Source organism: Amycolatopsis sp. A1MSW2902 (genome assembly GCF_017312175.1).
Taxonomy (GTDB): domain Bacteria; phylum Actinomycetota; class Actinomycetes; order Mycobacteriales; family Pseudonocardiaceae; genus Amycolatopsis; species Amycolatopsis nivea.
Genome location: NZ_QJPO01000001.1, coordinates 1,198,900 through 1,254,211, shown reverse-complemented (window position 1 = coordinate 1,254,211; position 55,312 = coordinate 1,198,900). Strand labels below are relative to the sequence as shown.

Genomic DNA, 55,312 nt, shown 5'->3' with positions numbered 1-55,312 from the left:
CCGACGCGCCGGTGATCGCCTCCGGCGGAGTGTCCAGTGTGGACGATCTGCGGGCGCTCGCCGGGCTGGCGTCGGACGGCGTCGAAGGCTCGATCGTCGGGAAGGCGCTGTACGCGGGCGCTTTCACCCTCCCGGAGGCTCTCGCCGCCGTCCGCTGACCGCGGGAATCGTCGGCGAGCACCGGAAATCACGCCGGAATCGCGGCCCGGTCGAGCGCGAGCTGCCCGGCCGGGCGCATCCGGCCCTCCTGCCGGAGCAGCTCGGCCCGGGCGAGATTTCGCGGCGACCACGGGCTTTTCGGCCGTCGCGGCGTGTACCGCTGGGTGTAGGTCGAGTCGTCGCGGCGGCGGGTCAGGCCGTCGATCCAGCCGTAGCAGAGCGCTTCTCGCAGCGCCTGCTCGTAGGTGAGGCCGGGCTCGCCCTTCTTCGCCAGCACCACCCAGACTTCGGTGGCGGAATCGTGGTGCTCGGCCAGCCAGTTCCGCCATGCCGCGGCGTCGGCGAAGATCGTCATGCCCGCACCAGCGTTTCGCGGATCGAGACGTAGTGCGGGTTGTACATCAGGCCGAGGACGTTGCCCCACGGGTCGATCACTGACGCGGTGATGAACCCGGTGCCGCGGTCGCGCGGGGCGTCATGGACCTTCGCGCCCATCGCGACGACCCGCTCCAGCGTCGCGGGGACGTCCTCGACGTGCCAGAACACGACCGCGCCCGCGGGCTGTCCGACAGTGGCGAGATCGGCGGTCCGGGACAGCTCGCTGGTGGCGTACGAGCTGTGGACGATGCCGAATTCGTGCTGGTAATCGCCGATGCGCCACTCCAGGTACGCCGGGGTGTCCAGGTATGGCGCGACGCCGAAAAGGTCGGTGTACCAGCGCTTCGCCGCGTCGAAGTCGGGGGAGTAGAAGGTGACGGTGCTGAGTCCTCGAAGCATCTCTGAGTCCTTGTCTGCTCGGTTGTGGGACTAGCTTCTCCGCCAAAGTGCTCATCTTCTGAGCACTTTTAGAGAGAGAATCCCAACCATGCGCGCTGACCGTCTCGTCGCTGCCGTCCTGCTGCTTCAGGCCCGCGGCCGGGTGACCGCTGCCGAACTGGCCGAGGACCTGGAGATCTCCGTGGCCACGGCCCGCCGCGACCTGGAGGCGTTGTCGGCGGCCGGGATCCCGGTCTATCCGCAGCCCGGACGCGGCGGCGGCTGGTCGCTCGTCGGCGGGGCGCGCACCGACCTGAGTGGACTGACCGCGGCCGAGTCGCAGGCGTTGTTCTTGATGCTGGGACCGGCGGCGTCCGGCGGTCCGGAACTGTCGTCCGCGCTGCGCAAGCTTGTCCGCGCGCTGCCCGCGACGTTCCGGGCCGACGCCGAAGCCGCCGCGCGGGCTGTCGTGTCCGATCCGGCGGGGTGGGGCGAGCGGGATCGCGAACCGCCCGCGCTCGTCCAATCCCTCCAACAGGCGGTGGTGCAGCGGCGCAAGGTGCGGTTCGACTACAGCGGCAAGGACCGCTTAGTGGATCCGTACGGCCTCGCCGACAAGGACGGGGTCTGGTATCTCATCGCGGGAACCCCTGCGGGACAACGGACTTTCCGCGTCGACCGGATTTCGGCGGCCGCGACTACAGACCTGCCTTCGCAGCGGCCGGACGACTTCGATCTTCGCGAACAGTGGGCCCGGGTCGTGGAGGAGATGGAGCAGCGGCGTTCGCTCGTGTCGGCCACCGTGCTGATCGACGCGCGGTACTTGTCCGTGCTGCGGTCCCATTTCGGGCGGCATTGCGAGATGCTCGGGGAGCAGGACGGCCGGGTACGCGTGAAGGTGGCGGCGCACTGGGTGCGTTCGATCGCGGAGCAACTGGCCGGATGGGGAGACCTGGTCGAGGTGGTGGAACCGGACTCGGTCCGCGCCGAACTCGCCCGCATCGGCCGCGAGCTGACCGCCCGTTACGGCGGCTGAACGATTACCCGCGAGGTAATCGACTCCATTCCCGGGAACGGACAGGATTGCTTGGCAGACAACGGAATCGAGCCAAGGAGCCGGACATGACCGCCTACGCCATCGCCCACCTGCGCCAGCCGGGAACCGTGGACCCCGAGGTCTACGAGTACATGGAACTGATCCAGGCGACGCTCGATCCGTTCGAGGGCCGGTTCCTGGTCCACGGCGGGGAGACCCGCGTACTGGAAGGCACCTGGCCGGGCGCGACCGTGGTGCTCGAATTTCCCGATTTCGCCGCCGCCGAGCAGTGGTACGCGTCGGCGGACTACCGCAAGATCCTGCACCTGCGCACCGATCATCTGGTGGGTGACGTGATCCTGGTGGAGGGCTGCGGACCGAACCACGATTCGGCCGCGATGGGCGCCCGGCTCCGTGAAGAGGCCCGGTGACTTACTCGGCGATTTTGATCGCGATGCCGATCGTCCGCTCGGGTCCGCCGCGGAGGCGGCTGAAGAAGATGGTCACGCGTCCGACGAGGCCGTAGTCGCGGGCGATGACCCCGCGGATGCGGTCGCTGTCGGCGGTGTCGAGGAGCCGGGCGGTGCCGCTGACTTCGGCGCCGTGCACTCGGCGGCCGCGGACGTCGCAGGCTTGCAGCCGGACGTCGCCGTTGTTGCGGATGCGTTTGACCTTGCCCGCGTTGCGTTCGGAGAACAGAACCAGCTCGTCGCCGTCGCGGGAGGCCCACACCGGGGTCGGGACCGCGCGGCCGTCGCGGCGGAAAGTGGTCAGCACGACGTACTTCTCGGCGCCGAGACGCTCCAGTTCGGACATAGCCCTACGGTAGACGGCGTCACAGTCCTTGGCAGCGGTCGGCGGGCTGCGGCGAGCCGGGCGTCGTCGGCACGGCGACCGAGGTGCCGTGGCCGGCCACCTTCTCCATCACCACGTGCGTCGCCGCCACATAGCCCCAGGTGAACAGCACGACCACGGCCGCGCACACGCCGAGCGCCGCCTTTCGGCTCCCGATTCGCCCCAGGAGCGCGGAAATCCCGGCTCCGGCGAGCAGAAAGAGCAAGAGCGAACTGACCTGCCACAGCGTCACGCCCAGGCCGGACCACGGCACGAGCTGGCGCAACCGGCAGGTCAGCTGCTCGCTCGCAGTGAGCTGGGCGAGGTAATTGGCTCCGACGCACCAGGCCACCAGAACGGCGATGATCGCGGCCCCGAGCCCGACGGCGTACGCCACTCGCGAAAGCGTGCTCCGAGACTCCCCCAGTTCGGACATGGCTTCACGGTAGCGGTCAGCGGGCGCTCAGCCATCCGTATTCCGGTGCCGAATCGAGCACGATCCCGTCCGCCACCGCGACCAGTTGCTCGCGCGGCAAGCGGCCGGAAACGGTCAGCCATCGCCCGGTCGACAATCGCACGGTGACCTGCGCGTCGGCCGGTCCGGAGGCGGGCACGTAAGCGCCGGAGAGACCGCGCACCTGCACCGGCCCGGACCCGCTGAGCGCCGGGGAGCCGCCGCTGATCGTCGCGCGCACCTTGCCGCTCGGGCCGCTCGCGTCGAGCACCGTCGTCGCGTTGTCGGAACTGGTGCCGCGAACGGTCGTGGCCTCTTCGTGCAGACCGGCGGGCAGCGGTCCGAAGCGCGCCTCGCCGCGGACCCGGACTGGGTCGACGGTCACGGAATCGGCTACTTGCTGGGCCGCATCGCGCGCGTCCGGGACGCCTTCGACCTTGGCGGTCAGCACGTAGCGGTTGTCCGGCATCCAGGTAAGCGTGGCGATCGTGTCGCTCGGGCCGGTCACCATGGCGATCCGGCCGTGCACCACGACCTGGTCCTTCACCGCCGAGATGCGCAGTGCGGTCTGCGCCCATTCCGGATCGGCCGTCGAGTGCGCCGCGAGTTCCACCCGGCTCGCGCCGGACTGCCATTGCCGCACCTGCGCGGTCGTTCCGGGCCCGCCGGAGCGGTACTGCTCGGTGAAGCCGTCCGGCAGCCAGCCCGGCGTGTACGCGAGCACCGGTCGTCCGGCGGCGGGCGTGAGCTGCGCGGGCGCTTCGGCGACCGTTTCGACCACCAGCGGCACCCCGGCGGCGACCGCGATCACCGCGATCACCGCGGCGGCCAGCGCGAGGCGAGGACGGCGTCGGCGTTGCCGGGCCCGGGCGAGCGCGTTGAGCACCTGGTTGCCGTCCGGTGCCCGCTCGGCGAGCCGTTCGAGGCTGTCGCGCACCAGCGTCTCGGTCTCGTTCGAGGGGGTCATTCTCCTGCTCCGGTGGTGAGGGCGGCCGGCAACGAGGGCATTCCGGCGCGCAGCGTCGCCAGCGCGCGCGAAATCTGGCTGCGCACGGTCGAGACGCCGCAGCGGAGGAAATCCGCGATCTCGGCGTCGGTGTAGTTCTCGTAGTAGCGCAGGACGACCGCGGCGCGCTGTTTCCGCGGCAGCGTGGCCAGCAGGGCGAGCATTTCGTCGCGTTCGTCGTAGGCGGTGCTGGGATCGGCGGTCGGCGGCCCGAGCGCGTCGAGCACCGTGTGGTTCGACGGGACCACGCGGCGGGCGGCGCGGCGGCGCCACGACAGGTACTCGTTGGTGATCATCCGGCGGACGTAGGTGGGCGGCGATTCGATCTTCGACCAGCGTTGCTGGGCGCGCAGGAGCACGTCCTGGACGATGTCCTGCGCCAGATGCGGGTCGTCGGCGAGGACGGTCGCGTAGCGCAGCAGCCCGTCGAGGCGTTCCGCCACGAAATCGTCGAAACCGGTGGTCACGATCATCAGACGCGCGAGGGGCCGGTTTTGATGCTTCGGATCCGCAAATTGGTGACGAAGCCGTCGCGGCGGGCTCGCCCGAGCGGCCGACTAGGCTGGTGGGCATGGCTGTGGCGGTTCGGGTGATTCCCTGTCTCGACGTCGACGCGGGCCGGGTCGTGAAGGGCGTCAACTTCGCCGACCTGCGCGACGCGGGCGACCCGGTGGAGCTCGCGCGCCGGTACGACGCCGAAGGCGCCGACGAGCTGACCTTCCTCGACGTCACCGCGTCCTCCGGCGACCGCGAAACCACCTTCGACGTGGTCCGCCGCACCGCCGAGCAGGTCTTCATCCCGCTCACCGTCGGCGGCGGCGTGCGCTCCACCGACGACGTCAACCGGCTGCTGCGCACCGGCGCGGACAAGGTGAGCATCAACACGGCCGCGATCGCCCGCCCGGAGCTGCTGCGCGAGGCGTCGCGCCGGTTCGGGGCGCAGTGCGTCGTGCTGTCCGTCGACGCGCGGCGAGTGCCCGAAGGCAGCGAACCGACCGCGTCCGGCTTCGAGGTCACCACGCACGGCGGCCGGCGCGGCACCGGCATCGACGCGGTGGAGTGGGCCGCGCGCGGCGAGGAACTCGGCGTGGGCGAGATCCTGCTCAACTCGATGGACGCCGACGGCACCAAAACCGGCTTCGACCTCGAACTGATCGACCTGGTCCGCAAGGCGGTGCGGGTTCCGGTGATCGCCAGCGGCGGCGCGGGCGCGACCGAGCACTTCCTGCCCGCCGTGCAAGCGGGCGCGGACGCAGTGCTCGCGGCGAGCGTATTCCACTTCGGACAGTTGACGATCGGCGACGTGAAGGGCGCGCTCCGCACCGGAGGGGTGGTCGTGCGATGAGCCTCTCGCCGGAACTTTCCGCCCGGATCAAGCGCAACGCGGACGGGCTGATCGCCGCGGTCGTGGTGGACCACGCGACGTCCGACGTGCTGATGATGGCCTGGATGAACGACGACGCGCTGGAATCCACGCTCACCACGCGCCGCGGCACGTACTGGTCGCGCAGCAGGCAGGAATTGTGGGTGAAGGGCGAGACCTCGGGCCACGTCCAGCACGTCCGCGAAGTCCGCATCGACTGCGACGGCGACACGGTGCTGCTGCGCGTGGACCAGACCGGCCCGGCCTGCCACACCGGCACGCACACGTGCTTCGACACCGACGACCGGCTGCTGCTCGCGGACGAGAACGCGTGATGGCCGTCGTCGCGAACGTGCTGATCGGGCTCGTCGCCCTGATCCACCTGTACATCGTGGTGCTGGAGATGGCCCTGTGGACCACGCCGCGGGCGCGCGCGGCGTTCGGCACCACCGAGGAGTTCGCCCGCGAGAGCAAGACTTTGGCAGCGAACCAGGGGCTATACAACGGATTCCTCGCCGCCGCGCTGATCTGGGGCCTGATCGCGGCCGACCCGGCGGGTTTCCAGCTGAAGCTGTACGGCTTGGCGTGCGTGATCGTCGCCGGTCTGTACGGGGCCGCGACCGCGTCGAAGCGGATCCTGTTCGTGCAGGTGCTGCCTGGCGTGCTGGCGCTGGTTTTCCTGCTGCTGTCGCGCTAGTCGATGTTCCCGGTGAGGTAACGCTGCAACGTCGGCGCCACCGCCGTGACCAGCGTGTCCACCTCCGCCTCCACCATCGGCGGGAACCGCGCCACGTACCGGATCAACCCGACCCCCACCAGCTGCGATGCGCACAACGCCACCCGCAGCTCCTGACGGTCGCCGCCGAGGTCGCTCAGCAGTCCGGTGAAAAACCCGGAGAAGAACTCGCGCAGCACGGTGCTCGCCGCCTCGTGGCTGGCGATGCTGCGGATCAGCGCCTGGAACGTGTCGCCGCCGACGCCGTCCCAGCGGGTCAGGAACGTGTGCACGATCCGGGTGCCCAGTTCCTCGACCGGGCCGGCGCGCAGGACCGTGACCAGCTCCGCCGGTTCGAACGGCAGTTTCAGCACCGCTTGCGCGAACAGGCCCTCCTTGCCGCCGAACCAGTGGTTGACCATGGCCGCGTCGACGCCGGCGCGCGCGGCGATCGAGCGGACCGTCGCGCGTTCGTAGCCGTTCTCGGCGAACACCGCGCGGGCCGCTTCGAGCAGCACCGCGCGGGTGTCCTGACCAGCGGGGCGGCGGCCGCGGCGGCGCGCGGTAGTGTCTTCGGTGCTCACCGGACCATCTTGACCGGTCGCCGCCTCGAATTCAACAGTCATTGAATTGAGAGCCCGCTGACCGGCGGACCCGGGCGTAGCGGCACAATGAGACGCATGGTCAGCTCAGCAGCCACGTCCACGGCCGGGCCCGGCCCGGTCAGCCCGTCCCGCGCCGAGTTCCGCGCGCTGGCCGAGAGCCGCCGCGTGATCCCCGTGGTGCGCCGGGTGCTCGCCGACGGCGAGACCCCGCTGGGGATTTACCGGAAGCTCGCCGCCGACCGGCCCGGCACGTTCCTCTTCGAATCGGCCGAGAACGGGAAATCGTGGTCGCGCTGGTCGTTCGTCGGCGTGCGCAGCCCGGCCGCGCTGACCGTGCGCGACGGCAAGGCGGTCTGGACCGGCACCCCGCCGGACAACCTGCCCACCGAGGGCGACCCGCTGCAGGTGCTGCGCGCGACCGTCGAGGCGCTGCACACCGAACCGCTTCCCGGCCTGCCCCCGCTGACCGGCGGGATGGTCGGCTACCTCGGCTACGATTCCGTGCGCTGGCTGGAAAAGCTGCCCGAGCTGGCCGAACGGGACCTCGACATTCCCGAGCTGACCATGCTGCTCGCCACCGACCTCGCCGCGTTCGACCACCACGAGGGTACCGTCACGCTGATCGCCAACGCGGTCAACTGGGACGACTCGGCCGAGCGCGTGGACGCCGCCTACGACGACGCGCTGGCCCGGCTGTCCGCGATGACCGAGCAGCTGCGGGTGCCCGCGCCGCCCACGGTCGCGACGTTCGACCGCCCCGCGCCGGAATTCCGCCGCCACCGCAGCAAGGAAGACTTCCACGCGGCGGTCGACAAGGCGGTCGAGGCGATCAAGGCCGGCGAAGCGTTCCAGGTCGTGCCGTCGCAACGATTCGAGATCGAGACCGGGGCCGACGCGCTCGACGTGTACCGCGTCCTGCGCACCTCCAACCCGAGCCCGTACATGTACCTGCTGCGGCTGGAGGGCTTCGACATCGTCGGCTCCAGCCCGGAATCGCTGGTGACCGTCCGCGACGGCCGCGCCACCACGCATCCCATCGCGGGCACCCGCTGGCGGGGCGCGGATCCGGAGGAGGACGCGCAGCTGGCCAAGGACCTGCTCGCGGACGAGAAGGAACGCGCCGAGCACCTGATGCTCGTCGACCTCGGCCGCAACGACCTCGGCAAGGTCTGCAAGCCGGGCACCGTGCACGTGGTCGACTTCTTCCAGATCGAGCGCTACAGCCACGTCATGCACATCGTGTCCACGGTGACCGGCGAGCTGAAGGACGACGCCACGGCGTTCGACGCGGTCGCGGCCTGCTTCCCGGCGGGCACCCTTTCCGGCGCGCCCAAGGTCCGGGCGATGCAGCTGATCGAGGAGCTGGAACCAGTGCGCCGCGCGCTGTACGGCGGCGTGGTCGGCTATCTGGACTTCGCCGGCGACGCGGACACGGCGATCGCCATCCGCACCGCGCTGATGCGCGACGGGACCGCGTACGTCCAGGCCGGCGGCGGCGTGGTCGCGGACTCGGTCCCGGACTACGAGGACACCGAATCGCTCAACAAGGCCCGCACCGTGCTGTCCGCGATCGCCGCGGCGGGCACGATGATCCCGGCGGGGGAGCTGGACCCGGCTGAGGACGCGGCCGGTGTCTGAGCAGCCCGAGGAGGCGGAACCACGGCGCGGCGGCGCCGAGGCGGAAGCGGCGGGCCCGGAAGCCCGGCCCGCGAACGGGACGAAGGCGAAGCGTCCACTGTGGACGATCATTCTCGCCCTCCTGCTCGGCGCGCTGGCCCTGTGGGGAGCGTCCCGGATGGTGTGGTTCGCCGAATTCCGCGACGAGGGCGTGCGCGGCACCGTCCTGTACACCGAACCCGGCGAACAGCGCGCCACCGCGCTCGTGCCGCTCGCGCTTCTGGCGCTCGCGGGCGTCGCCGGGGCGGTCGCGACCGGCGGCTGGCTGCGCCGGGCGCTCGGGATCGTGCTGGTGCTCGCCGGTGCGGCGGGCGTCTGGAACGGCGTCGACGGGATCAAGTTCGGCGGCTTCGCACCCGGGCTGCCGGGCACGGAAATCGTGCTCGGCCACCTGATCGCCGTGCTCGGCGGAATTCTCGTCGCGCTCGGCGGGTTGGCAGCGATCAAGTGGGCGGGAGCCGCGCGGAAGCTCGGTGCCCGTTACGCCGCGCCGGGAGCCAAGGCGGCGCGCAAGGATCCGGACACCGAGCTGTGGGAGGCGTTGTCGGAGGGGGACGACCCGACCGATCCGCCGGATCCGCGGCGCTGAGCAACCCGGAACCGGCCGGTCATCGAGCGGGGGTTAGCATCGTTTCGGCGGGAAGGGGAAGGTTTTTGTGAGCGAGCTTGCGAGTGGACCCAGGAGTGCGGCAGCGAGTAGGGGCGTCCGATGAGCGTGCTCGAAGACATCGTCGCCGGCGTGCGCGAGGACCTCGCGCAGCGGGAATCCGCGCTGCCGTTCGACGAACTGAAGGCAAGGGCGGCCAAGGCCGTCCCGCCGCGTGACGTGATGTCCGCGCTGCGCGAGTCCGGCATCGGCGTCATCGCCGAGGTGAAGCGGCGCAGCCCGTCCAAGGGCGATCTGGCCGCGATTCCCGACCCGGCCGCGCTGGCCCGCGACTACGAGGACGCCGGCGCGCGCGTGATCAGTGTGCTCACCGAGCAGCGCCGCTTCGGCGGCTCGCTCGCCGACCTCGACGCGGTGCGCGCCGCGGTCGACATTCCCGTGCTGCGCAAGGACTTCATCGTCAGCCCGTACCAGGTGCACGAGGCCCGGCTGCACGGCGCGGACATGGTGCTGCTGATCGTCGCCGCGCTGGAGCAGAACGCGCTCGCCGCGCTGCTCGACCGCGTCGAATCGCTCGGCATGACCGCGCTCGTGGAGATCCACAACGCCGAGGAGGCCGACCGCGCGCTCGAAGCGGGCGCGAAGGTCATCGGCGTCAACGCGCGCAACCTGCACACCCTCGAAGTGGACCGCGACGTGTTCTCCCGCCTCGCGCCCGGCCTGCCGATGGACGTGTTCAAGGTCGCCGAGTCCGGCGTCCGCGGCCCGGGCGACCTGATGTCGTACGCCGGCCACGGCGCGGACGCGGTGCTCGTCGGCGAGGGCCTGGTCGCCTCCGGAGACCCGAAGGGCGCGGTCGTCAAGCTCGTCACCGCCGGTTCGCACCCCGCCTGCCCGAGGCCCTCGCGGTGACCGAACGAAGCAAGCACGACCCGGACGAGCGCGGCTACTACGGCCCGTACGGCGGCCGGTTCATGCCGGAAGCGCTGATCGGCGTGGTCGACGAGGTCGCGGCGGAGTACGAGAAGGCCCGCCACGACCCCGCGTTCACCAACGAGCTGAACCGGCTGCTCACCGAGTACGCGGGCCGTCCGTCGCTGCTCACCGAGGCCAAGCGGTTCGGTGAGCACGCCGGCGGCGCGCGGGTGTTCCTCAAGCGCGAGGACCTCAACCACACCGGTTCGCACAAGATCAACAACGTGCTGGGCCAGGCGCTGCTCACCGTGCGGATGGGCAAGAAGCGCGTCATCGCGGAGACCGGCGCGGGCCAGCACGGCGTCGCCACGGCCACCGCGTGCGCGCTGCTGGGTCTGGACTGCGTCGTGTACATGGGCGAGGTCGACACCGAGCGGCAGTCACTGAACGTCGCGCGGATGAAGCTGCTCGGCGCCGAGGTCATCCCGGTGAAGACGGGGTCGCGCACGCTCAAGGACGCGATCAACGAGGCGCTGCGCGACTGGGTCACCAACGCCGACACCACGCACTACCTCTTCGGCACCGCCGCCGGTCCGTCGCCGTTCCCGATGATGGTGCGCAACTTCCACCACGTCATCGGCGAGGAGGCGCGGGCGCAAATCCTGGAGAAGGCGGGCAGGCTGCCGGACGTCGTCGCGGCGTGCGTCGGCGGCGGGTCCAACGCCATCGGCATCTTCTCCGGCTTCTACGACGACCCGTCGGTGCGGCTGGTCGGCCTCGAGCCGGGCGGCGAGGGCATCGAGGGCAACCGGCACGGCGCGACGCTCACCAAGGGCAGCCCGGGCAACCTGCACGGCGCGATGTCGTACCTGCTGCAGGACGAGGACGGCCAGACGGTCGAATCGCATTCGATCTCGGCGGGCCTGGACTACCCGGGCGTCGGCCCGGAGCACGCGTGGCTCAAGGACTCCGGCCGCGCCGAGTACCGCCCGGTCACCGACGCGGCCGCGATGGACGCCTTCCGGCTGCTGTCGCGCACCGAGGGCATCATCCCGGCGATCGAATCGGCGCACGCGCTGGCCGGGGCCCTGGAACTGGGCCGCGAGCTGGGCCCGGACGGGCTGATCGTGGTCAACCTGTCGGGCCGGGGCGACAAGGACATGGACACCGCGGCCCAGTGGTTCGGGCTCGTGGACGGGGAGGGCAAGTGAGCGGCCTCGACGAGCTGTTCGCGGCGACGCGGGCGGAACACCGGGCCGCGCTGGTCGGCTACCTGCCCGCCGGATTCCCCTCCGTGGACGGGTCGAAGGACCTGCTGGCCGCGACGATCGACGGCGGAGCGGACCTGGTCGAGGTCGGCGTCCCGTACTCCGACCCGGTCATGGACGGCCCCACCATCCAGGCGGCCGCCGAGTCGGCGCTCGCCAGCGGATTCCGGCTGAAGCAGCTGTTCGAGGTCGTGGAATCGGTGTCCGCGCGCGGCGGCCGCGCGGTCGTGATGACGTACTGGAACCCGGTGCACCGCTACGGGGTCGACGCGTTCGCGCGCGACCTGGCGTCGGCCGGCGGGCTGGGCCTGATCACGCCGGACCTGATCCCGGACGAGGCGGACGAGTGGATGGCCGCGTCTCAGGAGCACGGCTTGGACCGGATCTTCCTGGTCGCGCCGTCGTCGTCGGAGGAGCGCCTGGCGAAGACCACGGCGGCCTCGTCGGGCTTCGTGTACGCGACCGCGGTGATGGGCGTGACCGGCGCCCGCGACGCGGTGGGTGTGCACGCGGAGGACCTGGTGCGGCGGACCCGTGCGCACACGGAGCTGCCGATCGGCGTCGGCCTCGGGGTCCGGTCGCGCGAGCAGGCCGCGCAGGTGGCCGGGTTCGCGGACGCGGTGATCGTCGGATCGGCGCTGGTCACGGCTGCGGCGGACGGTTCGGACGGCGTGGCGAAGCTGGCCGCGGAGCTGGCGAAGGGCGTGCGCGAGGCGGTCGCTCCGGCCTGATCACGGGTCGGTCGCCGGAAACTGTCGGTGGTCGTTCGTACTCTCTCGGTATGCAGACCAGCGACAGCAATCTCAGTGAAGCTCCCGGATTGGCAGAAGTACTCGCCCTGCCGAACGAACAGCTCCTCGGCAACCGGATCGAAGGAGTTGATGGGGCCCTGGTGATGGGGCCGGCTCCGACCGCGCTCCATCAGCAGTGGCTGCAGCGATTGCAGCTCGCAGTGGCGCCAGTCTTGCCGAAGGGCGCTGAACTGCTCCCCGGCGTCGCTGTCCGCTGCGGGGAAAGCCGGTTGCTGATCCCGGACTTCGTGATCGTCACCTGCCCGGACGTCGCGACGACCTGGTACCCGGCGTCCGAGGTGTTGCTGGCCGCGGAGATCGAATCGCCCTCCACCAGGGTGCAGGACCGGATCTTCAAGAAAGCCCTCTACGCCGAAGCCCTCATCCCGTACTACCTGCTCGTCGACCCGGAGCAGGAAGCCGCCACCGTCTACGCGCTTTCCGACGGCGACTACCTGCCGCACGCGAAGAGCGAAGGCGGGGTGCTCACCCTGGCCGAACCGTTCCCCGCGGAGCTGGATCTGCGGGCTTGAGCGGCCAGTTGTACGCATCGTGTACGCCGTCCGCGCACAGTGCGGCGCATGGCTTTCGACATCGGACAAGTTCCCCGGAGGACGTTCCTGCGCGGGGCGGCCGGCGTGAGCGCTGCCGCGGCGGCGGGGCTCGTGCTACCCGGCCTCGCGGACGCTGCCGACGCGCCGCGCATCTACAGCTGTGCCGAATGGGGCGCGCGCCCGCCCGCGGATCCGCTCACCACGCTCGACCATCCCGCCAACCGCGTGCTCATCCACCACATCGACTGCCCCAACAGCACCGACTACTCGCTCGAGCACGCGTTCCAGGTCGCGCGCGACGACCAGGCTGACCACATCGACAACAACGGCTGGTCCGACACCGGCCAGCACTTCACGGTCTCCCGCGGCGGCTACCGTCTCGAAGGCCGCCACGGCAGCCTGGACGCGTTGCGCAGCGGCAAAAAGATCGTCCGCGCGGCGCATTGCCCCGGCCAGAACGACAACGCGATCGGCATCGAGAACGAGGGCACCTACATGCAGGTCGCCCCGCCGAAGGCGCAGTTCGATTCGCTGGTCGTGTTCGTGGCGTATGTGTGTCGCCAGTACGGCATCCCGGTGAAGGAAATCAAGGGACACCGCGACTTCTACAACACGGATTGCCCGGGCGACAAGCTGTACGCGATGCTGCCGGAATTGCAGTCCCGGGTGGCGGCCCTGCTTCGTTGAGCGGGTTCAGTGCAGGAAACGCATTGCCCGGCACAATTCGGCGTCCTCCAGCGAACCCAGCTCGGCCACCTCGGCGCGGCGCACGTCCGCCAACGTGGTGGCCAGCTGGGGTCCGAACGCTGTCCGCAGCACGTCGTCGGCCTCGAACGCGTCGACCGCCTCCGACAACGACTTCGGCAACCGGGCGACTCCGGCCGCGGCGGCGTCAGCAGGGGAGAGCGAGCCTGGATCCACGCTGACTGGTTCCGGCAGGCGTGCCTCGGCGTCGATCCCAGCCAGTCCGGCGAAAAGCAGGCCAGCCACCACCAGGTACGGGTTCGCGGTGAGGTCGAAGCACTTCAGTTCCAGATTCGCCGCCGTGTCGCGCTGTCCGGCCGCGCCGCGGATCAGCCGCAGCGGTGCTTCGCGGTTTTCCAATCCCCACGCGGTAAACACGCCTGCCCAATGGTGCGGTTCCAGTCGCAGATAGCTGACCACCGACGGCGCGCCCACCGCCAGCAACGCGGGCAACCGGCGGAAAATCCCCGCGCCGAAGGATTCCGCGGTCGAGGTCAACCCGAACGCGCCGGTCCCGCCCGCGCACAGATTCCGGTCGCCGTCCCAAAGACTCAAATGCACGTGCCCGCCATTGCCGACGCCGCCGGGTTCGAACTTCGGCGTGAACGACGCGCGCAACCCGTGCGTGGCGGTCACCGTTCGCACGGTTTCCCTTGTCAGCACGGCTAAATCGGCCGCGCGCAAGGGATCCGTCGCCGCGATCGACAGCTCGAACTGGCCCGCCGCGTACTCTGGGTGGATCTGCTCCACCGTCACCCCGCAACGCTCCAAAGTGGACACAAGGGTGCGCAGGTACTCGTGGTTCGCGCTCAACCGGGAGTATCCGTAAGCCGGCCCGGGCAGCGGGACCCCGTCCGCGTCGGTCGCGATCCACTCCAGTTCGAACGCCATCCGCGCGGTCAGCCCGCGGTCGGCGAGCTGGGCCACGGCGGTCGCGGCGAGCGCGCGGGTGTCCTGCGGGTGCGGCTGTCCGTCCTGGTCGTACCGCCACGCGGGGGCCCACGCCCAGCCGGGTTGGGCGGCGAGGACGGTGAGCGCGTCGAGGTCGGGATGCAGCCGCAGGTCGCCGACCGGTCCGAGGGAGTGCTCGCCGTTCGCGATGCTGTCGGTGCCGAGGAAGAAGTCGAACGAATTGGACGCGCCGACGCCCCACGCCGCGACCGTCGCCAGCCTCGCCACCGGGACGGCTTTGACCCGCGAAATCCCGGAGTTGTCCACGAAACTCAGCGCGACGAGCTCGACGCCCGCTTCCTTCATCCGGCCGGCGGCGGCAGCGCCGAGTTCCGCGAGCCGGTCGCGGTCGAGGTGCGAGGGGGTGGACGGCAAGGCGCGCTCCTTCGATACCGGACGAGGTTCAGCCAGTCGGCGCTGGTTGTCCGCGCCGCCTCGGATGTTCACTGTGTACTCCGCGGGGAAAGGAGCGCATCCGTGTCCGGAGACCGTCCCGAATTGCGGCGCACCCTGTCAGTCTGGCAGGCCGTCGGGCTGTCCGTCGCGCTCATGGCACCCAGCATGGCCGCGAACATCAATCCACAGCAAACGGCCGCGGCCGCCGGACGCGCGGTGCCGCTGGCGTTCCTGCTTTCGGCGGCGGGAGTGCTGCTGGTCGCGTACGGCTTCGTCCAGCTCTGCCGGCACTACCAGCACGCCGGATCCGTCTACGCTTTCGTCGGCGCGACCCTCGGCCCGCGCGCGGGCGTGGTGTCCGGGATCGGGCTTCTCGGCACGTACACCTTCTACGCCGTGGTCACCAGTTCCGCCGCGGGCGTGCTGGGCACGGCGTTCCTGACGCAGGTCGGGATCTGGCCGCATCCGCCGTCGTGGGGGCCGTTCGTGCTGACCGCGGTCGCGCTGGTCGGCAGCTGGCTGCTCGCGGTCGCCCCGGCCCGCCGCGGCACCAGCACGCTGCTCGCCGTCGAGGGCGCGACCATCGCGCTCATCCTGCTGGTCACCGTGGTCATCCTGGTCCGTTTGATCGCGGGCGACGCCCCCAGCGGCCGGTTCACCCTCCAGGTTTTCGTGCCGGACACCGGAATCTCCGGCATTTTCCTCGGCGCGGTGTTCGGTTTCCTGTCGTTCGCCGGGTTCGAGGCCGCCGCGACGCTCGGCGAGGAAACCCGAGACCCGCGCCGCAACATCCCACGCGCGATCCTCGGCACGGCCATCTTCGGCGGCGCCTACTTCGTCCTCGTGACCGCCGTCGAGATGATGGCCTTCGGCGGCAACGCCACCGCGTTCCACGACTCCCCGTCGCTGCTGGGCGACCTGGGCAGCCGCTTCGTCGGCCCGTGGGTCGGCGATGTCATCAGCGCGGGCGCCGCGATCAGCGCGTTCGGCTGCTGCCTGGCCTGCGTGGTCGGCGGCTCGCGCCTGCTGTTCGCCCTCGGCCGCGACGCCTTCGACGGCCGCGGCATCGGCCGGATCTCCGCCAAGGGCATCCCCGCCGTCGCGGTAACCGTGGTCGCACTCGCGGCGGCGCTGATCATCTTGGTGTGCGCGGTGTTCTTCGGCGCGACCGCGGACGACACCTTCTCCTGGGCTGGATCCATCGGAACCCTGCTGTTGCTGGTGATCTACCTGCTCACCACAGTCGGCGCGATCCTGCTGCTGTTCGTGCGGCGACGGATGCGCGTGCCGTGGTGGCATCTGGTGTTCCCGATCGGTGCACTGGTGCTGCTCGGCTACACCGTGTACGTCAACGTCGTGCCGTACCCGACCGAGGGCCCGCCGCGCTGGTTCCCGGTGGTAGCGGGCGGGGTGCTGGTGCTGGCTGTGGTCGTGGTGGCGTTGGCGCCCGGATTCGCCCGTAGGGTGGGGGAGAGGCTCGCTGAAGGAGAGGCATGACCCTGAGCAGTGCCGGGTCTGGTCGTTGCGCTAGAAGCGTTCGCCGCACTCGTGGCACTTGTTGTCTGTCGGCGTTGCGGTGGCACGGCACCCTTTGCATGCGAGGCGTATCTGTGTCGGCGGGCGAGGCGGACCTGGGCGGGCGAAGCCCGGTTCCTGGCGCAACCAATTGGTGAACAGATACAAGGGATTGATGCCGGTTTGGTCCTCGGGGTGATAGCGGCGCTGGTAACCACGGCTTCGGAGTCGGGGCCTCGCCGCGCTCATTGCGTATCCAGCCCGGTGCAACCGCTGCACCATTCGACACCGGCGAATCCGGTCGAGGCGAGTTCGTCGCGTTCGTGGCGCTCCGGGTAGGCGTCATCGACCGAGCACCATGGGATCAGCCACCGAACAGACGGGTCGGCCAACTCTCGTTTCCCGTAGCGATGCACTGTCCGCCGGAACGCGGCGGTCGGGTCAGCGTGCACTCGCAACGCCAGATCCGACGTGTGCGTCGCATGAGTGCGTATTTCCCCGGCTCGCACGCGCCCTGTTCGCTTGGTCATGATCTCAACGTTCGACTACGGACGGCGCCGGACCCATCCCTCAGCGGGTATCTCACCTTGAGAAGTACCATCGTGAGATGGCCGAGCCGAACCCCAGAGGCGGACCGCTGGCGTTGCCGGACTGGGCGTGGCGACGCTCCGACGTGCGGGATGCTCTGAAGGCACGCGACATCGGCGCATTGCTGCAAGCTGTGCAGCGCTACACCGGCGCGAGCCAAAGCCGGATCGCTGTCGCCGTCGGACTGTTGCAAGGCCGCGTGTCGGAGATCGTGCGCGGCAGCAGGACCGTGACCGCTCTGCAGCTGTTCGAACGGATCGCTGACGGGCTGGAGATGCCCGACGACGCGCGAATGCTGCTCGGCCTGGCACCCGTCCACCCGGCTGGGCTCGACCACCTCGGTGCGAGCGGGCGGGCCGAGATCCTGGCGGTGTTCCCCTCGCAGTCCAGGGCGCGGCCGGAGATCGAGCAGAGAGCCGGCGAAGCAACCGAAGTCGATGTGCTGGCCGTGCGCGGGCTCGGCATCCTCGGCATGAACGACTCGCTGTTGCGCACCCACGTCCGGCAACGCGCGGCGTCCGTGCGGGTGCTCCTGCTCGATCCCGACGGAGAGGCGGCGGAGCGTCGCGCTGCTGAGATCGGCGAGAAATGGGGCAGCTTCTCCGCCGGAATCCGGCTGTCGATCGAACTGCTGCACGACCTCGCCGACGAGGGGGCGGAAGTCGAGGCGCACACCTATGACGTGTTGCCGACGTGGCGGGTGATCGGCCTGGACTCGACGTTGTTCGTGTCGGCGTTCGGCAACAGCCACGAGGGGCACACGTCGCCGATGTACAAGATCACCGGGTCGCCGCATGGCGCACTCCACCGCGGCTTCCGTAGGTTCATGGACGAGCTGCGGCGGACCGCACGCCGCGTCGTCTAGGGAGGTGCCGAGTGGTGATAGAGGCTGAGCTGACCGCCGTCGTCCGGAACCCCGATCGCGTGCGGGCGGAGCTTGCCGAACGGGCCGAGCCGGTGCGCTCGGTCTACGCTGACACCTACTACGACCGTCCTGACCACTCGATGGATCGGGATGGCTACGAGTTGCGCGTGCGCACCATCACGACCGGCAGGCAGCAGCGAACCGTGGTGACCTACAAAGAGCCGCCGGTGGACGCGTCCTCGCGGTCCAAGCCGGAGCACGAGACGGCCGCCGACGATCCCGCGGTCATGGCGACGATCTTCGACGCGCTGGGGTTGGTGGAGCTGGTCTCGCTCGAAAAGCGTTGCGAGAACTACAGTTTCACCGCTGATGGGCGGGAAATGCTTGCCACCGTCGTCACGATCCCTGAGCTGGCCGGGCAGACGTTCATCGAACTGGAAACGATGGCCGAGCGAGACGAGTTGCCGGAAGCGCTGCGGTCGCTGCGCGAGGTGCTCGACGGGCTCGGCGTCGGCGAGGGCGACGCGGTCGAGCAGTCCTATACCGACATGGTGATGAAAGCCCGGGGCGACTAGGCCAGCGGGCGTGGTGGTCGTGCTGGCTGTCGCGTTGGCGCCCGGATTCGCCCGTAGGGTGGGGGAGAGGCTCGCTGAAGGAGAGGCATGACCGATCTGCTGGATTTCGTCGCGGACCTGCCGCTGGTCGATCACCACTGCCACGGCGTGCGCACCGGCGGCGTCGACCGCGACGGGTTCGAGCGGATGCTGACCGAGGCGGACACCGTGTCGCCGCTGGGGACGTCGCTCTTCGATTCGCTCATCGGTCTCGCCGTGCGCGAACGCTGTGCGCCGATCCTCGACCTGCCGAAGCACGCCCCGGCCGAGGAGTATCTCGCGCGCCGTGAAGAACTGGGCGCGCAAGAAGTCAACCGGCGGTTCCTTCGCAGCGCCGGCAGCACGGATTACTTGCTGGACGGCGGTTTCCTCCCCGAATCCCTCACCACGACGCAAGACTTCGCCGCACTGGCCGACGCCCGCGCGCACGACATCGTCCGGCTCGAACAGGTCGCCGAAGACGTCATCCGCGGCACCAGCGCCACTGGTTTCGCCGAGGACTTCGCTGCCGAACTCGACCGTCGCACCGCCACCGCGGTAGGCGTGAAGTCGATCGCGGCGTACCGGGTCGGGCTGGAGCTGTCCGGGGAACGTCCGGTCCCGGCCGAGGTCGAAGCCGCCGCCGGACGCTGGCTGTCCCGGATCGAGGCGGGCGAACCGGTCCGGCTGGCTGACGAGGTGCTGCACCGCCACCTGATCTGGGCCGGTATCGACCGGCGGCTGCCCGTGCAGTTCCACGTCGGCTACGGAGACTCCGACGTCGACCTCCACCGCTGCGATCCCTTGCGGCTCACCGGTTTGCTGCGCGCGACCCGCGACGCGGGCGTCCCGATCCTGCTGCTGCACAACTACCCGTTCCACCGCAACGCCGCCTACCTCGCGCAGGTCTTCGAGCACGTCTTCGTCGACGTAGGCCTCATCACCCACAACGCGGGCTTCCGCGCCCCCGCGATCCTGGCCGAGACGCTGGAACTCGCCCCGTTCGGGAAGCTGCTGTTCTCCACGGACGCGTTCGGCCTGGCCGAGCTGTATCACCTGGGCACCGCGCTGTTCCGGCAAGGACTGTCCGACTTCCTCCGCACCGCCCTCGCCGCCGACGCACTGTCCGAAGTAGACGCCATCCGGCTGGCCCGCCTGGCTGGCCATGAGAACGCGGCCCGGATTTACCGGCTGGAGCGGAAATGAAGGACCTGGTCGAGGCTTGGCGCGCGGCGTTGGCCGAGGAATTGCCCGCGGCGGTCGAGTTGCGGCATCGGATTCACGCCGACCCGCGTGCGTCCGGCGACGAAGACGACACCGCGCGGATCGTGGCGGCCGCGTTAGGCGACGGTGAGCGAGTGGCCAAGACCGGGCGGCTGATCGAGATCGCCGCACCGCACCCCGGCCCAGCCGTAGCGTTGCGTGCCGAACTCGACGCGCTCCCAGTAATAGAGCGCACCGGCGTCGAATGGGCCGCGAAAACCGGCCTCATGCACGCCTGCGGCCACGACGTCCACCTCGCCGCCTTGACCGCGGTCTGCCGAGCGGCGCGGCGCGTCGAACTCCCGCGCCCGCTGTACGCGATCCTGCAACCGCGTGAGGAAACGTCGCCGTCCGGAGCGCTGGACCTGGTCGAATCGGGCATTCTGGAGGAGCGCGGCATCGACACCGTCATCGGTGCGCACGTCCAGCCGCGGCTGCCGTACGGCGTCGTTTCGGCCGCGCCGGGGCCGGTGAACGCGTCCACGGACGAGTTCGAGGTCGTGGTGCACGGCGAAGGCGGGCACGCGGGGTATCCGCATTTGCTGCGCGACCCGGTGCTGGCGCTCAGCCAACTGGTGGTGAGCCTGCAGCAGATCGCGAGCCGCCGGATCGACCCGATGCACGGTGCGGTCTGCACGATCGGCAGGCTCAGCGCGGGCACCGCGGCGAATGTCGTGCCGAATTCGGCGTCCGCGTTCGGCTCGCTGCGGCTGATGCGCGCGAGCGACCGCGAACGTGCGCTGGAGGCGCTCGACGAGGTCGTGCACGCCACCGCCCGCGCGTACGGCTGCACGGCCGACCTCCGGATCAGCCCGTGCGAACCGGTCCTGGTCAACGATCCGGCGCTGGCCGCTGCCGCGCGGACCTGGCTCGAACGCGGCGGCGCGGACGTGGACGTGGATTTCCGGTCTTTCGGCGCGGACGATTTCGCGCATTACTGCGGCGACGGCGTCCGCGGCCTGATGCTGTTCGTCGGACTCGGCGAGACCGCGGGCGCGCCCAGCCTGCACGGCGAAACGTTCCTGCCCGAGGACGCGGCGGTCGGGCAGGTCGCGGACGCGCTGCTCGCCGGATACCTGGCCGCGGCCTCGGACCTGGAGTACCCGGAGGCGGCCGTGACCGGGCTGTGACCGGGTCTTGACTAAGGGTTCCGCGGCACCGGGACCACGACCGGGGCCCGACGCGCTACGGTGGCCGCGTGTACTCCGCAGCATTCCTGGCCACGATCCCGAGCCCCGACCAAGGCGTCTGGCACCTGGGCCCGATCCCGATCCGGGCGTACGCGCTCTGCATCATCGCCGGCATCATCGTCGCGATCTGGTGGGGCGAGCGGCGCTGGGAGGCCCGGGGCGGCACCAAGGGCACGGTGCTCGACATCGCGGTGTTCGCGGTGCCGTTCGGCCTGGTCGGCGGCCGGCTTTACCACGTCATCACCGACCCGGAGCTGTACTTCACCGAGGGCAAGAACCCCTGGAATGCCTTCGCGATCTGGGACGGCGGGCTCGGCATCTGGGGCGCGGTCGCGCTCGGCGCGGTCGGCGCGCTGATCGCCTGCCGCCGCCGGGGGATCCCGCTGCCCGCGATGGCCGACGCGATCGCGCCCGGCATCATCGTCGCGCAGGCGATCGGGCGGCTCGGCAACTACTTCAACCAGGAGCTGTACGGCGCGCACACCGACCTGCCGTGGGGCCTGGAGATCTACCAGCGCTTCGACCCGGCCACCGGCGCCCCGGACGCCCTCGGCGGCGTCGCGACCGGGCACATCCCGCTGCCGGAAAGCCCGGTGCACCCGACGTTCCTGTACGAGCTGATCTGGAACCTGCTGATCGCCCTGCTCGTGGTGTGGGCGGACCGCAAGTTCAAGCTCGGCCACGGCCGCGCGTTCGCGCTGTACGTCGCTGGCTACACCGTCGGCCGCGGCTTGATCGAGCTGATGCGCACCGACACCGCCAACCACATCCTCGGCCTGCGGGTCAACGTGTGGACCTCGATCCTGCTGTTCATCGGCGCGATGGCGTACTTCGTCGTCGCGGCCAAACGCGGTCCGCGCGAGGCCCCGGAGACGTTGCGCAGCAAGGGAGACGAGCGGAACGCCGCCGTCGAGTCCGAACCGGGCGACGCGGGGGAGAAGCCGGAACCGGACGAGAAGGCCGCGGAGGACACTGTGGACGCCGGGTCTTCCCCGGCCGACAACGGCAAGTCCGAGAAGTCTTAGGCGCAGAGCCGAAAAAGAGGTCCCCGCCCGGATTGGGCGGGGACCTCTTTTTTTGCAGCCCCGGGGTTCAACTGAGGAACGAACCGCCGAAGTAGTCGTCGTCATTGCCGGAGTCCTGACGCCGGGCACGGCGGCCCGACGACGGCGGCGGCTGCGGTGCGGACCGCTTCGGCCGGTCGCCTCGATCCGCGAGCGGATCGGCGAAATCGTCCTCCGGCTCCGGTTCCGGGGCGCGATGCCGAGGCGGAGCGGGCGGTGCTTCCTTCTCCGGAGCCGGCGCCGGGGGCGGGGGCGGCGGAGTCCGGTCGACGAGCGGATTGTCGTTCGAGTACTCCGCGGGCTCCGGCGCGGGCGGGGGCGGCGGCTGCGGACGGCCGCTGGTCGCCAACGGGTCCGATGCGGAGAACCCGGCGGGCTTGTCCGGCGTGTCCGGATACGTCGACCTTCCGGTGTCCGACAACGGGTTCCCGGCGCCACCGGTGCGCGCTTCGAGGATCTCCTCGGGGCTCTGGCCCTCCTCCAGTTCCTCGAGGATGTCCTTGGCCTCGCTGAGCTTCTCGTCGGCGAGCGCACGGACCTCGGGGTCGGCGAAGGCCCGGCCCGCGGCGACGTCCTCCCACGAGTATTCGCCCGCGTCGACCTTCCGCTTGATCAACCGCAGCTGCGCGGGAGCGTCCGGACGCGAGGCGGCCCGCTTGATCGCCTCGATCCGTTCCGGGGTGTCGGTTTTGGGCAGCGGGCGGAGCTTGATCTTCTCCAGGTCCTTCAGCAGCTGCTGGGACTTGCGGACCGTCCGGTCGAGCGCGGCCTCGGCCTCCCGCAGCTCGGGCGTCTTCCACGAATCGTCCGCGGTGACGGGGTAGGACATCTCGGCAGTTCCTCCTTAGTCGATGCGGCCGTGGATCCGGCCGCTCGCCGAGCGCCGGGGCGGATGGGACGGCGGATGGTTCGCGGGCGGGTGGTTCGGCTGGGACGGCGGGTGGCTCGGTTGCTGGGGCGGCTGGTGGTTCTGCTGGTTCTGCGGGGGCTGGTGCTGCGGACCGTCCGGTTCGGACCGCTGGTTCTGCCCCCGCTCGCCGGAACCCTGCGACCGGTCGCCCTCGTCGCCGGAGCGGCGGTCGCCGTTCCCCTCGTCGCCGGACGTGCGGTCGCCTTCGTCGTCTCCGCCTTCGCGCGAGCGCCGGTTCTCCGCGTGCGCCTCGCGCGACTCGTGGACGCCGTCCTTGCCCGCCTGCACGGCGTCCTTGGCGTCCTGGCCGATGCCCTTGGCGTTGTCCTTGATGTCGCCGACGTCGCCGCCGATGTTCTTCGCGATGTCGACGAGATCGCCGATGCTGCCGACGTCCTTGATCTTCTGCAGCTGCGACCCGATGTCCTTGATCGAGTTCCAGATGTCCTGGACCTTCGTGATGATGTCCTGGATCATCTCGATGATCGAGATCAGGGCGTTGATCAGCGGGAGCAGTTCGCTGAACGCGGTGATCGCGTCGGCGATCCAGCCCGCGATCGGGACGCACGCCTCCGCGGCCATCACCAGCAGCCGGTCGATCAGGCTCTTCAGCAGGTCGAGCGCCTTGGCCGCGAGCTTCTTCGACGTGTCCGACAGGAGGTCGAAACCCTTGGCGATCAGCGACGCGATCCCGGCCTCGGCGGCGAGCCCGGCCCGCCACCCGGCCTGCACGTAGGCCTTGTGCTCCAAGGAAGCCATGCCGTGCCAGGAATCGCTGACGGTCTTCTCGTTGGCGACCATCACCTCGGAGAACGCCTTCATCGCCTCGGAGATGTTGCGCCACGCCTCGGCGTCGGCCGACATCTTCGAGAAGTCGCCGGTGAGCGGTTCGATGAACTGCTGGGTGAGCGTGGTGCCGGTGAACTTCTGGTACACCCACTCGACGGCCATCACCTCGACGCCGGCGTCCTGCACCAGCGCCTGGATGTCCTCGCCGGAGGTGTCTTCCGGCGGCTGCAGCAGCTCGACGATCGAATCGCCGCGGTCGAAGTCGCCGGTGCCGCCGGGAACTCCGCCGGGCTCGCCGCCCGAAGCACCGGTGCCGCCCTCGCCGCCGTTGCCGCCGCCTTCACCGCCCTCGCTGCCGGAACCGCCCTCGTCGCCGCCTTCGCCGCCCCCGTCGCCGCCTTCGCTGCCGGAGCCGCCCTCGTCACCGGAGCCGCCTTCGTCGCCGCCCCGGCCGCCGCCTTCGTCGCCGCCCTCGTTGCCGCGGTCGCGGCCCCGCTCGTCGCCGCCTTCTCCGCCGCCGTCCCGGCCATCCCGGCCGTCGCCGCCGTCCTGACCGTCGCGGCCATCTCGACCATCCCGGCCGTCACGACCATCCCGACCGTCCCGGCCGTTGCCGTCGCCGGAGTTTCCCCCGGTGCCGCTCGGATGCGTCCCGTCGTCCCCTCCGGACGGACGGCGTCCGTCCGGGCCGGTGCCGGGGTGCTGGTTCCCTCCCGGATGGGTGGGCTGATGGCCGCCCGGAGGCGGCTGGTTGCCGGGATGCGGCTGGTTTCCCGGATGCGGCTGGTTCCCGGGGTGCGGCTGGTTGCCGCCGGGATGGGACGGCGGATGCGTCGTCCCCGATCCCCCGGAGTGGTGGCCGCCGCCATGCCCTCCGCCGTGCCGTGCCATGTCTTTTCCCCCTCGTCAGAACCGTGCGGTGCGGATGCGCATCAGGCCGCGCCGCGGCCGGAGTCGATGCCGTCGAACTGGTCGATGAACTGCTGGAGCAGCTGCGCGGAATTGGCGTCGTGGTGCGCGTAGGCCTGCGCCGCCTGCTTGACCCCGTCCGACAGCGAGGTCAGCCGCGAGTGGCCGAAGTCGAGCGTTCCGCCGTAGAGGTTCGCGACCAGCTGCACCACCGGCTGCAGCACCACGAACAGGCCGGTGAACCCGGACGTGTCGCACGCGGTGGAGCGCATGTAGTCGTTGATCTTGCTGATCTTCTCGTGGAGGCTGTCGAGCACCTCGGCGTACTGGTTCATCGTCTCGACGTCGACTTCTATGCCGGACATGAAAGAAACCGCCCTCCCCGTGAGCTATTCGGTTGCCGAACACTATGGCAACCGACGATCACCGGGCGTGGGCGGTTCCCCGAAATTTGTGCGATTACCTGGGAAGATCGGGCGAAGGGGACGAAGCGGGCGCATCGACTTCGTCACGTGCCGGGTGCGCGAGGCGGCCCCGGGGCTTATGCTTCGCGGACCGAAGCATCTCAGGACCCATCCGGAACTATGTCGTTCCGCGCTGCCGGATCGTTACCGTTCTTCCCCGTTCGGGGAGCTCCGAGGCGCTGCTGGGGTGTTTCCCAGGTGTTAAAGTCGCGCTAACAAGCGGGCCATCGTCGTCCCGTGCGCTCCCCGCGGCCGGTTCGCCGGCCACCGCACGAAACGACGAAGGAGGTCCCTTTTCCATGATCTTCTCCGCCATCCCCGGCAAGCAGGGTCTGTACGACCCGGACACCGAGCAGGATTCCTGCGGCGTCGCCATGGTCGCCGACGTCCAGGGCCGCCGCACGCACGGCATCGTCACCGACGGTCTCGCCGCGCTCACGAATCTCGACCACCGCGGAGCCGCGGGAGCCGAGCCGACGAGCGGCGACGGCGCCGGGATCCTGCTGCAGCTGCCCGACGAACTGCTGCGCGCCGAGGCGGGTTTCCCGTTGCCTCCCACCGGCGCCTACGCCGCCGGGATCGCTTTCCTGCCCTCCGACGACGAGCAGCGCCGCAAGGCGATCGGGCTCGCCGAACGGATCGCGGCCGAGGAAGGGCTCGCCGTCCTCGGCTGGCGCGAGGTCCCGGTGGACGCCGACGGCGCGGACATCGGCCCCACCGCGCGTTCGGTGATGCCGCGCTTCGCGATGCTGTTCGTGTCGTCCCCGCACGGCGAAACCGGCCTGGAGCTGGACCGGCTGGCCTTCTGCCTGCGCAAGCGCGTCGAGCACGAGAGCCTCGCTTCCGGCTGCGGCACGTACTTCCCGTCGCTGTCCGCGCGCACGATCGTCTACAAAGGCATGCTCACTCCCGAGCAGCTGCCGCGGTTCTTCCCCGATCTGCGCGATTCCCGGCTCGCCAGCGCGATCGCGCTCGTGCACTCCCGGTTCTCCACCAACACTTTCCCGTCGTGGCCGCTCGCGCACCCGTTCCGGTTCGTGGCCCACAACGGCGAGATCAACACGATCCGCGGCAACCGCAACCGGATGCGCGCCCGCGAGGCGCTGCTCGAATCCGATCTGCTACCGGGCGATCTTTCCCGGCTGTACCCGATCTGCTCGGCCGACGCGTCGGACTCGGCGTCCTTCGACGAGATGCTGGAGCTGCTCCACCTCGCGGGTCGCTCGCTGCCGCACGCGGTGCTGATGATGATCCCGGAGGCGTGGGAGAACCACACCTCGATGGATCCGGAACGGCGCGCTTTCTACCAGTTCCACGCCAGTCTGATGGAGCCGTGGGACGGCCCGGCGTGCGTCACCTTCACCGACGGCACGCTCGTCGGCGCGGTGCTCGACCGCAACGGACTGCGCCCGGCGCGCTGGTGGCGCACCGCCGACGACCGCGTGGTGCTCGCCAGCGAGGCCGGAGTCCTCGACGTGGCACCGGAAAACGTCGTCGCGAAGGGCCGGTTGCAGCCGGGCCGGATGTTCCTCGTGGACACCGCCGCGGGCCGGATCGTGGACGACGAAGAGGTCAAGTCCGCGCTGGCGCGCAAGCAGCAGTACAGCGACTGGCTGCACGCCGGGCTGCTGAAGATCGCCGAGCTGCCTGATCGCGACCACGTCGTGCAGAGCCACGATTCGGTGCTGCGCCGCCAGCTCGCTTTCGGCTACACCGAAGAAGAACTGAAGATCCTGCTCGCGCCGATGGCCGCCAACGGGGCCGAGCCGATCGGGTCGATGGGGTCGGACACCCCGGTCGCGGTGCTCTCCAAGCGCTCCCGGCTGCTGTACGACTATTTCAAGCAGAACTTCGCGCAGGTGACCAACCCGCCGCTGGACGCGATCCGCGAAGAGCTGGTCACGTCGATGAGCCGGATCATGGGTCCGGAGCGCAACCTGCTCGCGCCGGGGCCCGCGTCGTGCCGGCACCTGAACCTGCCGTACCCGGTGATCGACAACGACGAGCTGGCCAAGCTCATCCACATCAACGACGACGGCGATCTGCCCGGTTTCGCCTGCACTGTCCTTTCCGGACTGTACGAAGTGGACGGCGGGGCGGACGCGCTCGCGGCGGCGATCGAGCGGGTGCGCCGCGACGCGTCCGAGGCGATCGCGGCGGGCGCGCGCACGCTCGTGCTGTCCGACCGCGATTCCGACCACCGGATGGCGCCGATCCCGTCGCTGCTGCTGGTTTCCGCGGTGCACCACCACCTCGTGCGCACCAAGGAACGGCTGCGCGTCGCGCTGGTCGTGGAGACCGGCGACGCCCGCGAGGTGCACCACATCGCGCTGCTGCTGGGCTACGGCGCGGCGGCGGTGAACCCGTACCTGGCCTTCGAAACCATCGAAGACATGATCAGCCAGGGCGCGATCACCGGCATCGAGCCGGCGAAGGCGGTCCGCAGCTACGTGCAGGCGCTCGTCAAGGGCGTCCTGAAGATCATGTCCAAGATGGGCATTTCGACGGTCGGCGCGTACACCGCGGCGCAGGTCTTCGAATCCCTTGGCCTGAGCCAGGAACTGCTCGACGAGTACTTCACCGGAACGTCGTCGAAGCTCGGCGGCGTCGGGATGGAGGTGCTCGCCGAGGAGGTCGCGGTGCGGCACCGCCGGGCGTACCCGGACAACCCGACCGACCGGGTCCATCGTGGACTCGACACCGGCGGCGAGTACGCGTACCGCCGCGAGGGCGAACTGCACCTGTTCACGCCGGAGACGGTGTTCCTGCTGCAGCACGCGTCGAAGACCGGGCGCGACGAGGTGTACCGCAAGTACACCGAAGAGGTGCACCGGCTCTACCGCGAGGGCGGCACGCTGCGCGGGCTGTTCAAGTTCCGCGACGGCGCGCGCGAGCCGATCCCGCTGGACGAGGTCGAACCCGCGTCGGCGATCCTGCGCCGGTTCAACACCGGGGCGATGTCGTACGGCTCGATTTCGGCCGAGGCGCACGAAACCCTCGCCATCGCGATGAACCGCATCGGCGGCCGGTCCAACACCGGCGAAGGCGGCGAGGACCCGGAGCGGCTGTACGACCCGCAGCGGCGCAGCGCGATCAAGCAGGTCGCGTCGGGCCGGTTCGGCGTCACGAGCGAGTACCTCGTCAACGCCGACGACATCCAGATCAAGATGGCGCAGGGCGCGAAGCCGGGCGAAGGCGGGCAGCTGCCGCCGAACAAGGTGTACCCGTGGATCGCCCGCACGCGGCATTCGACGCCGGGCGTCGGGCTGATTTCCCCGCCGCCGCACCACGACATCTATTCCATTGAGGACCTGGCGCAGCTGATCCACGACCTCAAGAACGCCAACGAGCAGGCCCGCATCCACGTGAAGCTGGTGTCCTCGCTGGGCGTCGGCACGGTCGCGGCGGGCGTGTCCAAGGCGCACGCGGACGTCGTGCTGATTTCCGGGCACGACGGCGGCACCGGCGCGTCGCCGATGAACTCGCTCAAGCACGCCGGCACGCCGTGGGAGATCGGGCTCGCCGAAACGCAGCAGACGTTGCTGCTCAACGGTTTGCGCGACCGGATCACGGTCCAGGTGGACGGTGCGATGAAGACCGGCCGCGACGTCGTGATCGCGGCGCTGCTCGGCGCCGAGGAGTACGGCTTCGCGACCGCGCCGCTGGTGGTCGCGGGCTGCATCATGATGCGCGTCTGCCACCTCGACACGTGCCCGGTCGGCGTCGCCACGCAGAGCCCGGAGCTGCGCAAGCGCTACACCGGACAGGCCGACCACGTGGTGCGGTACTTCGAGTTCGTCGCCGAAGAGGTGCGGGAAACCCTGGCACAGCTGGGATTCCGGACGCTCGACGAGGCGATCGGGCACGCCGAGATGCTCGACACCGACGAGGCCGTGCAGCACTGGAAGGCCTCCGGGCTCGACCTCAGCCCGGTCTTCGAGATGCCCGCGGAGACGCCGTACGGCGGTGCGAAGCGGCGCGTGCGCGAGCAGGACCACGGCCTGGCGCACGCACTCGACCGCACGCTCATCCAGCTCGCCGAGGCGGCGCTGGAGGACGCGCATCCGGTGCGCCTGGAACTGCCGGTGCGCAACGTGAACCGCACCGTCGGCACCCTGCTGGGCTCGGAGATCACCCGCCGCTACGGGGGCGAGGGCCTGCCGGAGGGCACGATCCACGTGCGGCTCACCGGTTCGGCCGGGCAGTCGCTCGGCGCGTTCCTGCCGCGCGGCATCACGCTGGAAATGGTCGGCGACGCCAACGACTACGTCGGCAAGGGCCTGTCCGGCGGCCGGATCGTGGTCCGCCCGCATCCGGAAGCGAGCTTCGCCGCCGAACAGCAGACGATCGCGGGCAACACGCTGGCCTACGGCGCGACGTCGGGCGAGCTGTTCCTGCGCGGCCAGGTCGGCGAGCGGTTCTGCGTCCGCAACTCCGGCGCGACAGTCGTGGCCGAGGGCGTGGGCGACCACGCGTTCGAGTACATGACCGGCGGCCGCGCGGTGGTGCTCGGCCCGACGGGGCGGAACCTGGCGGCCGGCATGTCCGGCGGCAGCGCGTACGTGCTCGACCTGGACCCGGCGAAGGTCAACCGGGAGATGGTGGACCTGCTTCCGCCCGCGCCGGAGGATCTGGCCTGGCTCAAGCAGATCGTGCAGCAGCACCACGACCTCACCCGCTCGGCCGTGGCCGCGTCGCTCCTGGGCGACTGGACCCGGCGCGCGGCGGCGTTCACCAAGGTGATGCCGCGCGACTACCAGCGGGTCCTCGATGCGGCGAAGGCAGCGCGCGCTGCCGGCCGCGATGTCGACGAAGCGATCATGGAGGCGGCTCGTGGCTGACCCCACCGGTTTTCTGAAGCACGAACGGCAAGAACCGAAGAAGAAGTCCTACGAGGAACGGCTTTCCTCGTGGGGCGAGGTCTACGCGGACGTCGCTCCCGAAGAGCGCAACGAGCAGGTGCGCACGCAGGCGTCGCGGTGCATGGACTGCGGCATCCCGTTCTGCCACTCCGGCGGTTCCGGCTGTCCGCTGGGCAATCTGATCCCGGAATGGAACGACCTCGTCCGCCGCGGCGACTGGGCGGCGGCCAGCGATCGCTTGCACGCCACCAACAACTTCCCGGAGTTCACCGGGAAGCTGTGCCCCGCGCCGTGCGAGGCGGGCTGCGTGCTGTCGATCTCGCCGCTGTCCGGCGGGCCGGTGGCGATCAAGCGCGTCGAGGAGACGATCGCGGCGCAGTCGTGGGAAGCCGGGTACGTGCAGCCGCAGGTCTCCGAGGTGTCCTCGGGCCGCAAGGTGGCCGTCGTCGGCTCCGGCCCGGCCGGGCTCGCCGCGGCGCAGCAGCTGACCCGCGCGGGCCACGAGGTCACCGTGTTCGAACGGGACGACCGGCTCGGCGGCCTGCTGCGGTACGGGATTCCCGAGTTCAAAATGGAGAAGAAGGTCCTCGACCGGCGCCTCGCGCAGCTGCGCAAGGAGGGCACGAAGTTCGTCACCGGCTGCGAGGTCGGCGTCGACCTGACGGTGGAAGACCTGCGCGCGCAGTACGACGCGGTCGTGCTCGCCGTCGGGGCCCTGCGCGGCCGCGACGACCGCACCACGCCGGGCCGTTCGCTCGATGGCATCCACCTGGCGATGGAACACCTGGTGCCCGCCAACAAGTTCGTGGAGGGCGACGGCCCGTCCCCGGTCGACGCGAACGGCAAGCACGTCGTGATCATCGGCGGCGGCGACACCGGCGCGGACTCCTACGGCACCGCCACCCGGCAGGGCGCGCTGTCGGTCACGCAGCTCGACCAGTACCCGACGCCGCCGGAAATCCGCGACGACGAGCGTTCGCCGTGGCCGACCTGGCCCTACATCCTGCGCACCTATCCGGCGCACGAGGAGGCGGGCGAGCGGAAGTTCGCGGTGGCGGTCAAGCAGTTCGTCGACGACGGCAACGGGCGCGTCAAAGCCGTGGAACTGCAGGAAGTCCGCGTGCAGAAGGACCCGGAAACCGGCCGCCGCGAGGTCATCCCGGTGAACGACGCGGTCGAAACCCTGCCCGCGGACCTGGTCCTGCTGGCGATCGGCTTCGAAGGCGTCGAGGAAATGCCGCTGCTGGAAGGCCTCGACCTGACCCTGACCCGCCGCGGCACCCTGTCGTGCGGCGCGGACTGGCAGACGGAAACCCCCGGGGTCTTCGTCTGCGGCGACGCCCACCGCGGCGCGTCGCTGGTCGTGTGGGCCATCGCGGAAGGCCGCTCGGTGGCGGCCGCGGTGGACACCTTCCTGACCGGCGCTTCGGACCTTCCCGCTCCGGTGCACCCGACCGCATTGCCGCTCGCGGTGGTGTGATCGGCTCGAGCTCGGGCCCCGGCGCAACGGCGCGCCGGGGCCCGTTTCTTTACGCTGGAGAGCGTGCGAATCGGTGAATTAGCCCGGAAGACCGGGGTCAGCGCCCGCTCGCTGCGGTACTACGAGCAGCAGGGCCTGGTGCACAGCACCCGGTCCGCGGGCGGGCAGCGGCATTACCTGGCGACCGAGGTCGAACGGGTCGAACTGATCCGCCGGTTGTTCGCCGCGGGCTTGCACAGCAAGGTGATCGCCCGGCTGCTGCCCTGCGTGCACAGCGACGAAGCGGCCGTCATCGAAGACGCTTTCACCACCATGGTGTCCGAACGCGACCGGCTGACCGCCGATATCGCCCGCCTCGCCGACGCCCGCGCCGCGCTGGACGTGCTGATCGAGGCGAACACCCGGTACCGGCAAGGCGAGTCCGTCTCGTGCTAGATGCTGATGACTAGCTTGCCCGCGGCATGCCGGGACTCGACGAGCGCCAACGCTTCATGGGCCCGTGCGAGCGGATAGGTCCCGGTGATGTTCGGATCGAGCCGCCCTTCGGCCATCAGCTCGGCGACGCGTTCCAGACTCGCCCGATCGAGCCGGCGACGGACGAATTCGCCGCCGAGTTCGGTCACCGACGCATCCCCGACCGCGACGAGCTTCTTCCCTAACGGCGCGACGTCGCGAAGGGACTGGCCGCCAACGGTGTCGACCACGGCGTCGAAACTGCCCTCGACGCTTTCCGCCGTGTAGTCGACGAACACAGCGCCGTACTTCGCCGCGAGAGGCCGCTTGGCCGTGCTGCCCGTGCCTGTAACGACGAGCCCCCGGTCCCGCGCCAGCTGCGCCAACGCGATGCCGACGCCCCCGCCGATCCCGTTCACCAGCAGCGACGCGCCCTTCGGCAGATCGAGCTGGTCGAGCACGTCCAGCGCCGTGGTGCCCGCGACGGGAATGGTCGCCGCCCAGGTCCACGGGAGAGCGTCGGGAATGCGAGCGGTGGACTCGCCGAGCAGCAGCGTCGTTTCCGCGTACGTCCCCGCGCCGGTCAGCGCGAACCCGGCGACCCGGTCGCCGACTTTTAGACCCGTGACGTCCTCGCTCAGCGCGAGCACCGTCCCCGCCGCTTCCATCCCGATGACCTGAGGGAACGGCAGGCGCCCGTTCAGGTCGGGGACGTGCCCGGACCGCAGCAGATGATCGAGCGGATTCACCCCGGCGGCCGCGACCCGGACCAGCACCTCGGCGGGGCCGGGCGCCGGGTCCGGCCGGTCGAAGAACTCCTGGACGTCGGCAGCGCCGAATGCCCGGTATCCCAAGGCAGTGCTCATTCGCTTGTCCCTTCCGCGGCAGGTTCGGTTCGGGAACGACGCTATTTGTTGACACCGGTGTCACCTTCCAGCCAATGTGACCCGGCCGACACGCTTCGTGCGAAGCTGAACCGCGTCGGAGGGGGACGCCCAGGTGGACGAGCGGATCACGAACCAGGTCTTGGGCCCGGTCACGGGCAAGGTCGTGCAGGTAGGCCACGCCGACTCGGTCGTCGTCCACGCGGCTCCGCCCGCCCGGTCCCGCTACCGGCAATGGGTGCGCCAGGTGGCCCCGGACCAGCTCGTCGGCCGCGAAACGGAACTGGCTGAACTCGCCCGGTTCTGCACCGCCCCGGACGACGCTCCCGCGTACGTGTGGTGGCGCGCGGCTCCCTGGACCGGCAAGTCGGCTCTGATGGCCTCGTTCGTCCTCTCGCCGCCCGAGGGAGTGCGGGTGGTGTCGTTCTTCGTCACGGCGCGTTCGCTCGGCGACGACACGCGTGAGGCGTTCGTAGACGTCGTCCAGGAGCAACTGGCCGAAGTCCTGGGCGCGGCGAAGGACCCCGAGGCGCGAAACCTCAACGCGGTCTTCGCCGAAGCCGCCGCACACTGCCGAAACCGCGGCGAGCGCCTGGTGCTGGTCGTCGACGGACTGGACGAGGATCGCGGCGCCAGCTCCGGCGGCCACAGCATCGCCGCGCTGCTGCCGTTCCCCGAAAACGGTCTCCGCGTGATCGTCGCGAGCCGCCTCAACCCCGGCGTCCCGCCCGACGTACGCGGCGATCATCCGTTGCGGGCTCCCGGAATCGAGCGTTCCCTGGCGCCTTCGCCCGCAGCCGTCGCGGCGAAGGCCGATATGGAGCACGAGCTAGACGCACTGCTCCGCGACCAAGAGGACCTGCTGGGCTTCCTCGTCGCGGCTCGCGGCGGGCTCAGCAGCGACGACCTCGTGGAGCTGACCCAGCGGCGCCCACGCGACGTCGAACGAGTGCTGAACAGTGTGGCGAGCCGTTCGTTCACCCGTCGCCCAGCGCATTGGCGACCCCGCGAGGCCCCGGCGGTTTTCCTGCTGGGCCACGAGAATCTGCAACGCGAGGCCGTCGAAGCCCTCGGCGGCGAACTGTCCCGGTACCGCGCGGCGATCGACGAATGGGCCGCTGGATACCGGTCGGCGGGCTGGCCGCCGGACACGCCCCAATTCCTGCTGCGCGGCTACTTCCGGCTGGTCCAGGAAAGCGGCGACGTGACCGCTCTCGTCGACCTGGCCGGAGACCCGGCGAGGCACGAACGCCTGCTGGACGTCTCCGGCGGCGACCTGGCCGCGATGGGGGAGCTGGACACCGCCCGCGCGGCTCTGCTCGCGTCCGACGATCCCGACCTCGTCCGGCTCGTCACGCTCGACACGTACCGGGACAATTTCCGCGACCGCAACAAGATCACGCCGGTGCGCTTGCCCGCGGTGTGGGCCGCGCTGGGGCAGTTCGACCACGCCGTGGCGCTCGCGCAGTCCATGACCGACCCCGTTTCGCGCAGGCGAGCACTGCTCGAGCTGTCCGGAGAGCTGGTCCGCGCCGGACAGCCGGAGCGAGCCGAGCAACTGGCCGACGACGAGCACGATCCGGAGCTGCGCGACTCCCTGCTCGCGGAAACCGCGGTCGCGTTGGGGTACGGCGGGAAGCCTGACGCGGCCGAGCGGATCGCCGGGCGGGTCAGCGCGGATCAATGCCGGCGGATCGCCGCCGTCGCCGAACCGGACCTCTCCCGGGCCGGGCAGCTGGCCAGGGAGATTTCCCGCGAAGACCTCCGGGACCGGACACTGAGCGAACTGGCGGTGCAGGCTGTCGACGACGTGGCTGCGGCCGCGGAACTGGCCGGTGCGGTGACTCGCGAAATGAGCCGGGACAAGGCGTTCGCGGAGATCGCGCAGCAGCTCGTCCAGCGGGGCGAAGTCGAGCGGGCACGCGCCTTCGCACAGGAACACGGCGCGTCCGGAGTGCTGTTTCGCCTCGACGTCACCGCTGAATTGGCCGCGGCGGACGACCCGGTCGCAGCTGTCGACGCGAGATCCGCCGAGGCGCACCGCGAGCACACGTTGGTGCCTGTCCTGATCGATTTCCTGGCCGATGCGGGCAGGCTGGTGGACATTCCCCCAGTGCTCGATGCAATGACCGACCCCTTCGCCCGGCGCAACGCGGTGAACCGGTTCGTCCAGGCACTCGTGGCCGCGGGCCAGCCCGACCAGGCCTTCCAGTGGGCTGCCCGCCACCTCTCCACCCGCCGGTCGGCCCGCGAACTGCAAAGCGACGCGGACCGGTTCGTGTCCCTGGCGGATGCGGTGCTGGCGACCGGGGACGGCGCCCGCGCGCACGAGGCGGCGGAGCGGGCCGAATCGATGACCCGCCGTGCGGCGGACGATCCGCGGGCGGCAGCGGCGATCGGTGCGCTGAGCACAACCGTCGTCGCGGCAGGCGACGTCCGCCGGGCCGAACTGCTTGCCCCGCTGGTGCGCTCGGAATGGCAGGGACTGAAGGAAATCAAGTCGCTGGCGTGCCTTCTCGCGGAAAAGGGAGATCCGCTGATCGCCGAGAAGCTGATCCGCGGCGTCGGATTCTGGTCGGCGATGCGGGAACCCGTGGTCCTGCTCGCCCGCAGGCTCCGGGCCGACGGCGACCGGGCCGCGCTGGCCCGGATCGCGGAGTACGTGCGGAGCGGGATGGCGGAGAAGTCCCCGGACCGGGAGTTCGTGCGGCTCGACCGGCGCGCGGCCATCGTGATGCTGGCCGCGGTGGGCGAACCCGCCGAGGTCGTCGAACTGGTGGCCGCCGGTCGCGAGGAGGACAACTCCGAGTTGGCGATCGAGGACGCGATCGAGGATCTGGCAGCGCGTGGCGAGGTCGCTGCGGCCCTCGAGCTGTGCGGATACCTGAACGAGGCGTTCCGGGTGTCTGCCCGGCGGCTCCTGGTCCGCGGCCTGGCCGCGGCCGGGCACCTCGACCAGGCCGAGGGTGTCTTCGAGAGCGCTGAAAGCGATCAGGAACGGGAACGGCTCACCCTGGCGTTCCTGCCGGAACTGGCCAAGCACGACCTGCCCCGCGCACTCGCCCGGACCCGTCTCGTCGAATCCGCGGACGACCGCGCCCGTCTGCTGGTCGAGATCTCCGCCGCCGCCCCGCCGGACGAGCGCCGCCGGATCCTCGCCGAAGCGGTCCGCCTCGACCACTGGTCGGTCATCGTCCCAGCCCTTGAAACAGCCGAACTCGCAGGTCTGCTGGACGTGGCCGACCGATTCGGCGCCCTGTACCGCGAAGACGCCCCGGACGCGTGACCCTCGCCGCCCACCGGCCCGGGCGGAGGCGGCAGACCCTATCCTGAGACGCGTGAACTGGACAGTCGACGTTCCCGTAGACACTCTCCCCGAGCTGCCGCCGTTGCCTCCTGAGCTGCGGGACCGCCTCGACACCGCCTTGTCGCTGCCCGCCGCGCAGCAGCCGGAGTGGCCGGACGCCGCGCTGGCCAAGCGGGTGCGGGGCGTGCTGGAGAGCGTGCCGCCGATCACCGTGCCCGCCGAGATCGACCGGTTGAAGAGCCGGCTCGCCATGGTGGCCCGCGGGGAGGCGTTCCTGCTGCAGGGCGGGGACTGCGCGGAGACGTTCGAGTCCAACACCGAACCGCACATCCGGGCGAACCTGCGCACGCTGCTGCAGATGGCCGTCGTGCTCACCTACGGGGCCAGCCTGCCGGTGGTGAAGGTCGGCCGGATCGCGGGCCAGTACGCGAAGCCGCGCTCGTCCGGCACCGACGCGCTCGGCCTGCCGGTCTACCGCGGCGACATCATCAACTCGCTCGTCGCCAAGCCGGAGCTGCGGGTGCCGGACCCGGGCCGGATGATCCGCGCCTACGCGAACGCGGGCGCGGCGATGAACCTGGTCCGCGCGCTCACCGGGGCCGGCATGGCCGACCTGCACCAGGTGCACGACTGGAACAAGGACTTCGTGTCCTCGTCGCCTGCGGGGGAGCGGTACGAGGCGCTCGCCGCCGAGATCGACCGCGGCCTGCGGTTCATGAACGCCTGCGGCGTCACCGACACCTCGCTGCAGTACACCGAGATCTTCGCCAGCCACGAGGCGCTGCTGCTCGACTACGAGCGCGCGATGCTGCGGCTGGACCAGGCCGACGCGGCGAACCCGAAGCTGTACAACCTGTCCTCGCACTTCCTGTGGATCGGCGAGCGCACCCGCCAGCTCGACGGCGCGCACATCGCGTTCGCCGAACTGCTGTCGAACCCGATCGGCCTCAAGATCGGCCCGACGACCACGCCGGAACAGGCCCTGGAGTACGTCGAGCGCCTCGACCCGCGCAACGAGCCGGGGCGGCTCACGCTGATCTCCCGGATGGGCAACGGCAAGGTCCGCGAGGTGCTGCCCGCCATCGTGGAGAAGGTCGAATCGTCCGGGCACAAGGTCATCTGGCAGTGCGACCCGATGCACGGCAACACGCACGAATCGTCCACCGGCTACAAGACCCGGCACTTCGACCGCATCGTCGACGAGGTCCAGGGCTTCTTCGAGGTGCACCACAAGCTCGGCACCTACCCGGGCGGCATCCACGTCGAGCTGACCGGCGAAGACGTCACCGAATGCCTCGGCGGAGCACAGGAAATCTCCGACGTCGACCTCTCCGGCCGCTACGAGACCGCCTGCGACCCCCGGCTCAACACCCAGCAGTCGCTGGAACTGGCCTTCCTCGTGGCGGAAATGCTGCGCGGCTGACCACAGCTGGTGAGTGGCTAGGCCGGTGAGAACCGGCCTAGCCACTCACGAGACGTCCAGCAGTTCCGCCGCCGATTTGGCCACCGCGTCGCGCAGCGAGCCGAGGTCCGCCACCGCGTCCGCGTTCGCCTGCAGTCCGATGTGGACACTGTCGCGATAAGGCGCGACCGCGATACCCACAGCCTGGCGCGGGGCCAACGGCACGAACGGATACACCTCCGTCAGTGGCGCACCATCGAGCGCGTGCCGGGCGCGCGGCACCGGAACGGTCGTCACCACCAGGTCGAACAGCAACGGCGCGGCCAGTCCGGCAGTCCGCGTCCCCAGCCGGTGCAGCGCTGCTGGCATCCGGTCAGCCAGCAGCGGAAACGCCCCGGCTCCGCGAGCAGGGCCAGCGGCTTTGTTGCGTGCCATCGAGGCGCGCACTTCGGCCAGCCGCCGCACCGGATCGTCCAATCCGATCGGCAGATCGCACAAATAGCCGGAAAGCTTGTTCCCGCCCCGTTGCTCAGCCGCCCTCCCGCGCACGCTCACGGGAATCAGCGCGCGCACCGACCGTCCCGTCGCGCGAATGCCGCGGTTGACGAGCCATTCGCGCAACGCGCCGGAAAGCACCGCGAGCACCACGTCGTTGGTGGTGCCGCCGTGCGTTCGCCGGATCCGGCGAAGATCGGCCGACGCCAGCCGGGTGAAACCGAGGCGTCGTTCGGCGGTGGCGGGTGCGGCCAGCGGCAGGCACGGCGGACGCGCCGCCCGGACCACCGACGACGCGATTCCCGCTGTCTCCCACACCGCGCTGAGCGGCGAACGCGGCTGCGGAATCACCGGTGCGCGCTCCGGGATCGGCAATCCGTCCAGAAGTCCTGCCGTGACGGCGTACGCGCCCGCTCCGTCAGTCAACGCGTGGTGCAATTTGAGCAGCACCGCGAAGCTTCCGTCCGGAAAGCCGGTCACCACAGTGAGTTCCCACAACGGACGATGCGGGTCAAGCGGTTCAGCGATCCACCTCGCCGCGAATTCCGGCAGCGGGTCCGGGTCGTACAGCGTCGTGAGCCGGTGGTGCCGGATGTGGTGCGCTGCCCGGAAATCCGGGTCGTCCACCCACGTCGCGGAGCCGGGCGGGAACAGTCCGGCGCGGATTTTCCGGCGCAGCGGCGGAATATCCGCCGCCCGGCGCGCGAGCAGCGCGGTCAGCCGGTCCGGATCGACCGGCTCCTCCGGCGCGAAAACCAGCGCCGCGCCCATCTGCATCGGCGCGGTTTCCCTGGAGAGGCAAAGAAAAGCGACATCGAGCGAGCTGAGCGGGGCAGGCGCCATGGTCCACCTTCCAACGTCGGACGTCGAGGGCGAATGCAACGACACTACCCAGGTGTGACCGGCGCACGGCCGTGATGTTGCGAGGACGCTAATTCCGCGGAATTTCACTCGCCCGTGGAGCGCCGTCGCTGCGGCAGACCGGGCCCGGCGGTCGGCCCGGGGCCGCCCGCCTCGGTGACCTCGGCGGCGATCTGGCGCATCGCGACGCCGTTGCCCGGCCGCTTCGGCAGCCCGGGCCACAGCTCGCTGGCTTCGAGCGCGGCGGCACGCAGCCGTCCGCCGTCGAGTTTGGTGTGCGTTTCGGCGATCTCGCGGTCGAGCCACTGCACGATCACCTTCAGCGGGCCGGCGCTGGGCAGCGGCCACACGAACACCGGATGCTCGTAGCGGAACTCCGACCCGCTGCCTTCCTCGACGCGCAGCACCGGCTCGTGCGGTTCGCCCGCGCTCGGCACCGAAACGGTTTCGGAACTGGCCCGTCCGCCGTCCGGGAACAGCACGCCGACCAGCAGCGAGTTGTAGTCCGGGACGCGCCGGTGGCCGATCAGCGGCGCGCCGTCCATGCGGTCGCGCGAATACACCGCGATCCGCAGCGTCATCGCCTCCGGCCACACCTCGACCGCGCGCAGCGCCACGATGGTGCGCTCGGACCGGCCCAGCGGCGTCGCCCACGGCACCAGCGCGGGCACGATGTGGTCGGCCGGCGGGCCCGTCCACGGACGGCCCTCGTAGCCGAACAGCTCCCGTTCCCGCACCGGGAACAGGGGGCGCTCGCGAGGACCGTCCGTGAAGAAGCTCATCAGTCCTCGCGAGGGGCGACGCTGCCGTCGGAACCGGACTGCTTGGGGCCCATGGCGTCCATCAGCTGGCGGGCGAGGCCGAGGCCCGTGCCGCCGAGGGAGAGCGCCTTGGTGAACATGTCCGACATCCCGTCCGCGCCGTTCAGGACCACCATGTGGTCGACATTGCCGAAGGCCTGCGCGCCCGCTTCGACGATCTCCGGCCAGCGCTCGGCCAGCTGTTGTGCTACCACAGCCTCCTGGTTCTCCGCCAGTGCGGCCGCGCGCGCCTTGATCGACTCGGCCTCGGCGAGACCCTTCGCTTTCGCCGCTTCGGCTTCGGCCAGACCCTTGGCTTTCGCCGCCTCGGCGTCCGCGAGACCCTTCGCCTTGGCCGCCGCCGCTTCCGCCTCGCCAGTGGCCTTCGTCGCACTCGCGCTGGCTTCCGCGCGTGCCTTCGTGGCCTGCGCTTCGGCGTCCGCCGCGGTCTTGACCCGGGTCGCGTCCGCGCCGGCCCGCAGCTCGGTTTCCTTCGCCTGTGCCTGCGCGCGGGCGATTTGCGCGTCGCGTTCCGCGTCCGCCGTGGTGCGCGTTTCGTACGCCTTCGCGTCGGCCGGCTTGCGGACCTGCGACTGCAGCCGCTGCTCGGACAGCGCCGCCTCGAGTTCGGCGGCCCTGGTCTCCTGGACCACGACCTCCTGGCGCGCGGTCGCCTCGGCCAGCGGACCGGACTGGCTCGCCTTCGCCTTGGCCTGGTCCACCTCGGCCTGGTAACCGGCCTGCTGGATCTGGCTTTCCCGGATCGCGCCCGCCTTGCGCGCGGCGGCGATCTGCTCGGCCTCGGTCGCCTCCTGGTCGCGCTGCGCCTCGGCGATCCGCGCGGAGGCGGCGATCGCGGCCGCGTGCGGCTTGCCGAGGTTGACGATGTAGCCGGACTCGTCGTCGATCTCCTGGATCTGCAGCGAGTCCACGATCAGCCCGAGCTTGATCATCTCGGTGGCCGACGACTGGCGGACCTCGCCGGTCAGCGCGTCGCGGTTGTGGATCATCTCCTCGATGGTCAGCCCGCCCACGATCGACCGCAGGTGGCCGGAGAACAGCTCGTGGATGGTGTCGTTCATGCCCTTCTGCTGGTCGAGGAACCGGCGGGCGGCGTTCGCGATCGACGCGAAGTCGTCGCCGACCTTGTAGATCACGACCGCGCGCACGGTGACCGGCAGACCCTGTTTCGTCACGCACGAGACCTGCAGGTTCACCCCTCGGGTGTCCAGCGACAGCCTGCGCGCGGTCTGGAAGCCCGGCAGCACGTTCACGCCGCGGCCGGTGACGATCTTGAACCCGAGGCTGTCGGCGGTCTCGGTGCGCTCGACCCGGACGCCCCAGCCGGAGATGATGAGCGCCTCGTTCGGCTCCGCGACCTTGTACAGGATCCGCAGCAGCCCGAACAGCAGGATCACGGCCACGACCGCGATCACCACGATGACCCAGATTTCCATAGCCCTCGCCGCACTTTCCGTATTCAGCTGGCACGGCGCTCAGACGCCGTCAGCACTGCGACGCGGTCAAGCGCGCAACGGTTGCCACCTTTCCACGTAGACCGTGCGCGGGGGCTCGAAATCGACCACCAGAACGGGTGTTCCCACGGCGAACGTGGTGTCCGGCTCGGCCGGATAGGCGTAGAAGGCCTCGGTGCCGCCGCGGACGCTGAGCAGCACCTCGCCGATCAGCCCCGGCCCGACGGTGCCGGTCACCCGGCCGCGGCTGCCGATCATCCGCCGAACCCCCGGATCTTGACCTTGGTGCCCTTCGGCACGAACGTGCCCGGGGCCGGGTCCTGCTGCAGGACGAAGTCGAAGCCGCCGTGCCCGTGGCCGTTGCCGTCGCCGCCCTTGCGGTCGACCTCGAGCCCGGCCGCCTTGAGCGCGTCCGCGGCCTGGTCGAACGGGCGGTACCGGACGTCCGGGACCTGCACCGCGTTCGAGACGTAGACCTTGACCTTCTTCGTCCCCGGCGAGCCCGCGCCCGGGTCAGTACGGGTGACCGCCCCGGCGGGCACGGTCTGCGAGAACTCCTCGCCGCCGTCCTGCGGCTGGAATCCGGCCTGCTTGAGGATCTGGAACGCCTCGTCCTTGGACCGCCCGGTCACGTCCGGGACCGGCGGAAGCGGCTCCGGGCCCTTGGACAGCACCAGCGTGACCTGGCCGCCGACGTCCACCGGGGTGCCCGCCGCCGGGCTCACGCTCACGACGGTGCCCTGCGGCGCGGTGTCGCTGTACTCCGGCGTGCCCTGGACGACGGTGAGCTTCTGCTCCTGGATCGCCTTCGTGGCCGTGTCGAGCGCGGTGCCGACCTGGATGTTCGGCACCTTCGGCTTGCCCTTGGACACCACCACGGACACGGTGGCGTCCTGGTCGAGCGTGGTGCCCGGGGCCGGATCCACCTTGATGACCTTGTAGGCCTCGACCGTGTTGTCGAACTCCTGGCTGTAGCGCGGGTTCAGCTTCGCCGCGCGCAGCTGGTCGCCCGCCTCGGCCTGGGTCAGCCCGGCGAGCTTCGGCACCGTCGTGGTCGTGACCTTGGAATCGCTGAGGATGAACGCGAACGCGCCGATCAGCCCGCCGAGCACGAGCACCCCGGCGATCGCCAGCGCGATCAGCTTGCGCTTGTCCCGCGGCTTCCGCGGCTCGTCCGGCGCGGCGGAGGGCCCGGCGCGCGGCGGTACCGGAGGCGGCGGCGCGGCAGGCACGGCGCGGGTCAGGGCGCGCGTGCCGCGGGGTCCGGAGACCGGCATGGTCTGCTGGTCAGCCGGCACGTTCTGCTGGACGGCCGGAATGTTCGGGAGGGTGCGTTCGACGTCCGACACGCGGTCGCCGTCCGGCGGCGGGGGCACCGGCACCGCGACCGGCTGCAGCCCCAGTTCGGCGCGCGCGGCTTGCAACTGCGCGAGGAACTCGTTCGCGTCGGCCGGGCGCTGCTCGGGATCGCGGCGGGTGGCGCGCAGGACCAGGTCGTCGAGCGCCGGCGGCAGGTCCGGCCGCAGCTCGCTCGGGCGCGGGACATCGTCGTTCACGTGCCGGTAGGCGACCGAGATCGCGGTGTCGCCGGTGTAGGGCAGGCGGCCGGTGAGCATCTCGTACAGCAGGATGCCCGCCGAATAGACGTCGCTGCGGGCCGTGGTGTCGCCGGTGGCGACCTGTTCGGGGGCCAGGTAGCCGACAGTGCCCAGGATGACGCTCGAGCTCGTGGTGCCCGCGCTGGCGACCGCGCGGACCAGGCCGAAGTCGCCGACCTTGACCACGCCGCCCGCCAGCTGCCCGCTGCGGCCGATGAGCACGTTCTCGGGCTTGACGTCGCGGTGCACCAGCCCGGCGGCGTGCGCGGCGGCCAGCGCGGCCAGCACCGGCTCCGCGACGCTCAGCGCGAGCGAGACGTCCAGCTGGCCCTGCTCGTCCAGCAGGTCGCGCAGCGTGCCGCCGTTGACCAGCTCCATCACCAGGAAGGCGAGACCGGCGTCCTGGCCGGCCGGGGTGTCGAAGCCCTGGTCGTGCACGGCGACCACGTTCGGGTGATGCAGCTGGGCGGCCGAACGCGCTTCGCGCACGAACCGGTCGACGAACGACCGGTCGTCGGCGAACCGCGGATCCATGATCTTGATCGCCACCGCCCGGTCGAGGCGGGTGTCGAGGCCCCGGTAGACGGCCGACATCCCGCCCCTGGCCAGCAGCTGGTCAACGCGGTACCGGCGTTCGAGCAGGGTGCCGACGAGGCTGGGCTGGGTGCGCGTCACGGTGGGCAATCGTACGGAAGGGCGCGCGTGCCGGGGCGGGTCACCCGTGCGTAGCAGTGGCCCGGACGGGGGAATGTGGCACAGTGTCACGTGTGAGTGGGATTCCTGTCGCCGACGACATCCTCGACGCCGCGGTCGCGGTCAAGCCGTTGCCGGAGGTGGCGGCCGCATTGGGCGTGTCGGCCAACAAGGTGCGCCAGATGCTGCGGGACGGCGAGCTGATCGCTGTCCGGCGCAAGGGCGAACTCTGCGTGCCCGGCGATTTCTTCGTGAAGGACGGCATCGTCAAGGGGCTGGGCGGCACGATCACCGTGCTCGCCGACTCCGGGTTCAGCCGCACCGAGATGCTGCGCTGGCTCTTCACCGCCGACGACACGCTCCCGGGCAGCACGCCGATCAACGCGCTGCGCACCAGCCACGGCACCGAGGTGAAGCGGCGCGCGCAGGCGATGGCGTTCTAGCCCCGTCCCGCATTGCTCCGGTCGGGCTGACAACAATTGCCCTTCCGGACAGAACCCGCGTTTTTCGTTGACGCGGTCAATTGGTCTGGTCCATCGTCGGAAACCGTCCTGAAAATCCTGCTCGGCCGCATGCTGGAGAGGAGCATCGGGCATGGGAGGACGGGTTTCCGGAAGACGCTGCGCGCTCGCGTCGGCGGCGCTGGTGCTGGGCGGTTCCGCTTTGCTGGCACCGCCTGCGGCCGCTGAGACCGCGCCCTTCGCGGCGGTGCCGCAAGCGCGGGAAGTGACGCTGGTGACGGGGGACCGGGTCACAGTTTTCCCGGGACCGAACGGCGGTACGAATTACGCCCTTTCGTCGCCGCCGCGCACCGCTTTTCAGTCGTATCAAGCCGACGGCGGCGACCGTTACGTCATTCCGAGCGACGCCGTTCCGTTTCTCGGAAAGCTGGACAAATCGCTGTTCGACGTCACCGCGCTCGCGCGGTTGCGGCCCGGGAACACCCCGCTGGAGATCACTTTCCCGGCGGGCGCGGCCCCGGCGGCGCTGCCTGGCATCACGCTCGGCTCGGCCGCCGGGAACACGGCGACCGGCACCCTCGTTTCCGCCGCCGAATTCACCGCTGACCTGCACCGACGCCTCGCCGAAGACGCGTCCGCCGGCCGTCCGGCGGGCAGCAGCGCGCTGCCCGCGACGATCCGGCTGGCCGGTGCGCCTCGCGAACAGCAGCCGCGCTACCCGATGAAGATCCTCGAACTCCGCCTCGCCGATCTGCAGGGCCGCTCGGTCAACGGAATGGTGTCGCTGATCAACACCGATTCCTCGGCCAAGCTGCTGCGGCACGTCGATGTCGACGGCGCCACCCGGATCGCGGTTCCCGAGGGCCGTTACGCCGCGTCCGCGACCTTCTCCGACTTCGACAGCGCCGGCAGCGTGACCGCGACGCGGACCTCGTGGGTCGAGGGCTTCGTCGTCGGCGACTCGCCGGACGTGCAGGTCCTGACCGTCGAGGAGAAGTACGCGACCGCCGAGGTCAAGGTGGCCGCGCCGAAGTCGGCCACGCAGGACCTGCTCACCACCAACTTCTTCCGCGAGGACCCGACCGGCCGCGGATTCGCAGTCGGCATCTCAGGCGGCAAGACCAAGCAGTACGTGCGGCCGGTGCCGAAGCCGGATCAGGGCCTGCTGCACTACGTCGTGCAATGGGGCGGCAAAGCACCCAAGCCCGAAGACCGGTACCGGGTGGATCTTTCCTTCGCCACCGAGGGCATCTCCGAGAACCAGTCGTTCTCCACAAAGGACAGTGAACTCGCGACGGTCCGCGACCGGATGTACGCCGATCCCGCGGACAAGATGCCGGTCGCGATCGACAGCGGTCCGGTCGACCCGGTGATCCGGCGGCACGGCCTCGGCGCGAGCGGCTTCTTCATCCCCGCTCCCGGGGTGCTGACCGACTACCTCGGCACCACGCACACGAGGGAATGGGTGCAGTACGAGCAAAAAGGCTCGTCGTACCAGCTGATGACCGCCGATCCGCACCCCTATCGGCCGGGCAGCACCACGACCGTCGACTGGTCCCGCGGTCCGCTGTCGGCCGGTCTCGGGCAGTGGCAGCGAGACCGGCTCTGCGAGGCCTGCTACTCCGGCGGTACCGTTTCGGTCGCGATTCCGGCGTTGCGGGACAGCGTGCCGGACCACACCGCACTTCCGCTGTTCTACGCTCCGCGGCTGCATTTCTCCCTGTACCGCGACGATCAGCAGGTCTTCGACCAGGACGGCACCTACGGTGTGTCGGTCGACGTGCCGAAGACGCCAGCGACCTTCCGCGGCGTACTGGACGTCGACCGGACCGCTATTCCCGGCGTCAGCCAAGCCGGAAAACTGCGCACCGAACTGACCCTGCGATACGACCCGGCGGCGGGCACCGCGCTGCCGTCCCCGCATCGCTGCCGGGCCAGCGACCCGACTCAACCGTGCCGGATCCTCGGTGCGCTGACCGTCGACTACCGGCTGGATTCCGATCTCTCCACGACGTCGTCCTCGCCGGTGCAGATGCTGGAACTGCACGTCGGCCACGCGGCGTACAGCGGTGCCGGTTCCCATTCGCCGATCACCTCGGCGACGGTCTCGGTGTCCGTCGACAACGGAGCCACCTGGCAGCCCGCCCAGGTCTTCGGACTGTTCGGCGAATACGTGGCGGTCTGGCGGAATCCACCGGCCGGGACTTCGCCCTCGCTGAAGGTGACCGCGCAGGACCTGGCGGGCAACGCGATCACCCAAACGATCAGCAACGCCTACACCGTCGGGAAGGCCCAGCGATGAAACGCATCCTGGCTGTGCTTATTCTCCTCGGCGCGTTCATCCCGTCCGTCGCGTCCGCTGCTCCACGAGACATCTGCGGTCCCGCCGCGCCAGGATTCGCCCGCTGTTACGCCAAAGTGGACAGTCGGACTGCCTTGCGCGCCACCGGCTACAACCCCGCTGACCTGCGTTCCGCATACCGCCTGCCCGACACTGGCGGCGCTGCCGAAACGATCGCCATCGTCGACGCTGGCGACGCCCCGACCGCCGAAGCAGACCTGGCGGTATATCGACAAACCTACGGCCTCCCGCCCTGTACCACGGCGAACGGCTGCTTCCGCAAAGTCAACCAGCACGGCGATGCCACGCCCCTCCCGCCGCAGCAAGGCGACTGGCCGGTGGAGACCGCGCTGGACCTGGACATGGCTTCCGCCGCCTGCGCCCAGTGCAAAATCCTGCTGGTAGAAGGAGACGACGCGTCCTTCGACGCACTCGGCACCTCCGTGGACACTGCCGTGAAACTCGGCGCGACGATCGTGTCGAACAGCTACGGCGCGCCCGAAAGCCACTGGTCCGGCGATTTCGCCGCGCATTATCAGCATCCCGGCGTCGCGATCGTCGCGTCGAGCGGTGACGGCGGATTCGCCGCACCCAACGCGCCCGCGGTGTACTCGAGTGTCGTCGCGGTCGGCGGCACGTCACTGTCCAAAGCGGACAACGCGCGCGGCTGGACCGAATCGGTGTGGATCGGTGCGTCGAGCGGATGTTCGGCTTGGGTGGCGAAACCGTCGTGGCAGAAGGATCCGAACTGTCCCGGCCGGACCGTCGCCGACGTCGCCGCGGTAGCCGATCCCGCCACCGGACCCGCCGTTTACGAGACCACAGTCCTGTCCGGCTGGAGTGTGGTCGGCGGGACCAGCGCGTCGGCGCCGTTCATCGCCGGAGTCATCGCGCTGGCCGGGCACCACGACCAGTACCCGGACGCTTCGCGGCTGTATTCGGGGAAGCTCAACGATGTCGTCAGCGGAAACAACGTCGGCTTCGAGGAATGCGGTGACTACCTGTGCACCGGCGTCCCGGGATACGACGGACCGACCGGCAACGGAACCCCTAACGGACTAGCTGCTTTCTGACCGTCCACAACGGATGCGCGACCGCCGCGACCACCTGCATCCCCGCCGCCGCGGCCAATCCGGCGGCGGGGGAGCAGGCAGCCAACGGCCCGGCCACCGCGTTGCCCAGCGCAATTCCGGCGATCTTGATGCTCGCCGCGGTGGTGAACACCTGCGCCCGCATTTCCGGCGGCGCTTCCCGATGCCGCACCGCGAACAACGACGCCAGCTGCGGTCCTTCGCCAACCCCGGTGAGCGCCACCGCAGCCACCAGCAGCACTGCGTTTGGTGCCGCTGCCGCCCCCGCGAGCCCGATTCCGATTGCGATGGTGCTCAACTGCACCGCACGGTCCGGCGAATACGACCGTCGCGAAAGGACGGTGTTCGCCAGCAACGACGCGACTGACAATCCGACGAGTAGCAACGTCCCGTATCCCGCGCTGCCGAGCCGCTGCGCGCCGACCAGCGGATAGCAGACGAACGCCATCCCGATCCCGACGCACGACAACGTCGAGGTCGCGGCCGACTGCCGCAACGCGGGATTGCGCACGAGAACCGTGGCCGCGGCAAAGAATCGCGACGGCTGCTTGGCGGTACTCCCGGGCAGCCGCCACGCGAACGGCACCGCAACCAGCATCAACCCGCCCGCGAGAACCACGGCGACCGGAGCCCCCGCAGTCGCGGCGAGCACTCCGGCCAGCCCCGGCCCGACGAGCGCTGCCGCAGTGAACGTCATCGCGTCAAGCGTGCTCGCCTTGCCGAGCTTCTCCGTCGGTACGAGCGCGGGCACCTGCGCGGTCCACCCGCCGCCGATCGCCGGCGCCAGCAACCCGGTCACCACCGCAATCGCCACCACCAGCGCAAACGGCACCTGTCCGAAAAGCGCAGTGATCGCCGTCAGCCCCGCCGCATACCCGACCAACCCAACCGCCAGGATCCGTCCTGGCGTACGCGACCGGTCCAGAACCGCGCCCAGCACCGGCCCGCCCACCGCCGCCGCGATCGTGAGCCCGGCCAACAACGTCGACCCGGCGACGGCTCCCGAAGCACCCACGCCCAGCAGCAACACCGCCGGACCGGACAGCTCGTCCCCAGTGCGCGCGGCAGTGGCCCCGGTGAGATACGCCGCGAATCTGTAACGGCTTGTCACCATCAAGATGTTACAGTGAGGCATGCCTGGAACGCAGCCGGATTTCGCGGGCCGCTCCGCCCGGGACGCGGTCCGTCGTGCTGTAGCGCTGCTCGATGTGCTGCTGACGGAGGACCCTGCGCCGGAATCGGTAGGCGCAGTGTTGGTCGAGCACGGAGAACCGCAACTCCAACTTTCCGCACGCGAAGTGGTCGAGCTACGCGCCGCCGCGCTGGAACTGCGGGAGGTCTTCGCCGCACCAGACGCCGCTTCGGCCGCCGAGGTGTTGAACGCGCTGTTCACCGCCTACGCCGGACCTCCGCGCCTGACCGCACACGACGACAACTTCGGCTGGCACCTCCACGTCGACGCATCCGACGACGGCCCGTGGGGCACCTGGCTGATCACGTCCTCCGCGCTGGCCTTGGCCACCTTGCTAGCCGACCGCCAAAGCGCCCCCGGCGGCCTGTGCGCGTCGCCGTCGTGCGGAAAACCCTTCGCCCACCTAGGCGGCGGCAGCCCGCGCCGGTACTGCTCTTCCCGTTGCGCCACAAGGGAACGCGTCGCCGCCCACCGGGCCCGGCTAACCTGACGCTCATGGAAATCCTGTCCCTGGCGGACTTCACGAGCTTCGTCCGAGCCAACCCGCTAGGCGTCGTCGCGACCACCACCGCGAACGGCCACCCCGAAGCGGCCCTGGTCAGCTTCGCCGTCACCCCGGACGGCTCGCTGCTGTTCAACACCCACCGCACCGCCCGAAAAGTGGCCAACCTCCGCGCCAACCCGCGCACCGCCGCGGTCATCGGCTGCACCGACACGGTTTCTGTCCAAGTCGAAGGCGAGGCGGTTATCGAATCCGGCACTTCCCGTCGCGACGCAGGCCAGGTGTACCTGGAACAGTTCCCCGGCTCCCGCGCCTTCGACGAGGCTTTCGCCCTCATCCGCCTGACCCCGGATTGGCTGCGCTCCTACGACGCCAGCGCCGATCCAGCCCAAATCAGCGAAGGCACCCCGGCCTGGCACTGAGCGCACGCTGCACCAGCGCGGGCACCGCGACCGCAACCCGTCGCCCCTTGCCCACCACAGCGCGTCGGTTCAGCACGGCGTAGTCCATGGCTTCGATCTCGTCCAAAATGCCTTCGTACAACGTGATCGACGTCCGCACACAAGGCCGAGACTCCGGCCGCAGCAACGCAATCCCGGCCTCGGCCCGCCGATAAACCGCCCGTGTCCGCGAAACCGCCACCGCGAACGCCGCCCGCACGCGTGGATCGGCACGACCCTGGCGACGCGCGTCGACCAGCCTCTCCCGGTCCACCCCGAACGCCGCCAATTCCTCGGTAGGCAGGTACAACCGCCCGCGATCGAGGTCCTCGCCGACATCCCGCAGGAAATTGGTCAGCTGAAACGCTTCCCCCAACGCCGCCGCACTCGGCGCGGCTTCCTCCAGCGGCGCGACAGTCCCGAACACCGGCAGCATCTGCAGCCCGATCACGCAAGCCGAACCGTAGATGTACTCCCCGAGATCGGCGTAGGTCGCGTATTCCGCGACCGTCAGGTCCATCCGCATGGAATGCAGGAACGCATCGATGAGCGGACGACCGATGTCGTAGCGGCGCACCGTATCGGCAAGGGCGGCCAGCACCGGGTCGGCTGGCACCCGCCCGTCGTAAACCTCGTCCACCAGCCCGGCGACCTTGTCCAGCGCGACCGCCGGATCGGTGCCGGGCTCGGGGTTGTCGACCAGTTCGTCGGCCATCCGCGCGAAGCCGTACAGCGCGTGCGCGGCCGGCCGGGCCCGCGCCGGAAGCAGCCGGGTGGCAAGGAAAAACGTGCGCCCGTGGTGGGCGTTGATGCGCCGGCACGTCGTGTAGGCAGCACGCAGCGCGGGCTCGGCGATACCGGCCGCGTCGAGTTCGCTCACCGGCCGGTGATCCTTTGCGCGGCGAGCCGTCCGGAGATCAGCACCGGCGGAATGCCGACCCCCGGCGTCGTCCCGCACCCGGCGAGCACCACGTTTTCCGCCGCCCGCACCAGGTTCGCGGGCCGGTCTGGCGGAAGGTGTGCGCGAGCGAGAACGGCGTCCCGGCGGCCAACCCGCGCGCCGCCCAGTCGGCCGGAGTCAGCTGTTCGTCCACAATGTACTCGTCGCGGAACCCGGTGAGCCCGCGCGCTTCCAGCGTACGCAGCAGTTCTTCGCGATAAGCCGGGCCGACGCGCGCCCAGTCGATCGGGCCGGTGGTCAGGTTCGGGGTCGGAGCGAGTACGGAGACGATCTCGCCGCCGTCGCCGGCGAGTGTCGGCTCCGTCGCGGTCGGACGCGTGACCAGCAGCGACGGATCGCTCATCAGCTTGCCCTCGCGGACGATCTCGGCAAAGGTCCGTTCCCACGCCTGGCCGAAGAAGATCGTGTGGTGGTCCAGTTCCGGCCACGAACGGTCCGCGTGCCCGTGCAACACGAAAGCCGACGGCGAGTACTTCAACGGCAGCACCCGCCGCGGACGCGCGCCAATCAGCCGGTACGCCGCCGAAAGCTCTGTCGCGAGCACCACGGCGTCACACTCAATACGCTCGCCCGAGCGCGTGCGTACAGCGCGTACGCGGGACGACACTCGCTCAAGCCAAGCAGCTTCCGTACCGAAGCGCAGTTCGGCCCCAGCGCGCGTCGCAGCGTCGGACATCGCGCGGGCGATCGCGCCCATGCCGCCGCGCGGGTAGTACACGCCGCCGACAGTGTCCATGTACGCGATGACGCCGTACGCGCCAAGCGCACGCGTCGGATCGAGACCTGCGTACAGCGCCTGAAAAGAGAAGAGCCGCCGTACGCGCTCGTCGCGCAAGAAGCTGGAGACGCGCGGCCCCAACCGGCCGAAGCCGCCCAACGCCGCGAGCTTCACGAGTTCCGGCCGGACCAAATCCAGCGGCGAATCGAAGTTCGCGCCGATGAAGTGGTCCTTCTGCGCCGCGTACAGGTCAGTGAGCCACCGGCGCAGCCGTCGGTAACCGTCCGCCTCGGCCGGACCGGCGAACGACCGGATCTCGGCCTCCATCGCGTCGCCGTCGGTGTGCACGGCGAGCGTGCTGCCGTCTGCGAACCGAGCCCGGTACGCCGGGTCGAGCCTGGTCAGCGGCACAGTGTCGGCCAACGATTCGCCGACCACGTGCAGTGCTTCGTCCACCAGTTCCGGCATGGTGAGCACGCTGGCCCCGGTGTCGACCGCGTTCGCGCCGAAGTCCTGCTGACCGGCCCGTCCGCCGGGCATCTTCTGCTGCTCCAGCAGCGTCACCCGCCGTCCCGCGCCGAGCAGGTGCAGCGTCGCCGAGAGCCCGGCCAGCCCGGCGCCGACGACCACGACGTGGTCGGCGGGCCCGTTCACCGTGCGCATCAGAACTTCCGCTGGGTAGCCAGACGGATCAGCTCGGCGAGCGCCGACGGAGCGGGCTCGGCCAGGTGCGCGCGGTCGAGCGCGGCGTTCGCGGACGCGGTCAGCTCGTCGATCTGACGCTCCACCGCGGCGACCGCGCCGACCGAGGTCAGCGCCTCGCGCACCTGGTCCACGGTGCCGCTGGTCAGGTCGGCGGCCCCGATCGCGCCGGCGATCACCTTGGCCGCGGCGTGGTCGCCCTTCTCCGCGGCGAGCTGCAGGCCGAGCGCCACGAGCAGGGTTCGCTTGCCCTCGCGCAGGTCGTCCCCGGCGGGCTTTCCGGTGACCGACGGGTCGCCGAACACGCCGAGCAGGTCGTCCCGCAGCTGGAACGCCACGCCGACGTCGCCGCCGAACTCCAGGAGCGTGGCGATCAACCGGTCGTCCGCCCCGGCGAGCGAGGCGCCGAGGTGCAGCGGCCGCTGGACGGTGTACGCGGCGGTCTTGAGCCGGTCGATCCGCAGCGCGGCCTCGGGCGAAGCGTCGCCGACCGCCTGCGTGCGGACGTCGAGGTACTGCCCGGCGAGCACCTCGGTGCGCATCGCGCGCCAGGCCGGGCGGGCCGCCGCGATCGTCTCCGCGGGCAGCGGGGCGTCGGCGAACATGTCGTCGGCCCAGGCCAGCGCCAGGTCTCCCACCAGCACCGCGCTGGCCAGCCCGAACACCGACGGAGTGCCGAGCCAGCCGCGGTCGGCGTGCAGTTTCTCGGCGGCCACGTGCACGGTCGGCTTGCCGCGGCGCGAGTCGGAGGAGTCGATGAGGTCGTCGTGGATCAGCGCGCACGCCTGGATCAGCTCCAGGCTCGCGACCGCCTGCAGCGCGCCCTCGGCGAGCGGGCCGGACGCCGCGCCGCCCGCGCCGCGCCAGCCCCACCAGGCGAACGTCGGCCGGATCCGCTTGCCGCCGCCCAGCACGAAACCGGACAGCGCCTCGATCCCGGCCGCGACGCTCGGCTCGGTGCGCAGGATCTCGCTCCCCGCCCGGCCGAGGAAATCGGCCAGCGCACGCTCCACGTGCGCGGGGAGGTCGGCGTCGAATCCGGGCGCGTCCATGCCCTCATCCTCCGGGACGAGGGCGGCCGGGGTCACGCCGGGCGCCCCCGGATGTGGCGCACCAGACGCGGTCAGCCGCTCCGGAACGCGTCAGGACGGCCGCTCGCCGCGAAGTACTCCGCCGCCTCGGCCGGTCCGCGCGGCCGGTAGCCGGGTTCGAGACAGCCCTCGTACCAGTCCTTCGCGAGGTGCCACAGCGCGTCGAGCCCGAGCAGCTCGCCCGGACTGTCCACACAGGATTCGGCGCAGTACAGCCGCTGCTTCGCCCGGTCGCCCGCGAGCTGGTCGGGCGGGGCCGGGAAGTACGCGACCTGCGCGCCGCCCGGCGGCCGGTCCCGCCGCACGACCAGCGCGGACGGTTCGCCGCAGCCCGGACAGCGCGTCGCCACCAGCACCTCGGGCTCGCCGGACACGAGGTGCGGGATCGCGAACGAATCCCAGGCGCATCCGCCCCACCACATGGTGTGCTCGCCCATCACCGCGAACCCGAGCGGGACCGCCGCGAACGGCGCGGCCAGCGCCACGTGCTCGCATTCGTCGAGCCACAGCCATCTCGGGTCGGCCATCCGGTGCAGGGCCTGTTTCGCCACCGCGAGCGACCCGTGCGCGGCGTCCGCCAGCTCGGGCGCGGTGGGCGGGCGGCCGCGGGTGGAGAACGCGCGGTAGACCGCAACACGCACGTCGTCGTCCCAGGCCAGGTCGTCTTCACTGCTCATGGCTCGCCTCCCCGCAGGGTTCGCCCCTGACGGTACGCGCCGTGGCCAAGCCCACCCGGCAACTCTGCCGCGGGCCGAAGCGAGCCACTACCATTTCCCTCCATGACGTCGGTGATCGAAAGGCTGCGGGGGGACGGGCCCGCGTTCTCCGTCGAGTTCTTCCCGCCCCGCGACGAGGCCGACGAGGCCGTCCTGTGGAAGGCCATCCGCGAGCTGGAACCGCTGGACCCGGCGTACATGTCGATCACCTACGGCGCGGGCGGTTCGAGCCGCGACGGCACCATCCGCAGCATCGCCCGCGTCGCCACCGAAACCACGCTCTGCCCGATGGCCCACCTCACGGCGGTCGACCATTCGGTGTCCGAACTGCGGAACGTGATCGGCTGGTACGCGGCGGTCGGCGTGCGCAACATCCTCGCCCTGCGCGGCGACCCGCCCGGCGACGTCTACGGCGACTGGGTGCCGCACCCCGAGGGCCTCACCTACGCCGAGGAACTGGTCGAACTGGTCCGCTCGCTCGGCGACTTCTGCGTCGGCGTCTCGGCCTTCCCGTACGGCCACCCGCGTTCGGCGGACCTGGAGTCGGACACGAAGCACCTGGTCCGCAAGTTCCGCGCGGGAGCCGATTTCGCGATCGCACAGCTGTTTTTCGAGGCAGAGGACTTCCTGCGACTGCGCGACCGGGTCGCCGCCGCGGGCTGCGACGCGCTCGTGCTGCCCGGCATCATGCCGCTGACCACCCTGCGCACGCTCCACACCACGATCAAGCTCTCCGGCGCTCCCGCGTCGCAGCGGCTGCTGGACCGGCTCGAACCGTTCTCCGACGACCCCAAGGCGTTCCGCGCGGCCGGTCTGGACTGGGTCACCGAACTGTGCGAGAAACTGATCGCCGAAGGCGTGCCCGACCTGCACTTCTACACCTTCAACCGGTCCAAGGCGACGCGCGAGGTGGTCACCCGGCTCGGACTGGTGCCCGCCCGCGCGTAACTCCGTGGGCTGGGGGCGCCCCCGGCCGGTAGCGTGCCGGACATGGCTTCCACCGAACAGAGCGTTCCGGAGATCTGCGACCGGTACGTCGACGATTACGTGGCCGTGGACCCGGTCGCGGCCACCATGCTCGGCGTCGCGGGCTACGACGACCAGCTGACCGACTATTCGCCCGCGGGCCACGACGCCCGCGCGGACCTGGCGCGGCGCGCGCTGGCCGCGGTGAACGCCGCGCAACCGGCGGACGCGGGGGAGCGGGTCGCGAAGGCCGTGTTCACCGAGCGGATCGGCCTCGAGCTGGAGATCCACGACGCGGGTCTCGACGCGGCCTCGCTCAACGTGATCGAGAGCCCGGTGCAGGGCCTGCGGATGGTCTTCGACCTGATGCCGACCGACACCCCGGACGACTGGGCGAACGTCGCGGCCCGGCTGCCGAAGGTGCCCGAGGCGCTGGCCGGGGTCCGCGCGGCGCTGCTGGCCTCGGCCGACAAGGGGCGGGTTTCCGCGCTGCGGCAGGTCTCGAAGGTCGCCGAGCAGTGCGAGACGTGGGCCGGGCTCAAGGACGGCCCCGGTTTCTTCGCCAGCATGGTCGCCGACGCGGGCGTCGATTCCCTGAAGTCCGACCTGGCCGCGGGCGCGCGGGCCGCGGACGAGGCGTTCGCGGAGTTCGCCGGATTCCTGCGTGCCGAACTGGCCCCGAAGGCCCCGGTCAAGGACGCCGTCGGCGAGGACACCTACCGGCTGTGGTCGCGCTACTTCATCGGCGCGGAGCTGGACCTGCGCGAGGCCTACGAGTGGGGCTGGCACGAATTCTCGCGGCTGGAAACGGAAATGCGCGCGGTCGCGAACCGCATCAAG

General features: G+C 70.5%; 53 protein-coding genes and 1 pseudogene (2 of these 54 running past the window's edge). 31 read left to right on the top strand and 23 right to left on the bottom strand.

The genetic code is table 11. The annotated features are described in order from the left end of the window. Window positions 1-158 carry the 3' portion of a bifunctional 1-(5-phosphoribosyl)-5-((5-phosphoribosylamino)methylideneamino)imidazole-4-carboxamide isomerase/phosphoribosylanthranilate isomerase PriA gene (priA, locus tag DMP23_RS05825; RefSeq protein ID WP_037370068.1) on the top strand. 574 nt of this gene lie to the left of the window's left edge, so only the last 158 of its 732 coding nucleotides appear in the window; the start codon falls outside the window, past its left edge; it ends in the stop codon at window positions 156-158. 29 nt (window positions 159-187) lie between these two features. Here the strand turns inward: priA and DMP23_RS05820 are convergent, their stop codons facing one another. Both DMP23_RS05820 and DMP23_RS05815 read right to left on the bottom strand, forming a co-directional pair. Then, entirely contained in the window at window positions 188-514 is a 327-nt protein-coding gene (locus DMP23_RS05820; protein WP_134730367.1) for a YdeI/OmpD-associated family protein, read from the bottom strand. Continuing rightward, window positions 511-936 carry a VOC family protein gene (locus DMP23_RS05815; RefSeq protein ID WP_337820374.1) on the bottom strand — a complete coding sequence of 142 codons (426 nt, stop codon included), beginning with the start codon at window positions 934-936 and terminating at the stop codon, window positions 511-513. The genes DMP23_RS05820 and DMP23_RS05815 overlap by 4 nt, the downstream gene beginning before the upstream one ends. An 88-nt stretch (window positions 937-1,024) precedes the next feature. Here DMP23_RS05815 and DMP23_RS05810 point away from each other — a divergent pair, with 88 nt between their 5' ends. Together DMP23_RS05810 and DMP23_RS05805 are read left to right on the top strand one after the other, a co-directional pair. After that, window positions 1,025-1,951, top strand: coding sequence for a helix-turn-helix transcriptional regulator (locus DMP23_RS05810; RefSeq protein ID WP_337820373.1), 927 nt, complete (start codon window positions 1,025-1,027; stop codon window positions 1,949-1,951). Window positions 1,952-2,037: 86 nt separating this feature from the next. After that, complete coding sequence (locus DMP23_RS05805; protein WP_336159185.1) at window positions 2,038-2,382, top strand: DUF1330 domain-containing protein; 345 nt, start codon at window positions 2,038-2,040, stop codon at window positions 2,380-2,382. A 1-nt stretch (window position 2,383) separates the two neighbouring features. Here DMP23_RS05805 and DMP23_RS05800 read toward each other — a convergent pair whose 3' ends face one another. From DMP23_RS05800 to DMP23_RS05785, 4 genes are read right to left on the bottom strand one after another with little or no spacing between them, the layout of a single operon-like run. Beyond that, window positions 2,384-2,767: a PPOX class F420-dependent oxidoreductase gene (locus DMP23_RS05800; protein ID WP_337820372.1), complete on the bottom strand. Its 384-nt coding sequence runs from the start codon at window positions 2,765-2,767 to the stop codon at window positions 2,384-2,386. Window positions 2,768-2,786: 19 nt separating this feature from the next. After that, window positions 2,787-3,221, bottom strand: a complete 435-nt coding sequence (locus DMP23_RS05795) for a hypothetical protein (RefSeq protein WP_134730357.1) — start codon at window positions 3,219-3,221, stop codon at window positions 2,787-2,789. Between the two features lie 16 nt (window positions 3,222-3,237). Then, window positions 3,238-4,206, bottom strand: coding sequence for a hypothetical protein (locus DMP23_RS05790; protein WP_337820371.1), 969 nt, complete (start codon window positions 4,204-4,206; stop codon window positions 3,238-3,240). Next, window positions 4,203-4,718, bottom strand: a complete 516-nt coding sequence (locus DMP23_RS05785; protein ID WP_037809651.1) for a SigE family RNA polymerase sigma factor — start codon at window positions 4,716-4,718, stop codon at window positions 4,203-4,205. Before DMP23_RS05785 ends, DMP23_RS05790 begins: the two co-directional genes overlap by 4 nt. Window positions 4,719-4,816: 98 nt before the next feature. Here DMP23_RS05785 and hisF point away from each other — a divergent pair, with 98 nt between their 5' ends. From hisF to DMP23_RS05770, 3 genes are read left to right on the top strand one after another with little or no spacing between them, the layout of a single operon-like run. After that, a complete protein-coding gene (gene hisF, locus DMP23_RS05780; protein ID WP_037809653.1) occupies window positions 4,817-5,590 on the top strand; it encodes an imidazole glycerol phosphate synthase subunit HisF in 774 nt (257 codons plus the stop codon). Next, a complete protein-coding gene (gene hisI / locus DMP23_RS05775) occupies window positions 5,587-5,943 on the top strand; it encodes a phosphoribosyl-AMP cyclohydrolase (RefSeq protein WP_037809655.1) in 357 nt (118 codons plus the stop codon). The genes hisF and hisI overlap by 4 nt, the downstream gene beginning before the upstream one ends. After that, window positions 5,943-6,305, top strand: coding sequence for a DUF1304 domain-containing protein (locus DMP23_RS05770; RefSeq protein WP_037809656.1), 363 nt, complete (start codon window positions 5,943-5,945; stop codon window positions 6,303-6,305). The genes hisI and DMP23_RS05770 overlap by 1 nt, the downstream gene beginning before the upstream one ends. On the opposite strand, the gene DMP23_RS05765 is transcribed toward DMP23_RS05770, so the two are convergent. After that, a complete protein-coding gene (locus tag DMP23_RS05765; protein WP_037809657.1) occupies window positions 6,302-6,907 on the bottom strand; it encodes a TetR/AcrR family transcriptional regulator in 606 nt (201 codons plus the stop codon). The two genes, DMP23_RS05770 and DMP23_RS05765, sit on opposite strands and share 4 nt — an antisense overlap. A gap of 96 nt (window positions 6,908-7,003) precedes the next feature. On the opposite strand from DMP23_RS05765, the gene DMP23_RS05760 reads away from it, so the two are divergent. The 7 genes from DMP23_RS05760 (at window position 7,004) to DMP23_RS05730 (ending at window position 13,427) form a co-directional block, all read left to right on the top strand. Continuing rightward, complete coding sequence (locus DMP23_RS05760; RefSeq protein ID WP_037809658.1) at window positions 7,004-8,566, top strand: anthranilate synthase component I; 1,563 nt, start codon at window positions 7,004-7,006, stop codon at window positions 8,564-8,566. Window positions 8,567-8,675: 109 nt separating this feature from the next. Then, complete coding sequence (locus DMP23_RS05755; protein WP_051728716.1) at window positions 8,676-9,194, top strand: Trp biosynthesis-associated membrane protein; 519 nt, start codon at window positions 8,676-8,678, stop codon at window positions 9,192-9,194. 120 nt (window positions 9,195-9,314) lie between these two features. Continuing rightward, window positions 9,315-10,124, top strand: a complete 810-nt coding sequence (gene trpC, locus DMP23_RS05750) for an indole-3-glycerol phosphate synthase TrpC (RefSeq protein WP_134665817.1) — start codon at window positions 9,315-9,317, stop codon at window positions 10,122-10,124. Then, window positions 10,121-11,338, top strand: coding sequence for a tryptophan synthase subunit beta (trpB, locus tag DMP23_RS05745; protein WP_439098609.1), 1,218 nt, complete (start codon window positions 10,121-10,123; stop codon window positions 11,336-11,338). The genes trpC and trpB overlap by 4 nt, the downstream gene beginning before the upstream one ends. Continuing rightward, window positions 11,335-12,126 carry a tryptophan synthase subunit alpha gene (gene trpA, locus DMP23_RS05740; protein WP_337820370.1) on the top strand — a complete coding sequence of 264 codons (792 nt, stop codon included), beginning with the start codon at window positions 11,335-11,337 and terminating at the stop codon, window positions 12,124-12,126. Before trpB ends, trpA begins: the two co-directional genes overlap by 4 nt. Before the next feature lie 50 nt (window positions 12,127-12,176). Continuing rightward, window positions 12,177-12,719 (top strand): Uma2 family endonuclease, encoded by a 543-nt coding sequence (locus DMP23_RS05735; RefSeq protein ID WP_337820369.1) that lies wholly within the window; start codon window positions 12,177-12,179, stop codon window positions 12,717-12,719. A 48-nt stretch (window positions 12,720-12,767) separates the two neighbouring features. Further along, window positions 12,768-13,427: a peptidoglycan recognition protein family protein gene (locus tag DMP23_RS05730; RefSeq protein ID WP_037809668.1), complete on the top strand. Its 660-nt coding sequence runs from the start codon at window positions 12,768-12,770 to the stop codon at window positions 13,425-13,427. Window positions 13,428-13,433: 6 nt separating this feature from the next. Here the strand turns inward: DMP23_RS05730 and DMP23_RS05725 are convergent, their stop codons facing one another. Then, a complete protein-coding gene (locus tag DMP23_RS05725; RefSeq protein WP_337824367.1) occupies window positions 13,434-14,741 on the bottom strand; it encodes a glutamine synthetase family protein in 1,308 nt (435 codons plus the stop codon). 171 nt (window positions 14,742-14,912) lie between these two features. On the opposite strand from DMP23_RS05725, the gene DMP23_RS05720 reads away from it, so the two are divergent. After that, complete coding sequence (locus DMP23_RS05720) at window positions 14,913-16,328, top strand: APC family permease (protein WP_337820368.1); 1,416 nt, start codon at window positions 14,913-14,915, stop codon at window positions 16,326-16,328. A gap of 263 nt (window positions 16,329-16,591) precedes the next feature. Here DMP23_RS05720 and DMP23_RS05715 read toward each other — a convergent pair whose 3' ends face one another. Further along, window positions 16,592-16,876, bottom strand: a complete 285-nt coding sequence (locus tag DMP23_RS05715; RefSeq protein ID WP_275291485.1) for a hypothetical protein — start codon at window positions 16,874-16,876, stop codon at window positions 16,592-16,594. Window positions 16,877-16,953: 77 nt separating this feature from the next. On the opposite strand from DMP23_RS05715, the gene DMP23_RS05710 reads away from it, so the two are divergent. The 5 genes from DMP23_RS05710 (at window position 16,954) to lgt (ending at window position 21,870) form a co-directional block, all read left to right on the top strand. Continuing rightward, a complete protein-coding gene (locus tag DMP23_RS05710; protein ID WP_275291484.1) occupies window positions 16,954-17,799 on the top strand; it encodes an XRE family transcriptional regulator in 846 nt (281 codons plus the stop codon). Window positions 17,800-17,810: 11 nt separating this feature from the next. After that, window positions 17,811-18,374, top strand: coding sequence for a class IV adenylate cyclase (locus DMP23_RS05705; RefSeq protein WP_337820367.1), 564 nt, complete (start codon window positions 17,811-17,813; stop codon window positions 18,372-18,374). Between the two features lie 87 nt (window positions 18,375-18,461). Then, the gene (locus DMP23_RS05700) at window positions 18,462-19,598 is read left to right on the top strand and encodes an amidohydrolase family protein (RefSeq protein ID WP_337820366.1); all 1,137 of its coding nucleotides are present in this window, start codon (window positions 18,462-18,464) and stop codon (window positions 19,596-19,598) included. Next, the gene (locus tag DMP23_RS05695; protein WP_337820365.1) at window positions 19,595-20,785 is read left to right on the top strand and encodes a M20 metallopeptidase family protein; all 1,191 of its coding nucleotides are present in this window, start codon (window positions 19,595-19,597) and stop codon (window positions 20,783-20,785) included. Before DMP23_RS05700 ends, DMP23_RS05695 begins: the two co-directional genes overlap by 4 nt. A gap of 68 nt (window positions 20,786-20,853) precedes the next feature. After that, on the top strand, window positions 20,854-21,870 hold the full coding sequence (lgt, locus tag DMP23_RS05690; RefSeq protein WP_337820364.1) for a prolipoprotein diacylglyceryl transferase: 1,017 nt from the start codon (window positions 20,854-20,856) through the stop codon (window positions 21,868-21,870). A 67-nt stretch (window positions 21,871-21,937) separates the two neighbouring features. Here lgt and DMP23_RS05685 read toward each other — a convergent pair whose 3' ends face one another. The 3 genes from DMP23_RS05685 to DMP23_RS05675 are packed head-to-tail and all read right to left on the bottom strand — an operon-like array spanning window position 21,938 to window position 24,882. Beyond that, window positions 21,938-22,738, bottom strand: coding sequence for a hypothetical protein (locus DMP23_RS05685; protein WP_337820363.1), 801 nt, complete (start codon window positions 22,736-22,738; stop codon window positions 21,938-21,940). Window positions 22,739-22,753: 15 nt separating this feature from the next. Further along, window positions 22,754-24,499 (bottom strand): hypothetical protein, encoded by a 1,746-nt coding sequence (locus DMP23_RS05680; protein ID WP_337820362.1) that lies wholly within the window; start codon window positions 24,497-24,499, stop codon window positions 22,754-22,756. Between the two features lie 41 nt (window positions 24,500-24,540). After that, window positions 24,541-24,882 carry a hypothetical protein gene (locus tag DMP23_RS05675; RefSeq protein ID WP_037809678.1) on the bottom strand — a complete coding sequence of 114 codons (342 nt, stop codon included), beginning with the start codon at window positions 24,880-24,882 and terminating at the stop codon, window positions 24,541-24,543. Window positions 24,883-25,280: 398 nt separating this feature from the next. On the opposite strand from DMP23_RS05675, the gene gltB reads away from it, so the two are divergent. From gltB to DMP23_RS05660, 3 genes are all read left to right on the top strand, one after another. Beyond that, the gene (gene gltB / locus DMP23_RS05670) at window positions 25,281-29,822 is read left to right on the top strand and encodes a glutamate synthase large subunit (protein ID WP_337820361.1); all 4,542 of its coding nucleotides are present in this window, start codon (window positions 25,281-25,283) and stop codon (window positions 29,820-29,822) included. Further along, window positions 29,815-31,323: a glutamate synthase subunit beta gene (locus DMP23_RS05665; protein WP_337820360.1), complete on the top strand. Its 1,509-nt coding sequence runs from the start codon at window positions 29,815-29,817 to the stop codon at window positions 31,321-31,323. Before gltB ends, DMP23_RS05665 begins: the two co-directional genes overlap by 8 nt. A gap of 63 nt (window positions 31,324-31,386) precedes the next feature. Next, entirely contained in the window at window positions 31,387-31,758 is a 372-nt protein-coding gene (locus DMP23_RS05660) for a MerR family transcriptional regulator (protein ID WP_337820359.1), read from the top strand. On the opposite strand, the gene DMP23_RS05655 is transcribed toward DMP23_RS05660, so the two are convergent. After that, the gene (locus DMP23_RS05655) at window positions 31,755-32,642 is read right to left on the bottom strand and encodes an NADP-dependent oxidoreductase (protein ID WP_337820358.1); all 888 of its coding nucleotides are present in this window, start codon (window positions 32,640-32,642) and stop codon (window positions 31,755-31,757) included. The genes DMP23_RS05660 and DMP23_RS05655 overlap by 4 nt on opposite strands. A gap of 133 nt (window positions 32,643-32,775) precedes the next feature. Here DMP23_RS05655 and DMP23_RS05650 point away from each other — a divergent pair, with 133 nt between their 5' ends. Together DMP23_RS05650 and DMP23_RS05645 are read left to right on the top strand one after the other, a co-directional pair. Then, window positions 32,776-35,946 carry a hypothetical protein gene (locus DMP23_RS05650; protein ID WP_337820357.1) on the top strand — a complete coding sequence of 1,057 codons (3,171 nt, stop codon included), beginning with the start codon at window positions 32,776-32,778 and terminating at the stop codon, window positions 35,944-35,946. Window positions 35,947-35,998: 52 nt separating this feature from the next. Continuing rightward, entirely contained in the window at window positions 35,999-37,390 is a 1,392-nt protein-coding gene (locus tag DMP23_RS05645) for a class II 3-deoxy-7-phosphoheptulonate synthase (protein ID WP_037809686.1), read from the top strand. 45 nt (window positions 37,391-37,435) lie between these two features. Here the strand turns inward: DMP23_RS05645 and DMP23_RS05640 are convergent, their stop codons facing one another. From DMP23_RS05640 to pknB, 5 genes are all read right to left on the bottom strand, one after another. Then, window positions 37,436-38,707 (bottom strand): wax ester/triacylglycerol synthase domain-containing protein, encoded by a 1,272-nt coding sequence (locus DMP23_RS05640; protein WP_337820356.1) that lies wholly within the window; start codon window positions 38,705-38,707, stop codon window positions 37,436-37,438. A gap of 104 nt (window positions 38,708-38,811) precedes the next feature. After that, a complete protein-coding gene (locus tag DMP23_RS05635; protein ID WP_134730328.1) occupies window positions 38,812-39,507 on the bottom strand; it encodes a hypothetical protein in 696 nt (231 codons plus the stop codon). Further along, window positions 39,507-40,982 (bottom strand): SPFH domain-containing protein, encoded by a 1,476-nt coding sequence (locus DMP23_RS05630; RefSeq protein ID WP_037809691.1) that lies wholly within the window; start codon window positions 40,980-40,982, stop codon window positions 39,507-39,509. Before DMP23_RS05630 ends, DMP23_RS05635 begins: the two co-directional genes overlap by 1 nt. A gap of 66 nt (window positions 40,983-41,048) precedes the next feature. Further along, entirely contained in the window at window positions 41,049-41,258 is a 210-nt protein-coding gene (locus DMP23_RS05625; protein WP_037809693.1) for a hypothetical protein, read from the bottom strand. Beyond that, entirely contained in the window at window positions 41,255-43,273 is a 2,019-nt protein-coding gene (pknB, locus tag DMP23_RS05620) for a Stk1 family PASTA domain-containing Ser/Thr kinase (protein ID WP_337820355.1), read from the bottom strand. Before pknB ends, DMP23_RS05625 begins: the two co-directional genes overlap by 4 nt. A 92-nt stretch (window positions 43,274-43,365) precedes the next feature. Here pknB and DMP23_RS05615 point away from each other — a divergent pair, with 92 nt between their 5' ends. The 3 genes from DMP23_RS05615 (at window position 43,366) to DMP23_RS05605 (ending at window position 47,166) form a co-directional block, all read left to right on the top strand. Next, window positions 43,366-43,734 carry an Rv2175c family DNA-binding protein gene (locus DMP23_RS05615; RefSeq protein WP_037809697.1) on the top strand — a complete coding sequence of 123 codons (369 nt, stop codon included), beginning with the start codon at window positions 43,366-43,368 and terminating at the stop codon, window positions 43,732-43,734. 151 nt (window positions 43,735-43,885) lie between these two features. Further along, the gene (locus tag DMP23_RS05610) at window positions 43,886-46,054 is read left to right on the top strand and encodes a hypothetical protein (protein WP_337820354.1); all 2,169 of its coding nucleotides are present in this window, start codon (window positions 43,886-43,888) and stop codon (window positions 46,052-46,054) included. Next, window positions 46,051-47,166, top strand: a complete 1,116-nt coding sequence (locus DMP23_RS05605) for a S53 family peptidase (RefSeq protein ID WP_337820353.1) — start codon at window positions 46,051-46,053, stop codon at window positions 47,164-47,166. The genes DMP23_RS05610 and DMP23_RS05605 overlap by 4 nt, the downstream gene beginning before the upstream one ends. Here DMP23_RS05605 and DMP23_RS05600 read toward each other — a convergent pair. After that, complete coding sequence (locus DMP23_RS05600) at window positions 47,144-48,298, bottom strand: MFS transporter (protein WP_337820352.1); 1,155 nt, start codon at window positions 48,296-48,298, stop codon at window positions 47,144-47,146. The two genes, DMP23_RS05605 and DMP23_RS05600, sit on opposite strands and share 23 nt — an antisense overlap. Window positions 48,299-48,317: 19 nt before the next feature. Between DMP23_RS05600 and DMP23_RS05595 the strand changes: the two genes are divergently transcribed. Together DMP23_RS05595 and DMP23_RS05590 are read left to right on the top strand one after the other, a co-directional pair. Continuing rightward, a complete protein-coding gene (locus DMP23_RS05595; RefSeq protein WP_134730318.1) occupies window positions 48,318-48,866 on the top strand; it encodes a CGNR zinc finger domain-containing protein in 549 nt (182 codons plus the stop codon). A 5-nt stretch (window positions 48,867-48,871) separates the two neighbouring features. Next, window positions 48,872-49,300 (top strand): pyridoxamine 5'-phosphate oxidase family protein, encoded by a 429-nt coding sequence (locus DMP23_RS05590; RefSeq protein WP_337820351.1) that lies wholly within the window; start codon window positions 48,872-48,874, stop codon window positions 49,298-49,300. Here the strand turns inward: DMP23_RS05590 and DMP23_RS05585 are convergent. The 4 genes and pseudogenes from DMP23_RS05585 to merB form a co-directional block, all read right to left on the bottom strand. Next, window positions 49,272-50,198 (bottom strand): phytoene/squalene synthase family protein, encoded by a 927-nt coding sequence (locus tag DMP23_RS05585; protein ID WP_337820350.1) that lies wholly within the window; start codon window positions 50,196-50,198, stop codon window positions 49,272-49,274. The genes DMP23_RS05590 and DMP23_RS05585 overlap by 29 nt on opposite strands. Continuing rightward, window positions 50,195-51,660 (bottom strand): annotated as a pseudogene (crtI, locus tag DMP23_RS05580) (phytoene desaturase family protein). The gene DMP23_RS05585 and the pseudogene crtI overlap by 4 nt, the downstream one beginning before the upstream one ends. Next, a complete protein-coding gene (locus tag DMP23_RS05575; RefSeq protein ID WP_037809708.1) occupies window positions 51,660-52,751 on the bottom strand; it encodes a polyprenyl synthetase family protein in 1,092 nt (363 codons plus the stop codon). Before DMP23_RS05575 ends, crtI begins: the two are co-directional and overlap by 1 nt. Window positions 52,752-52,822: 71 nt before the next feature. Further along, window positions 52,823-53,467, bottom strand: coding sequence for an organomercurial lyase (gene merB, locus DMP23_RS05570; protein WP_037809711.1), 645 nt, complete (start codon window positions 53,465-53,467; stop codon window positions 52,823-52,825). Window positions 53,468-53,569: 102 nt separating this feature from the next. Here merB and DMP23_RS05565 point away from each other — a divergent pair, with 102 nt between their 5' ends. Both DMP23_RS05565 and DMP23_RS05560 read left to right on the top strand, forming a co-directional pair. Continuing rightward, window positions 53,570-54,454, top strand: a complete 885-nt coding sequence (locus tag DMP23_RS05565; protein ID WP_037809712.1) for a methylenetetrahydrofolate reductase — start codon at window positions 53,570-53,572, stop codon at window positions 54,452-54,454. Between the two features lie 42 nt (window positions 54,455-54,496). Further along, window positions 54,497-55,312, top strand: partial view of a DUF885 domain-containing protein gene (locus tag DMP23_RS05560; protein WP_337820349.1) — the 5' portion only. 864 nt of this gene lie beyond the right edge of the window; 816 of the gene's 1,680 nt are visible here — the first part of the coding sequence; it begins with the start codon at window positions 54,497-54,499; the stop codon falls past the right edge of the window.

Excerpts from the sequence above, each read along its gene's own strand:
- DMP23_RS05820 (WP_134730367.1), bottom strand. The coding sequence starts at position 514 with ATGACGATCTTCGCCGACGCCGCGGCATGGCGGAACTGGCTGGCCGAG.
- DMP23_RS05815 (WP_337820374.1), bottom strand. The coding sequence starts at position 936 with ATGCTTCGAGGACTCAGCACCGTCACCTTCTACTCCCCCGACTTCGAC.
- DMP23_RS05810 (WP_337820373.1), top strand. The coding sequence starts at position 1,025 with ATGCGCGCTGACCGTCTCGTCGCTGCCGTCCTGCTGCTTCAGGCCCGC.
- DMP23_RS05805 (WP_336159185.1), top strand. The coding sequence starts at position 2,038 with ATGACCGCCTACGCCATCGCCCACCTGCGCCAGCCGGGAACCGTGGAC.
- DMP23_RS05800 (WP_337820372.1), bottom strand. The coding sequence starts at position 2,767 with ATGTCCGAACTGGAGCGTCTCGGCGCCGAGAAGTACGTCGTGCTGACC.
- DMP23_RS05795 (WP_134730357.1), bottom strand. The coding sequence starts at position 3,221 with ATGTCCGAACTGGGGGAGTCTCGGAGCACGCTTTCGCGAGTGGCGTAC.
- DMP23_RS05790 (WP_337820371.1), bottom strand. The coding sequence starts at position 4,206 with ATGACCCCCTCGAACGAGACCGAGACGCTGGTGCGCGACAGCCTCGAA.
- DMP23_RS05785 (WP_037809651.1), bottom strand. The coding sequence starts at position 4,718 with ATGATCGTGACCACCGGTTTCGACGATTTCGTGGCGGAACGCCTCGAC.
- hisF (WP_037809653.1), top strand. The coding sequence starts at position 4,817 with ATGGCTGTGGCGGTTCGGGTGATTCCCTGTCTCGACGTCGACGCGGGC.
- hisI (WP_037809655.1), top strand. The coding sequence starts at position 5,587 with ATGAGCCTCTCGCCGGAACTTTCCGCCCGGATCAAGCGCAACGCGGAC.
- DMP23_RS05770 (WP_037809656.1), top strand. The coding sequence starts at position 5,943 with ATGGCCGTCGTCGCGAACGTGCTGATCGGGCTCGTCGCCCTGATCCAC.
- DMP23_RS05760 (WP_037809658.1), top strand. The coding sequence starts at position 7,004 with ATGGTCAGCTCAGCAGCCACGTCCACGGCCGGGCCCGGCCCGGTCAGC.
- trpC (WP_134665817.1), top strand. The coding sequence starts at position 9,315 with ATGAGCGTGCTCGAAGACATCGTCGCCGGCGTGCGCGAGGACCTCGCG.
- DMP23_RS05735 (WP_337820369.1), top strand. The coding sequence starts at position 12,177 with ATGCAGACCAGCGACAGCAATCTCAGTGAAGCTCCCGGATTGGCAGAA.
- DMP23_RS05730 (WP_037809668.1), top strand. The coding sequence starts at position 12,768 with ATGGCTTTCGACATCGGACAAGTTCCCCGGAGGACGTTCCTGCGCGGG.
- DMP23_RS05725 (WP_337824367.1), bottom strand. The coding sequence starts at position 14,741 with ATGAAGGAAGCGGGCGTCGAGCTCGTCGCGCTGAGTTTCGTGGACAAC.
- DMP23_RS05715 (WP_275291485.1), bottom strand. The coding sequence starts at position 16,876 with ATGACCAAGCGAACAGGGCGCGTGCGAGCCGGGGAAATACGCACTCAT.
- DMP23_RS05710 (WP_275291484.1), top strand. The coding sequence starts at position 16,954 with ATGGCCGAGCCGAACCCCAGAGGCGGACCGCTGGCGTTGCCGGACTGG.
- DMP23_RS05700 (WP_337820366.1), top strand. The coding sequence starts at position 18,462 with ATGACCGATCTGCTGGATTTCGTCGCGGACCTGCCGCTGGTCGATCAC.
- DMP23_RS05695 (WP_337820365.1), top strand. The coding sequence starts at position 19,595 with ATGAAGGACCTGGTCGAGGCTTGGCGCGCGGCGTTGGCCGAGGAATTG.
- DMP23_RS05685 (WP_337820363.1), bottom strand. The coding sequence starts at position 22,738 with ATGTCCTACCCCGTCACCGCGGACGATTCGTGGAAGACGCCCGAGCTG.
- DMP23_RS05680 (WP_337820362.1), bottom strand. The coding sequence starts at position 24,499 with ATGGCACGGCACGGCGGAGGGCATGGCGGCGGCCACCACTCCGGGGGA.
- DMP23_RS05675 (WP_037809678.1), bottom strand. The coding sequence starts at position 24,882 with ATGTCCGGCATAGAAGTCGACGTCGAGACGATGAACCAGTACGCCGAG.
- gltB (WP_337820361.1), top strand. The coding sequence starts at position 25,281 with ATGATCTTCTCCGCCATCCCCGGCAAGCAGGGTCTGTACGACCCGGAC.
- DMP23_RS05655 (WP_337820358.1), bottom strand. The coding sequence starts at position 32,642 with ATGAGCACTGCCTTGGGATACCGGGCATTCGGCGCTGCCGACGTCCAG.
- DMP23_RS05640 (WP_337820356.1), bottom strand. The coding sequence starts at position 38,707 with ATGGCGCCTGCCCCGCTCAGCTCGCTCGATGTCGCTTTTCTTTGCCTC.
- DMP23_RS05635 (WP_134730328.1), bottom strand. The coding sequence starts at position 39,507 with ATGAGCTTCTTCACGGACGGTCCTCGCGAGCGCCCCCTGTTCCCGGTG.
- DMP23_RS05630 (WP_037809691.1), bottom strand. The coding sequence starts at position 40,982 with ATGGAAATCTGGGTCATCGTGGTGATCGCGGTCGTGGCCGTGATCCTG.
- DMP23_RS05625 (WP_037809693.1), bottom strand. The coding sequence starts at position 41,258 with ATGATCGGCAGCCGCGGCCGGGTGACCGGCACCGTCGGGCCGGGGCTG.
- DMP23_RS05610 (WP_337820354.1), top strand. The coding sequence starts at position 43,886 with ATGGGAGGACGGGTTTCCGGAAGACGCTGCGCGCTCGCGTCGGCGGCG.
- DMP23_RS05605 (WP_337820353.1), top strand. The coding sequence starts at position 46,051 with ATGAAACGCATCCTGGCTGTGCTTATTCTCCTCGGCGCGTTCATCCCG.
- DMP23_RS05600 (WP_337820352.1), bottom strand. The coding sequence starts at position 48,298 with ATGGTGACAAGCCGTTACAGATTCGCGGCGTATCTCACCGGGGCCACT.
- DMP23_RS05595 (WP_134730318.1), top strand. The coding sequence starts at position 48,318 with ATGCCTGGAACGCAGCCGGATTTCGCGGGCCGCTCCGCCCGGGACGCG.
- DMP23_RS05590 (WP_337820351.1), top strand. The coding sequence starts at position 48,872 with ATGGAAATCCTGTCCCTGGCGGACTTCACGAGCTTCGTCCGAGCCAAC.
- DMP23_RS05575 (WP_037809708.1), bottom strand. The coding sequence starts at position 52,751 with ATGGACGCGCCCGGATTCGACGCCGACCTCCCCGCGCACGTGGAGCGT.
- merB (WP_037809711.1), bottom strand. The coding sequence starts at position 53,467 with ATGAGCAGTGAAGACGACCTGGCCTGGGACGACGACGTGCGTGTTGCG.
- DMP23_RS05565 (WP_037809712.1), top strand. The coding sequence starts at position 53,570 with ATGACGTCGGTGATCGAAAGGCTGCGGGGGGACGGGCCCGCGTTCTCC.